The sequence below is a fragment of the Nocardia sp. NPDC050378 genome, assembly GCF_040655675.1.
Taxonomy (GTDB): Bacteria; Actinomycetota; Actinomycetes; order Mycobacteriales; family Mycobacteriaceae; genus Nocardia; species Nocardia coubleae.
In genome coordinates, this window is sequence record NZ_JBFAKI010000004.1 from 1 (window position 1) to 57,671 (window position 57,671).

Genomic DNA, 57,671 nt, shown 5'->3' on the forward strand with positions numbered 1-57,671 from the left:
TCGCGGCTACCGCTCATCACCAAGCCGATGCAGCCGACATCACGCATACGCGAGATGACCGGCTCGTACAGCGCGCGCGAAGCGCCACCCGAACGCACCGAGATGAGCTCGCGAAGCAGGACCCAGAGTATCGCGACTATGCGTGGATCTTCACTGGCGGCAAGACCTCTCAGTACCGCCAGATCGGGAACGCATTCCCCCCTCCAGTCGCGAAAGCATTGGGATCTTCTATCGCGGCAGCGCTCCGTCATGAAGGTAGTCCGGAAGCACGGAACGACGATCCATTGGCCGACCCGATCTACAAGGTGCTCCGTGCACAGGCCCATGACAACCCAGACGTTTTCCTCACAGCGGCGCAGATTGCCCAACGTGCAGGCCTGCAGCTCGATGAGCTCGAAGTCCGCCGCCGAATCGAACTGCTCGACAAAGACTTTGAGATTATCCCGGCATCCTCAGGTCCGGCCTTTCGTATCGGCGAATTCAGGGCATTCACGGGTCAGAACGACCATGCCCGGCATGAGTACATTCGGAACCACATGTCACGCGTCAGCTAGGACTGCACGGGAACGTGCAGCGAGTTCGGCCGTCAATGGGGTACCGAGGTCGGCGTCGGCGCGACGGATACCTTTCCGTCGCGCCTGTCAGTCGGCCGTCTTCCAGAGCACGAGCGTGATCGGGATGATCGCGTGTGTTGGTGGTGAACTACCGCCCAAAAGCCAGCCCGCACCAGCGGACAAAAACTGACACATCGGGTCACATGTAGTTCGGCGTTCGTTTTCGTTGCCATACACAGTTATTCGAGAAATCGGCGCGGCGGGCGACGGTTAGCGGCAAGCTCAGGGTCGAGAACCGTGTACATGGGGGCCCGCATGACCGTCCGAACAGACCGCGAATATAGTGCCGCTACTGAGCTTCCTGCCCTGCGACAGCTGCCTGTGCGCGAGGCCAGGGATTTGTTCGAGCTGGTGAGGGCGGCGGGGGCGTTCGAGGCGGCGACTATGGACAAGTCGATCGACTCGTTGGTGGGGGCTTTGCCTCGGCCGTTGCGGCGGGTGGCGAAGAAGATCATGTTCGGTGGGCGATGACGGATCTGACTACGCGGGCGCAGTTGATTCTGTTGGCGCGGACGTTGCATGTGCATCCGCAACGGGTGCATCATCTGCGATATCTGGGGGCGGCGCGGTTGCACGAGTTGCAGGCGCAGGTGTCGGCGGTGTTGTTCGATCAGCATGCGGCGACGTTCAAGCGGATCAGTGCGCTGGTGCCGTTCATTCCGTTGACGATTTCGATTCCGTTGGTGCAGAAGCTGGTTCCGCCGATGATGACCGGGCGGGCGGCGGGGGCTGTGGGGGTCGAGCATCCGCAGAAGGCGGTGGAGACGTTGGCGATGCTCGATACGAGTTACGCGGCCGATTGTGCTCCGTACCTGGATCCTCGGGCCATCGCGCAGCTGGCCGATCAGGCGCCCGCGCGGCCGGTGGTGCGGATCGTCAACGAGTTGTTGCGGCGGCGCGACTATGTGACGGCGGGGCCGTTCCTGTCTTGTGCGACACCGGAATTGATCGCCGCGGTGGAAGCCGGTGTGGGCGACGATGCGGGGCTGATCTACTCGGCGGCGTACTCCTTCGATGCCGAGGTGTTGAGTGCTGTTGTGCGCCAGCTGCTCGACGGGCCGCATCACCGGATCCCACGCATGCTGCAGACGGTGCTCAACGGGCCGCCGGGGTTGCAACATGCGGCGCTGTCGGTGTTTTCGCGTTGCGAGGACGACGTGGTGCGCCGGGTGGGCGACGTGCTGTTCGGTACTGCCCAGCCTGCCGACGTCACCAAGCTGGTGCGGAACGCGCTGACGGTCGGTGCGGTACCCGAATTCCTCACGCTGGTAGGACATCTGACTCCTCTGGGGTTGTGGTCGCTGGTCGGCAACCGGGTGTTCGACGAGCCGGGTGTCGGTGCGCGGGTGGTGTCGACACTGGAACAGCGTGACGATGTCGAGAGTTGGCGTGGGCTGTTCACCTTGGCCTCGCGCATGGATGAGCGGGCCAGGAACGAGGTCGGCGATACGCTGGCGGCACTGTCGGATACCGCGGTCGCGGAGCTGCCCGCGCGGGCGACCGAAACCGGGTGCTGGCCCGCGCTACTCGATCTGGTCGCCGCGTCGGGACCCGAGGCGCAGAATCGTTTCGGGAAGGTGTGGGGCGGGCTGGGGCCGGAGCGGCGCGCCCGGCTGCACCGGTGCATCACCGAGCATCGCTACGACAGCAGGCTCGCGGAGATCACGGCGATGGTGGAACCGGTGGAAGTGGATCAGTTGTTCTTCGAACGGCGGCGGACGCAGCGGCATCGGGGGTGAGCTCGACGCGTGGCGCGACAGCGCGACGGGTATGAGTCACAGTGGTGGCAGCCGACTCGAGGAGGACCCTGATGTATCCCGCGCCAGTCCAACGAGCGCCGAGTGAGGGGACGGCGATCGTCGCCGGGGTATCGGCGCTGGTCGGCGGGCTAATCGAGATGATCGCCGCAGTCGTGTGGATGGCGACTTCGGACTATCCATTGTTCGCGTGGGGGTTCGCGCCGGTGTGGGCTTCCGTTGTCTCGGCAGTGCTGATGGTGGTCGATGTCATCGCGGCAGCACTGCTGCTGATCGGCGCGATCGTGCTGTTTCGGCGCGGCCGGTCGGGGCCGACGATGGTGGCGCTGGGCTGTGCGGGAGTCGTCGCCGCCTACGTGGTCGGTGCGATTTCGAACGTCGCGCAGTTCGGCCGATTCGATCTCGGCAGCAAAATCTACCTCGAATTGGCGTTCGGGCAGTCAGCGGTGGGCTCTTTGCTCGGATCGTACGTCGGTCTGCCTTGGTTCGGCCCGATCCTGCTGCTTGTGTTTCCGGCAGTGACATTCGTGCTCACGCTGCTGCCGTCGACTCGTCGGTGGTGCCGAGGCAATCAGAGGCCCGCTCGGGCGCCCCATGCCCCCGCGCCGGGAATGCAGTTTCCCGGCGTGCCGCCCGGTTACGCTGCGCCACAGCCACCATGGGGACAACCACCGATGCAGCGTCCACAGGACGGATACCGCCCTCGATAGAAGAGCACCGACCATTGTGAGACAAAGGCGGCGAAATAGGCGAGAGTGGTTGGCGAAGTTCTCCCCGAAAGAAACTGCCCATGCACTCCTCCCACCGCACCGTCGTCCGGCTTGCCGTGATCGGCGCCCTGGTCACCACTCCCCTGGTCGGCGTGGCCGCACAAGCTTCGGCGCTGCCCGAAACACCGTCGCACTCGGTCGAATCCGTCGATCGTGACGGTCACCATGACAACGGTCTGCACTTCGGTCACAACCCCCTGCGTAAGTGGCTGCACCACCTGCTCCCGCACGGCGTCTTCGGCAGCGTGGACTGAGTCGCACGGGATCGGTCGGCGGGGCGGCCGATCCTCACCGGCGCCGCGACTCGGACGCGGCGCTGTCGAGGTGGGTCGCGCGGACGAACCGCGATCCCCAATCACTCACCATCGCACGGAGTTCCGGTGGTTCGAGGACGGTGAACTCCGCTTCCACCCGGCCGAGCAGGTAGGTGGGCCAGTCGAGGGTGTCGACGGTCTGCTCGACGCGGGTGCGATCGCCCGGCAGGGGCGTGATGGTGCACCAGCGGCCCACCCGCGCGCGGACGTGCTCAGCCGACGCTTCTATCTCGGCGACCACCGTGTAACCCTTTCGGGCACCGCCTATTCCGTTGCGCACGAAGGTGGCGGCATCGGGGGCGGGCAGCTCGCGGGGACGGAAGTGGGTGCCGGTGGCGTGGGAGTCGGTGAGTCGGTCCACGCGAAACGAGCGCCAATCGTGGCGGGTGAGGTCGTAGGCGACGAGGTACCAGCGGCGGCCGAGGGAGACCAGGCGGTGCGGTTCGACCTCGCGGGTGCTGGTCCGGCCGTCGGCGGCGGTATAGGTGAAGGTGAGGCGTTCCTCGCGGCGACAGGTGAGGGCCAGGTCGGTGAGGACCGAGGGATCGACATCGGAGAGCGGGACGGCGTGCCAGCCGGCGGAAACAGTCATGGCACGCAGGGCATCGACGCGGCGGCGCAGGCGGGCGGGCAGGACGGTGCCGAGTTTGCCGAGAGCGCGCACGGACGGTTCGGCAAGGCCGTCGCCTGCGCCTTCGGAACCGGCCTGTAGACAGACGGTTATCGCGACAGCCTCGTCGTCGTCGAGCACCAGCGGGGGCATGGCCGCGCCCGCGGCCAGCTGATAGCCGCCCTCGATGCCGGGGCGAGCGTCCACGGGGTAGCCCAGGTCGCGCAGGCGATCGATATCGCGGCGCAGGGTGCGCGGTGACACCTTCAGCCGCGCCGCGAGTTCGGTGCCCGGCCAGTAGCGGTGGGTCTGCAGCAACGACAGCAGCCGCAGGGTGCGTGCACTGGTATCAGCCATATTCCCAGTATCCGTTCATTGCGGACAGAAACTGACCGCAATGCCTTCTACCTTGATATTTATGACCGAAACAATGCTCGACACCGAACGCGCCGACCTCCTCGAGATGCTGGCCAAGCACCGCTACTTCCTGCGCAACACCACGCGCGACCTCACCGACGAACAGGCCGCGCTGCGCACCACCGTGAGCGAACTGTGCCTGGGCGGACTCATCAAACACGTGGCCGCGGTGGAAGCGAACTGGGCGAAGTTCATCGTCGACGGCCCTGCGGCGGGCCCGAGTTTCGACTCGATGACCGAGGAGCAGCTCGCGGAATGGAGCAATGCCTTCCGCATGCTGCCGGGCGAGACGCTCGCCGGACTGCTCGCCGAATACGACCAGGTCGCGGCCCGCACCGACGAACTGGTGCGCACGCTGCCCGACCTGAACGCGACCCAGCCGCTGCCCGAGGCGCCCTGGTTCGAACCCGGCGGCCGGTGGAGCGCGCGACGCACCTTCATGCACATCATGACCGAGACCGCGCAGCACTCGGGCCACGCCGACATCATCCGGGAAGCCCTCGACGGGGCTAAGTCGATGGGCTGAGTTCCCGCAGCAATTCCTCGGCCGCCGCGCGATGCTGTTGCGCGGCAGCCGGATCGGTGTCGTCGAGGACGTCGGCGATGCCCTCGTTCGCCCTGGCCTGCTCGAACCGGTACCCGAGCCGCGGTGCGAGGTCGAGCGTTTCGTTGTACAGGCGCAGCGCCTCGTCGGAAAGGCCTGCCAGTCGGCATGTTTCGGCGTAGCCGTTGAGGAAGTGGATCTTCCAGTGCGGTTCGAACAGGTCGTCGAGCAGGGCGAAGGCCTCGCGGTGGCTGTCGAGGGCCTCGTCGTAGCGGCCCATTTCCCGTAGGGCGACACCGCGACAATTCAGGCACCACGCCTCGTTGTGCTTGTGACCGTCGGCGCGGGCGGCGGCCAGCGCGCTGTCCAGATGCCGCAGGGCCGCCTCGGGTTCGTCGGGGGCGATCGAGACGCCGAGGGTGATCTGGGCCTGCAGCGACGGCGGCTGGTCCGGGTCGTCGGCGGAGATGTCGAGTGCGCGTCCGGCCAGGTCGGCCGCCTCGTCGCGTTTGCCGAGCTGCAGCATCGCCCAGGCCTCGCCCGCGAGGGCGTCGGCGGCGCTCATCGGACAGCCGCTGCGCGTGTACAGATCGTGGGCCTGGCGGAACAGTTCGAGTGGTTCGGTGACATCGCCCTCGTCCCAGCGCAATTGGGCGCAGCGCATGGTGAGTTCGGCGCGGGGCAGCGGGTCGCCCGCCTCGGCGACCAGTGAGGCGGCGGCGGCATAGGCGGCGGCCGCCTCGGCCATGCGACCGGCGTTGTAGCGGGCGAATCCCAGGTCGCTGTGGGCCTCGGCCAGCTGACGTGGGTCCCCGAGTTGCTGTGCGGCGCTCAGGGATTGCTCGAACAGGGCATTGAGGTGGGTGGTGCCGCAGCGCCGTGCGAAGAAGGTGCGCAGGAAGCGTGGCAGTTCGCAGACGTGCTCGTTGGCGCCGATCTCCACGGCGGCGTAGAAGACCGCCATCACATTGGTGTACTCGCTGACGAACCAGAAGAAGGCGACATCTCGATTCGGGAAGTGCGGCACCGCTTTCGGTGCGGGGCCGGCCGATACGGGACGGGTCGGTGACAGGAACGGCATGGCGGCGTCGGCGGCGGCCGCGGTGTGCACGTAGTAGTCGAGGATGCGGCGCAGCGCCCGTTCGCGGTCGGCGTCGGTGTCGTGTTCGGCGCTTGCCTGGCGGGCGTGCCTGCGCACCAGGTCGTGCAGCCGGTAGCGCCCCTCGGCGGGTTGCTCCACGAGGTGGGCGTCGAGCAGGTCCTCGAGCATGTCGCGTGCGGCGCGCAACGGCACATCGGCCACCGCCGCGGCGACATAGTCGGTGAAAGTGGACCCCGGCACCAGGCCGAGCAACCGGAACAGGCGACGCTGGTCACGATCGAGCTGACGCACCGACATCCCGAACGCGGTATCGAATTCCGTTGCGCCCTCGGCCATTCGCTCGACCAGGATGCCCACCGACCAGCCGGGCCGATGCCGCAACCGGGCCGCCGCGAGCCGCAGGGCCAGGGGCAGATTGCCGCACAGCCGCAACACCTCCGCCGCCTGCTCGGGTTCCCTGGCCAGCCTCCCGTCGGGGCCCCGCGAATCGCCGCTGGCGCGCACCAGCAGCTCGGCGCTCTCCTCGGGAGTGAGCACGTCGAGGGTCACCGGCGGCACCTCGTCGAGTTCGAGCAGGCGGTTGCGGCTGGTGATGATGGCGACCGATTCGCCTGCGCCGGGCAGCAATTGGCTCACCTGGGCGGCGTCGACGGCATTGTCGAGCACGATCACCGCCCGCAATCCGGCCAGTTCCGAACGCCAGCACGCCGCGCGCAGTTCGACTCCGCCGTCCTGCGGCACCTTTTCCGACGGGACGCGCAACGCCGAGAGCAGGGCGCGTACGGCGGCGTCGGGGTCGAGGGGCTGACGGCCGTCGGTGAAGCCGTGCAGGTCGAGATACAGCTGGGCATCGGGGTATTCGGCGGTCAGCTGGTGTGCGGCGTGCACCGCCAGCGACGACTTGCCGACCCCGGCCATGCCGTCGATGGCCACCACCCGATTCGTTCGCACGGCGGCGAGCACCTCGGTCAGGGCCTTTTCGCGACCGGTGAAGTCGGGGACGTCGCGGGGCAGGTCGTTGCGCGGGGGGACGGCTTCGGCGGGCAGGTTGGGCGGGGCCACCTGGCGGCTCGTCTTGGGCGGGGCGGGCAGCGGGTTGTTGGCGCGCTCCCACAGCGGGCGCAGCGGGCGCGGGTCGCGCTTCACCAGACGGCACAGTTCGAGCACGGCAGGCCACGGCGGCACGGTCTGCCCGTTGAGATAGCGCGACAGCGACGACGAACTCAGCCCCGTGTCGCGCGCCAGCGCCCGCACCCCGCGCCCGGACAGCTCCTGGAGCATGCGCAGCCGCGCCGCCAGCTCGTCCTGCGGGTATGCCCGCTGTTGCACCACCACTGTTCCGCACTCCGTGTCCCGGGGTGAAACGACTATTTTCCGCCGACAATTCGGAGGTCGAAGCCGTTTCCACTGTCCCAGAGTGTCCCACAGACCTCGTTTCGGGGCATGCGGCGGGCTGTTATCGAGACACACCGCGAGCAGCGGAGAACAAGTGAAACCGAGGAGAACATCATGCAGTCCCGTATGCAGAACCCGGCCATGATCCTGAGCGGCGCGATGGGCCCCATCCAGGAGATCTTCGGCGCGATCAACAGCGGTGGCGTGGAGGGCGAGATCCTGGAGCTGGTGCACCTGCGGGTCAGCCAGATCAACGGATGCAGTTCCTGCGTCGACGCGGGCACCAAGACCGCACGCAAAGCCGGTGTCAGCGAGGAGCGCCTGGCCACCGTCGTCGCCTGGCGGGAAACGCCCTACTTCAGCGACGAGGAACGCGCCGCACTGGAACTGGCCGAGGCCGCCACCCGGATGGCCGACCGGGCCGATGCCGTCACCGACGAGGTCTGGGACCACGCGGCCAGCTACTTCGACGAGCGCCAGCTCGCCGCCATCGTGCTGATGATCGGCATCACCAACATGTTCAACCGGCTCAACGCCACCACCCGCCAGATCGCCGGAGCGTGGGGCTGAGCCCCTCCACACCACTCGAAAGGACCTCTGCGATGAGCACCGAGCAGCAATCCCACAGCGGATTCTCCCGTTGGATGCAGCACAAGATGAATGCCAGGATGAACCGCAAGATCCGCCGCGGCAACGGCAGCTTCATGGGCATGGACGTGCTCATCCTGCACACCGTCGGCCGCCGCAGCGGTGAGCCGCGCCAGACACCGATCTCCTGGTTCTCCGACGGTGGCGACGGCCGGCTGCTGGTGGCCTCCGGCGGCAAGAACGGCGACCCCGACTGGTTCCGCAACCTGATGGCCCACCCCGATCAGGCCACCATCGAACTGCCCGGCGACCAGCCGGTCCCGGTCACCCCGCACGTGCTCACCGGCTCCGAACGGGCGAGCGCCTGGGAGGCGATCACCACCGCCCAGCCCCGCTACGGCAAGTACCAGGCCAAAGCGGGCCGCGAGTACGCGGTCGTCCGTCTCACCGCCTGAAGATGCGTGTGGAAGCCCAGCGGCCCATCGAGCAGTTTTGAACTGAGCGATGGGCCGGGCGTCAGGCGGGCAGGAGTCTGCCGATCACCTCGGTGAGCTGGCGGACGTTGCGGCATTCGTGCATGGTGACGATGTCGGTGTAGGTGTCGGCGGCCGAATCGCCGGTCGACCACGAGCTCGACGGTTCCGGATTGAGCCAGTACACCGCTTTCGCACGCTCCGACATCGCTTCCAGCGCAGCGAGATTCGGGTCGGTGCGGTTGGTGCGGGCATCACCGAGAATCAGCACGCAGGTGCGTGGGCCGAGGGCGTCGAGATAGTGGTCGACGAACCCCTGGAAGGCCTCGCCGTAGTTGCTCAACCCGAAACGGGCCACCCCGCCCTCACGCACGATGCTCTGCGCGAAGCCGGGCGGTGGGGGTTCACCCGGTGTGAAGAAATGGGTGATCTCGGCGCACGTGTCGACGAAACCGAAACTGCGGACCTTGCTGAACTGGTCCTGCAGCGCCTGCACCAATTGCAGCGTGAACTCGGAGAACCCGGTCACCGAACCCGAAACATCCGCCAGCACAACCAGATCGGGACGACCGTGCCTGCGGGCGCGAAGCACGGGGTCGACGGGTACGCCACCGGTCGCCATCGAACGACGCAGGGTGCGGCGCAGATCGATCTGACCGCGCACCGCCTTCTTACGGCGCACCGCCAAACGGGTCGCGAGTTTGCGGGCCAGCGGGTGCACCAGCCGACGCATCTCGGCCAGGTCCTGTTCGCGGGCACCGAGGAAATCCGTTCGATCCGCGGAGTTCTCGACACCACGGCGGGCGATGTAATCGGTGCCGCGCAGTTCGGCCGAGCGCAGACGGGCTTCGTTCTGCACCGCCGTGCGGAACTGGTCGACGCGGCGTCGCGCTTCGATGGTGTGCACGGCGGCATCGAATTGCCCCGTGCCGCCCATGGTTTGGGCGACCTGTTCGGAGATCTCGTCAGGACGAAGCGATTTCATCGTCAGGTACGACGACCAGCCCGCACCCGATGCCTGCGTGACCCGGCCCGCGCTCTCCCCCGCCCCGCCGTAGGCACCGAAGGTGTCGAGCGCCTCCCTGGCCAGTTCCGCCGTGTCGGCGCCCTGGACGAGGGTCGCGATCAGGCGATCGCGCAGGGATTCCGGATTGTCACCACGGCTCGGTACAGGCAGTCGCGTGCCGAGGAAATACAGGTCGAAGAGCTGGTCGAAGACCGAACGCTGACCGTTGCGGCGCAGCAGGCACGCGGCGAGACCGGAACGCAGGCGGTCGGTGTCGTCCATGCCGAGGGCGACGATCGCCGAGGCGGCATCGATGGTTTCGCTGGGACCGGCGAAGATGCCGTGCTCACGCAGGAGACCGACGAAGTCCACCAGGCGATCGGTGGGCGCGGTCATGGCCGGGGGCTCTCCCCGTCGAGCGCCAGACGTTCGACGGCGACCCGATGGTCGGACTGGTACTTCAGGAGCACGCCGAGGGTCGACCGCACCACCGACGAGGTGATCTCGCGGGTACGCAAGGCCACCAAGGTCTTCGCCCAGTCGACCGTCTCGGCGATCGACGGTGCTTTGCGCAACGGCAGCTGACGCAACGCGGCCACCGTGCGAACCACGGGCTCGGCCAACGTCTCGTCCAATTCCGGGACCTTCAAGCGGACGATCGAACGCTCCAGCTCGGCGGTCGGGTAATCGATGTGCAGGTACAGGCAGCGCCGCTTCAGGGCCTCGGACAGGTCGCGATTGGCGTTCGACGTCAGCACGACGAACGGGCGGCGCACGGCCTTGACCGTGCCCAGTTCGGGGATCGAGATCTGGAAATCACCGAGCACCTCGAGCAGCAGGCCCTCGAGCTCCACATCGGCCTTGTCCAGTTCGTCGATGAGCAGAACGGTGGGGTCCGGGTTGCGGATGGCCGCCAGGAGCGGCCGGGCCAGCAGGAACTCCTCGGAGAACACATGATCGCGGGTGCTGTCCCACCCCTCACCCGAGGTGGCGGTGATGCGCAACAACTGCTTGGCGTGATTCCACTCGTACAGCGCGCGGGCCTCGTCGATGCCCTCGTAGCACTGCAGCCGCAGCAGATCCGCGCCCGCCGCGGCGGCGACAGCCTTGGCCAGCTCGGTCTTGCCGACCCCGGCGGGACCCTCGATCAGCAGGGGCTTGCCGAGGTGGTCGGCGAGGAAGACCGCCGTCGCGATATCGAGGGACGGCAGGTAGCCGGCTGCGGCCAGCCGGTCGGTCACCTGATCGACCGAGGGAAAGAAGTTACTCATCGGTAATGAGTATATCGAGAGGGATTCCGGCGGTCGCGGTGGCGGCTCGGGGAACTGATGCGGTCGCCGGGTCTCGATCAGCCTGCATCGTCAGTACGGGTGTGCGGCGACCGGTACTCGGCCGGAATCGATCGCGGCGAGTAGTGCGTCGCGGTCGGTGACGGTCTGGTCGGCGTAGGCGAGGGCGAACTCGCTCATCGCGCTGTCGAACTTGTCGTTGTCGCCCAGGTAGGAGTTGATCGCCAAGCGGTCGCCGGAGCGAGCGTGGGCGCGGGCGAGTACGCCGCCGCACAGGGCCGCGTAACCGGCGAGCTCGTGGTGGCTGAGGGCGCCGATGTCGACCGAGCCCTTCATGTCCTTGAGCTGACGCCAGTAGAAGTTGTTGCCCGCCGGACCCGTCGCCCAGCCGAGGAAGATGTCGCTGGCAGCCTGCATCAGGCGCTGGCCCGCCACCACGCGGTGCCCCTGATGGTGGTACTTGCTCGGCTTCGTGTGCGCCGCGAGAACCGAGGCTTCCGCCTGCTTGACCTGCAGGAACAGCGGCGCACCCGATTCGGAGTCCATGAAGAGCACGATGAAACACCGGGTGCCGACGCTGCCGACCCCGACCACCTTCATGGCCATGTCGACCACGGTGTAGCGGTCGAGCAGGACGCGCAGCTCGTCGGGCAGGCTACGGCGATAGTCGTCGAGGACCGCCTTGATGTCCTGCTCCGCCAGGGTCTCGATCGGCACCAGCAACGGGGGCTGATTCTTGATCCGGGGAACACCGTCGGCATCGGGCTCGGTGAGTTTCTCCAGCGCGTCGAGGCTGGTGCGGGCCCGCGCCGATTTGATCGTCTTCTCCGCGAGCTTGCGCCGCTTCTCCTTCGGGATGGTCGCCGTCACGACGTCGGCATCGACGCGCTCGTACCAGATGGCGAGCGAGTCGAGCTCCGACATCGCGGCCATCGCCTCCCGGTAACCGCGCGCGGCGGACTCGGCCGCCCGTCCGGCCCGCTGGTCGGAACAACCGTTGTCGCGGGCGGCGACGGCAACGCTGGCGGCCAGGCGTTTCACGTCCCATTCGAACGGGCCGGGCAGGGTCTCGTCGAAGTCGTTGACGTCGAAGACGAGGTTGCGTTCCGGGGAGGCGTACAGCCCGAAATTCGACAGATGCGCGTCACCGCAGAGTTGCACGGTAAGCCCGGTATCCGGCCCACTCGCCAGATCGGCCGCCATGATCGCGGGCGCCCCACGCAGAAAGGTGAACGGCGAGATGGCCATTCGCGCGTACCGGATCGGCAGCAGCTCCGGAACCCGCGACTCCCCCTGCCGCTCCAGAACGGCCACGGGGTCCGCCCGCTTCGGCCCCACCCGCCACTCCCCCAACCCCGAACGCGAAACCATCTTCCGCGCGGCACGCCCCAACTCCACCGCATCACGATCGAATTCCTCGACGGTCGTCATCGGGCAAGTCTTCCGCTACACGGCCCGAACGGCAAGAACCCGCCCGTCGACGCGGCCGATCGAACCGCCGCGAACAGTATGCAAACCGAAAGGGCCCGTCCGCATTTCGGCGGACGGGCCCTTCGCGAAACGAATTACGCGGTTTCGGTGATGGGGCGGTCGACCCAGCTCATCAGGCCGCGCAGCTTGGCGCCGGTGACCTCGATGGGGTGCTCGGCGTTGGCCTTGCGCAGGCCCTCGAGCTCGGTGTTGCCGTTCTCGACGTTGGCGACCAGGCGCTTGACGAAGGTGCCGTCCTGGATGTCGGACAGGATCGCCTTCATGCGCTCCTTGGTGCCGGCGTCGATGACGCGCGGGCCCGACAGGTAGCCACCGAACTCGGCGGTGTCGGAGACCGAGTAGTTCATGCGGGCGATGCCGCCCTCGTACATGAGGTCGACGATCAGCTTCAGCTCGTGCAGCACCTCGAAGTAGGCCATCTCGGGGGCGTAGCCCGCCTCGACCATGACCTCGAAACCGGTCTTGACCAGTTCCTCGGTGCCACCGCAGAGCACGGCCTGCTCACCGAACAGGTCGGTCTCGGTCTCTTCCTTGAAGGTGGTCTTGATGACGCCGGCGCGGGTGCCGCCGATGCCCTTGGCGTAGGACAGCGCCAGGGCCTGGCCCTCGCCCTTCGGGTCCTGGTCGACGGCGATCAGGGCCGGAACGCCCTTGCCGTCGGCGAACTGACGACGCACCAGGTGGCCGGGGCCCTTCGGGGCGACCATGGCGACGGTGACGCCGGCCGGAGGCTTGATCAGGCCGAAGTGGATGTTGAGGCCGTGGCCGAAGAACAGCGCGTCGCCGTCCTTCAGGTTGGGCTCGATGTCGTTGGTGAAGATCGACGCCTGGGCGGTGTCGGGCGCCAGGACCATGATCACGTCGGCCCAGGCCGAAACCTCGGCGGGGGTGCCGACGGTGAGCCCGGCCTCTTCGGCCTTCGGGCGCGACTTCGAACCCTCGGCCAGGCCGACGCGCACGTCGACACCGGAGTCGCGCAGGCTCAGCGAGTGCGCGTGACCCTGGCTGCCGTAGCCGATCACGGCGACCTTGCGGCCCTGGATGATCGACAGGTCAGCGTCGTCGTCGTAGAACATCTCGACTGCCACTTGATTGGTCCCTTCTGATGATGGTTAAGAAAAGTTATCGCGGGGGTTGCTGAGGTCGGCTCAGCGGGTCGCGGTGATGGACTTGGGACCGCGGCCGACGGCCACGACACCGGACTGCACGATCTCGCGGATCCCGTACGGCTCGACCATGCGCAGCAGCGCGTCGAGCTTGGAACGGGTGCCGGTCGCCTCGATGGTGAGCGCGTCGGGCGACACGTCGATCACCTTGGCGCGGAACAACTGCACGGCCTCGATCACCTGGGTGCGCACCGAGGCATCGGCACGCACCTTCACCAGGATCAGCTCGCGGGCCACCGACGCGTCGGCGTCCTGCTCCACGATCTTGATGACGTTGACCAGCTTGTTGAGCTGCTTGGTGACCTGCTCGAGCGGCAGATCGTCGACGGTGACGACGATCGTCATGCGCGAGATCTCGGGAATCTCGGTGCCGCCGACGGCAAGGGATTCGATGTTGAAGCCGCGGCGCGAGAACAGGCTCGCGACCCGCGCCAGCACGCCCGGCTTGTCCTCGACGAGAACGCTCAGCGTGTGGGTCGTACTCATGCTTGATCGCCCTTCTCGAATGCGCCCTGCTCACGTTCCATCGCCTCGTGGATGACGGCGGGTTCGGAGACCTGCTCGTCGTCGTCGAACAGCGGGCGGATGCCGCGGGCGAACATGATCTCGTCGTTGCTGGTGCCCGCGGCGACCATCGGCCACACCTGGGCATCCTTGCCGACGATGAAGTCGATCACGACCGGGCGGTCGGTGATGGCCTGCGCCTGGCGGATGGCGTCCTCGACCTCGTCTTCCTTCTCCACGCGGATGCCGACGCAACCCAGCGCCTCGGCCAGCTTGACGAAGTCGGGGATGCGCAGGGTGTGCGTGCCCAGATCGGTGTTGGAGTAGCGCTGTTCGTAGAACAGGGTCTGCCACTGGCGGACCATGCCGAGGTTGCCGTTGTTGATGAGCGCGACCTTGATCGGCACCCCCTCCACCGCGCAGGTGGCCAGCTCCTGATTGGTCATCTGGAAGCAGCCGTCACCGTCGACCGCCCAGACCTCCTTCTCCGGGGCACCCATCTTGGCGCCCATGGCGGCGGGCACCGCGTAACCCATGGTGCCCAGGCCACCGGAGTTGAGCCAGGTGCGCGGCTTCTCGTACTTGACGAACTGCGCGGCCCACATCTGGTGCTGGCCGACACCGGCGCAGTACACCGCGTCGGGCCCGGCCAGACGGCCGAGGGTCTCGATGACGTATTCCGGCGACAGCGAACCGTCGCTCGGGGTCTTCCAGCCCAGCGGGTAGTTGTCGCGGATGTCGCTGAGGTAGGCCCACCACTCGGTGAGGTTCAGCAGCGGCGCCGCACCGGACTGCGGGTCGGCCTTCAGGGTCTCGATGAGCTCGACGATGACCTCGCGCGCGTCACCGACGATCGGGACGTCGGCGTGGCGGTTCTTGCCGATCTCGGCCGGGTCGATATCGGCGTGGATGACCTTCGCGTCGGGCGCGAAGGAGTCCAGCTGACCGGTGACGCGGTCGTCGAAACGCGCGCCGAGGGTGATCAGCAGGTCCGACTTCTGCAGCGCGGCCACAGCACCGACGGTGCCGTGCATGCCGGGCATGCCCATGTTCAGCGTGTGGCTGTCGGGGAACGCGCCACGCGCCATCAGGGTGGTGACCACCGGGATGCCGGTCAGTTCGGCGAGCTCGAGCAGTTCGGCCGAGGCGTCGGACTTGATGACACCGCCGCCCACATACAGCACGGGCTGCTTGGACTCGAGGATCATCCGGGCCGCCTCGCGCACCTGCTTGCCGTGCGGCTTGGTGACCGGGCGGTAACCGGGCAGACGCATCTCCGGCGGCCACGAGAACGTGGTCTGGGCCTGCAGGGCGTCCTTGGTGATGTCGACGAGCACCGCGCCCGGACGACCGGAGGAGGCCAGGTAGAACGCCTCGGCCAGGATGCGCGGGATGTCGGCGGGATCCTTCACCAGGAAGTTGTGCTTGGTGATCGGCATGGTGATGCCGGAGATGTCGGCTTCCTGGAAGGCATCGGTGCCGACCAGGCTCGACGGCACCTGACCGGTGATCGCCACGATCGGGACCGAGTCCATCTGGGCGTCGGCCAGCGGGGTCACCAGGTTGGTCGCGCCGGGGCCGGATGTGGCCATACACACACCGACCTTGCCGGAGGCCTGCGCGTAACCGGTCGCCGCGTGACCGGCGCCCTGCTCGTGGCGCACCAGCACGTGGCGGACCTTCTTGGAGTCGAAAAGCGGGTCGTAGACGGGAAGGACCGCACCGCCGGGAATGCCGAATACGGTGTCGACGTCGAGCTCTTCGAGGGACCGGACCACCGACTGCGCGCCGGTGACGCGCTCGGGCGCGACCTGGCGACGGGCGGGGGTGGTCGCCGGGTTAGCGGCTCCCGTTGAAGGCGCTGACCTGCGGGCCGATGGCCCGGGTCGTGCGGTAGGTGCACTCACCGTCTTCGTTCCTAACTGTGTTGTTCTGACTCCGGACTGGCGCGGAATTCGCCGGAACACAAAAAAGCCCCCGATCAGCGCATGGCTGTTCGAGGGTGGCGCGTCGCAACGCGAGCTGACGTATTCGACTCAGGCAGTCAGGCTCAACGCTGGACGCGCCGGCCGAGTACGAGCTCGCTTCGATTCACGGCTACGACGTTATTCGTGTGTGAACCGATGAGTCAAACAGGCTACCTTTCGTGTCCCATTATGTGGGACGCGAGTGGTTGCGTGGGTCCGTATACCGAGATGCGAGGATGGTGGGGTGTCATCACCGCATCAGTCCGTGCCACCGGCTAAATCGTCCCACACCGCCGACGAGACGACCGCGACGGGTCGGCCCGCGCGACCCGGTGGCCTGCGCGCCGCCGGTCCCGGCAGGCTCGCGGCCATCGCCGCGGTGGTACTGGGGTACCTGATCTTCGTTGTCGTCGGCACCGCGCAGGACTGGTCGCTCGGACTGCGGATCGGGCTCGTCGTGCCGACCGCTGTCGTCGTGTGGTTGCTGATTCCGCGCAGGGAGAGCGGGCCGACGCCGGGCGTGCACGTGATCGGCGTGCCACGGCTGGCCTACATCGGCGTGCTGGTCCTGGCGTTCTGCGTGTTCTTCGCCTTCGTCGGCTGGCCGATCGGCCTGTGGTGGCTGCTGCTGGCGCCGGTGCTCGCGGTGTGGTGGGTGACGCGCACGCACACAACGGTTTCCGATGCGGGGCTCGACCTTTCCACGATGGTCTCTTCGAACCACCTCGACTGGGCACAGGTCAAGGGCATCAGCATCCCCAAGCGTGGATACATCCGGGCGCGGCTCGCCGACGACTCCGAGGTGAAGCTGCCCGCCGTCGGTTACGACCGGTTGCGTGAGCTGATCGAAGCCTCCGACGGACGGCTGCCCGATGTGTTCGCGGCAGCCGAGGCGGCCGAGGCCGAGCGGATCGCGGCGGAGCGGGCACAGGCCGAGGACGGCGAGGACGACACCGATTCGGTAAGCTGACGGCACCGGGCACCCTCGCGCCGACGGCACCACCGCGGCGACACCCTCCGGAGCGACACTCCCGCCTCGAGCCCGGTTCCCCACCCCAGCACCGACGACCGGCGCGACGCGACCACCGCCCGCCGGAGTAACGTGCAGGGTTGCCGGACGCACCGCGCCCGCGCTCTGTGCCGCGCAGGTCAGCCCCCTTGCGTGCCCGCCGCGAGCGCACCCAGCGACATTTGACGAGGACTCCCATGCCACCGCTTCGCTCACGCACCACCACCATCGGCCGCAACGCCGCGGGCGCTCGTTCGCTCTGGCGCGCGACCGGCATGACCGACTCCGATTTCGGCAAGCCGATCATCGCGATCGCGAACTCCTACACCCAGTTCGTGCCCGGCCACGTGCACTTGAAGAACATGGGCGACATCGTGGCCGAGGCGGTGCGCGCCGCCGGTGGTGTGCCGCGCGAATTCCACACCATCGCCGTCGACGACGGTATCGCCATGGGCCACGGCGGCATGCTCTACTCGCTGCCCTCGCGCGAGATCATCGCCGACTCGGTCGAGTACATGGCCAACGCGCACACCGCCGATGCGCTGGTGTGTATCTCCAACTGCGACAAGATCACTCCCGGCATGCTCAACGCCGCGATGCGCCTCAACATCCCCGCCGTGTTCGTTTCCGGTGGGCCGATGGAGGCCGGTAAGGCCGTGGTCGTCGACGGGGTGGCGCACGCACCGCTCGACCTGGTGAGCGCGATCTCGGCCAGCGCGAGCCAGGCGGTGTCCGACGAAGGCCTCGACGAGGTCGAACGGTCCGCCTGCCCCACCTGTGGTTCCTGTTCGGGCATGTTCACCGCGAACTCGATGAACTGCCTCACCGAGGCGCTCGGCCTCGCGCTGCCCGGCAACGGTTCCACCCTCGCCACCCACGCGGCGCGCCGGGCGCTGTTCGAGCGGGCGGGCACCGTGATCGTCGACATCGCCAAGCGCTGGTACCAGGACGACGACGCCTCGGTACTGCCCCGAAACGTCGCCAACGCCAAGGCCTTCCGCAACGCGATGGCCCTGGACGTGGCGATGGGTGGTTCGACCAACACGGTGCTGCACACCCTCGCCGCCGCTCAGGAAGGCGAGATCGACTTCGATCTGCAGACCATCGACGAGATCAGCCGCCGGGTGCCGTGCCTGTCGAAGGTGTCGCCCAACTCCGACTACCACATGGAAGACGTGCACCGCGCCGGTGGCATCCCCGCCATCCTCGGTGAGCTGCGCCGTGGCGGCCTGCTCGAGCTGGACGTCACCACCGTGCACACCGCGAGCTACGAGGAGTTCCTCGACACCTGGGACATCCGCTCCGGCAAGGCATCCGAGGAGGCCCTGGAACTGTTCCACGCCGCCCCCGGTGGGGTGCGTACGGTGGAACCGTTCTCCACCAGCAACCGCTGGTCCTCGCTCGACACCGATGCCGCCGGTGGCTGCATCCGCGACATCGAGCACGCGTACACCGTCGAGGGCGGGTTGTGCGTGCTGCGCGGCAACATCGCCCCCGACGGCGCCATCCTCAAGACCGCGGGCATCGACGAGGAACTGTTCACCTTCGAGGGCCCGGCCGTGGTGGTCGAGTCGCAGGAGGAGGCGGTGTCGATGATCCTCGGCAAGAAGATCCAGCCCGGCGATGTTGTCGTCGTGCGCTACGAGGGCCCGGCCGGTGGTCCCGGCATGCAGGAGATGCTGCATCCCACCTCGTTCCTCAAGGGCCTCGGCCTGGGCAAGGTGTGCGCGCTGATCACCGACGGCCGCTTCTCCGGCGGCACCTCGGGCCTGTCGATCGGTCACGTCTCCCCCGAGGCCGCCTCCGGCGGTGTCATCGGCCTGATCGAGAACGGCGACCGCATCCGCATCGACGTGCACACCCGCGCCCTCGAGGTGCTGGTCTCCGACGAGGTGCTCGCCGACCGCCGCGCGAAGATGGAAGCCTCGGAGCGCCCGTGGCAGCCGGTGAACCGCGACCGCACGGTCACCACCGCCCTGCGCGCGTACGCGGCCCTGGCCACGTCGGCCGACAAGGGCGCGGTCCGCAAGCTGCCTTAGGTTTTGCGAACAGGTCCGGCCCCTCACTGCCTTGCGAAGGGGCCGGACCTGCTTGTCATCAGGCGAGGGCGGGTTGTTTCGGTTGCGTCGACGACTCGTCGTCGCGCCCGGTCCGGGCGGGGATCAGCGCGGTGGCCACAAGGCCGAGCAGGACGAAGCCTGCCGCGAGGTAGGCGCCGATATGCACACCTGAGGTCATCGCGGTGCGGCCCGCGTCGGCCACCTGTTGGGTATCCGGTTGGGCGGCAAAGCCTTCGATCGCCGCGCCCGCGCTGCCGGTGATCGCATGGGCGTACTGCGCGGACTGGGCCGCGGGCATGCCGGTGGCGGTGAGGTCGTTGTCGACCTCGGCGGTCAGCGTAGTGAAGAAGACCGTGGTCAGCAGGGCGATACCCAAGGCGGAACCGAGTTGACGGAAGGCGCTCTGGATACCGGAGGCCTGGCCGTTGTCGGCTTCGGGGACGTCGGCCAGCACCACGTTGGTCACCTGGGCCGTCGCGAAACCGACGCCGACTCCGTACAGACACAGCACCAGCGCGATCGACCACCACGAACTGTCGGTGGCGGCGAAGAAGCCGAGGGCGGCCAGCCCGGCCACCTCGAGTCCGAGACCGAGCCGGACCAGGTTCAGCGGTGAGGTCGACCCGGCCATGCCGAAGCCGACACCGCTGGCGACGAAGCTGCCGATGGCGATCGGTACCAGGGCGAGTCCGGCTTGCAGCGCGCTGTAGCCGAGGGTGAACTGCATCCACAGCGGCAGCACGGCGACGATGCCGAACTCGCCCAGACCGATGATCAAGGTGGCGATATTGCCGTTGCGGAACGAGGCGAGTGAGAACAGGCTCAGGTCCATCAGGGCCTTGTCGGCCTCGCCCGCGCGACGCAGCATCACCTGTCGCACGACGAACGCGGCCAGCGCGAGCACACTCAGCACAAGTGCCACCAGCACGGGCGAAGGTCCACTGCCCCAGCCGAATCCGGCGATGTCCATCGGATGCACCGTGCTGATCCAGCCGTAGGTGCGGCCTTCGACGAGGCCGAAGGCGAGCAACCCGAGCCCGAGCACCGACAAGACGGAACCGAGCACATCGAGACGGCCCGAAACCTTCGGTGACGGCGCGATACACGTCAGCACACCGATCACGATCAAAACCGTCGGCGGCACATTGATGCCGAATGCCCAACGCCACGAGGCGTGTTCGGCCAGCCACCCGCCGAGCAGCGGGCCGAGTGCCGCCGCCGCACCGATCGTGGAACCCCAGACGGCGAACGCCTGACCACGGGCCTTACCGGTGAAGGTGGCGTTGAGCAGGGCCAGCGAGGTGGGCAGGATCATCGCCGCGCCCGCACCCTGCAGGAACCGGGCGACGACCAGCAGCCCGCCGTCCGGTGCGAGCCCGGCCAGAATGCTCGTCGCACCGAACACCACGACACCGGTGACGAACATCCTGCGCGCACCGACGATGTCGGCGACCCGACCGACCACCAGCAACAGCGCCGCGAAAACGATCGCGTACGACTCCTGAACCCATTGCGCCTCGGCGGAACCCGTCCGCAGATCTTCGATGATCGACGGGATGATCACGTTCACGATCGTGGTGTCGACCACGATCAGCGCCACGCCGAGGGCGATGGCGATCAAGCCGAGCCATCGGCGAACGGACGACTCTGGACTCATCGCAACTCCTACTTCCATGGTGGAATATTTCCATCGTCAAAGTAGTTTTTGGGCAATAGGATGTCAACCGATGCGAAAGGAACCCATGGGCCAGTCGGACACGCACGGCCGGTACGAACGGATCCACGAGGGCATGCGGGCCTACGGCGCGAACTATCGCGAGTTCACCCGCCGCTTCGCCGGCTGGCTCGGGCTGCACTCCACCGATGCCGAGGCACTGATCGAGATCCTCAGTGCCGAGGAACGCGGCGGCACCTTGTCACCGGCGCGGCTCAGCGAACGGATCTCGTTGTCCAACAGTGCGACAACCGCGCTGCTGAACCGGCTCGAACAAGCCGGTCACATCGTCCGCAGCCGCGAACACGACGACCGCCGCGTCATCACGCTGCGCAGCACCCCACGCATCCACGCCCTCGCCAACGACTTCTTCGGCCCGCTGGGAACGAAGGTCGAAGAATCGGTCATGAGAAAGTACTCCGCCGAGGACCTGCGCCGATTCGAGGCGTTCCTGGCCGACATCCACGCCACCATGACCGCCCACCTGTCCGAACCCGCTCCGCCGCCTCCAGGCAAGGACATGGGTAACTCACCGGGTACCGGCTGACTCCCACGCACCTTTCGCTCGGCCGTTTACCGAATCAGTCCTGAGTCCGGCTTGAATTCGCGGAGAAGCGGATCAGCTCAGAAGGGGCCGATGCCCGTCAAAGGGTTGCCTCCGTGGAGGAACCAGTAGGTGCCGATGGCGGCGGCGATCGCCAGCAGGACCACCACGAAGGAGCCGTAGGCGGGGCGGGTGGCCCAGCCTCGGGTGCGGTCGAGGGACCAGCGGCCCGGACCGGTGAGGATGATCGCCAGCGCGGCGCCGGCGAGGATGGTGTCGATCTCCACGCCGGACTTGGTCGCCGCGTTGTACTGGAAACCCGGGATCATGCCCTGCTTCCACATCCAGGCGTTCGAGATGGTCGCGAGGATGGCGCCCGCGGCGAGCGGGGTGGCCAGGCCGAGGACGAGCAGCACGCCGCCGCCGAGTTCACCGGCGATCACCAGGGCGGTGGCCAGCGACGGGTGGTCCCAGCCGCCACCGGCCATCATGTCCTTGGTTCCGTCGATGCCGGGGCCGTGGAACCAGCCGGTCAGCTTCTGCAGACCGTGGTAGATGAAGGTGCCACCGACCACCAGGCGCAGCACGAACAGGCCGAAGTCGAGGGTGCCGCGCCGGGCCTCGCGGTTGCGGCGCTGCAGGCGGACCGACTCCGCCGACGCGGCCGTCGCGGGCGGGATCGTCGCGTAGCCGTAGTCGTCGTCGCGGTCGGCACCGGTCCCCGCGCTGCTCGCGGTGGGGACCTCGTCGCCGGGATCCAGACCGAGGTCCTCGTCGGTGCGCGGCACGTCCTTGGGGTCGGGCTTGCGCATCTGCGTGGTCGGCGAATCGAAGGGGCTGGTCACCGGCCGACCCGCCGCGGAGGCGGCCTCTCCGGCCCGCGCCGTCCCGTCATCGGGGGAAGTGTCGTTCGACTTGTCGGTCACGGTCTCACCTTAGGACGTGGGATCGCGGTGCGCCGCCCTTCGCCGCATCAGGCGTGTCAGCCCCGCTCGACTGCCGGTAACGTCTGCACCATGAGTTCGGTATTCGCGGGCCGCGTGGCAGTCGGATTGGCGCTCGGCACGATTCTGGTCGCCGGGTGTGCCCGTTTCGACGAGTCGGCGTCCAGCCCGTTCACCACCGAGCCGTCGATCGGCGGTGCCAACGCGGAACCGAAGCCGCCGCAGGACTCGCCCTCGCAGGCGCCGCGCCCGACCGGGCCGTGTATCGACCCCGATCCCAATGTCATCGGCACCTGCCTCGATTCGGCCGCCGGGCTGATCGCGGTGGGTGACGGCGCGCTGGTCGCCGAGCGGCGCACCGGTCGAATCCTGTCGGTGACTCCGGTCGACGCGAGCACTCCGCAGCCACCGCCGGAGGAGGTCGCGGTACTGCCCGTCGACGGGTCGGGTGACGGTGGCATCTCCGATATCACCTTGTCCCCGACCTTCTCCGAGGACGGGCTGATGTACGCCTACATCACCACCGGCAGCGACAACCGGGTGGTCCGCCTGTCCCGTGACGGCGCGCCGAAGGAGATCCTCACCGGAATCCCCAAGGGCGCCACCGGGAATCGCGGTGCGCTGGAATGGGCGACACCGAACCAGCTGCTGGTCCTCACCGGCGACGCGGGCAACCCCGGCGCCGCGGCCGATCCCGGCTCGCTCGGGGGCAAACTGTTGCGGCTGGACTCACCGTCCTCGGGTGCGAACACTCCGCAGGTGGTCGCCTCGGGCATCGGCACCGCCGGTGATCTGTGCCGTGACGGCAAGGACGGCATGTGGGTCACCGACCGCACCGCCGCCGAGGACCGGCTGCAGCATCTCGGCACCGACGGCACCCTCACCGTGTCGTGGACCTGGCCCGACCGCCCCGGTGTCGGCGGGTGCGCGGCGACCACCGACGGTGTCGCCGTCGCCCTCACCGAAGGAAAGGCACTCGCGGCCGTCACCGCCGACATGACCACCTTCGCGGTCACCACGGCGCCCACCCTGATCGCCCAGGACAAGTACGGCAAGCTGCTCGGCGCCACGGGTGGCGCCGACGGCAGCGTCTGGGTGAGCACGGTCAACAAAACCGACGGCGCCCCAGGCGAATTCGACGACCGCGTCGTGCGCATCCCACCGCCCCAGGGCGGCGCGGGCGGCCCCGACTAGAGTTTCGGCGGTCGAAAGCCGGCCCAACTGTTCTCCCCGAACGGGCGAGAACAGTTGGGCCGCTTCGTTTTCAGCTACAGGCCGCGATGACCAGGTCGCGGACGCGGGCGGCGTCGGCCTGGCCTCGGGTGGCCTTCATGACGTCGCCGACGATCTTGCCCGCCGCCTGGACCTTGCCGGAGCGGATCTTGTCGGCGATATCGGGGTTGGCGGCGAGGGCCTTTTCGACCTCGGCCTGCAGGGCGGTGTCGTCGCTGACCATGCCGAGGCCCTTGGCCTCGACGATCTGGGCGGGTTCGCCCTCGCCGGCCAGCACGAAGTCGACGACCTGCTTGGCGACCTTGTTGTTCACGGTCTTGGCCTCGACCAGGGCGATGACCGCCGCCACCTGCGCGGGGGTGATCGGCAGGTCGGCGAGGGCGACCTCGCGTTCCTTGGCCTTCTCGGTGAGGTAGGCGACCCACCACGAGCGTGCCTCGTTGGCGGGGGCGCCGGCCTCGACGGTGGCGATGATGAGGTCGAGGGCGCCCGCGTTGACGAGGTCGCGCATCACCTCGTCGGACAGGCCCCAATCGGCCTGGATGCGCGCGCGGACCAGCCACGGGTACTCGGGGATGGTCGCGCGCAGTTCCTCGATCCACTCGGCGGCCGGGGCGACGGGCTCGAGGTCGGGCTCGGGGAAGTAGCGGTAGTCCTCGGCGGTCTCCTTGCGGCGACCCGCCGACGTGGACCCGTCGGCCTCGTTGAAGTGGCGGGTCTCCTGCACGATCTCGCCGCCCGCGGTGAGCACGGCGGCCTGACGTCGCATCTCGTAGCGCACCGCGACCTCGACGCTCTTGAGCGAGTTCACGTTCTTGGTCTCGGTGCGGGTGCCGAATTCCTTCGCACCGATCGCCATCAGCGACACGTTGGCGTCGCAGCGCAGCGAGCCCTGTTCCATCTTCACGTCCGAGACGTCGAGCGAGCGCAGCACCTCGCGCAGCGCGGTGACATAGGCGCGGGCCACCTCGGGCGCGCGTTCGCCCGCACCGGTGATCGGCTTGGTGACGATCTCGATCAGCGGCACTCCCGCCCGGTTGAAGTCGAGCAGCGAGTGGCTGGCGCCGTGGATGCGGCCGGTGGCACCGCCCACGTGCAGCGACTTGCCGGTGTCTTCTTCCATGTGCGCGCGCTCGATGTCGACGCGGAAGGTGCTGCCGTCGTCGAGCACCACGTCGAGGAAGCCGTCGGTGGCGATGGGCTCGTCGTACTGGCTGATCTGGTAGTTCTTCGGCTGATCCGGGTAGAAGTAGTTCTTGCGCGCGAACCTGCCCCACGGGGTGATCGAACAGTTCAGCGCCAGGCCGATACGGATGGCCGACTCGACGGCCTTCTCGTTCACGACCGGCAGCGAGCCGGGGAGCCCGAGGCACACCGGGCACACCTGGGTATTGGGTTCGGCGCCGAACTCGGTGGGGCAACCGCAGAACATCTTGGTCGCCGTGGACAACTCGACGTGGACCTCCATGCCGAGCACCGGCTCGTACCGGGAGATGACATCGGCGTAATCCATCAACTCGACCGTGGGTGCGCTCATGCCTAGCAGTCTATGTAAGCCGCTCACGGCGGCGGCCGGTGGTCCTAGCGCGGCGGGACACGGCGGGTGAGCCAGTCGGTGACGTAGGTGAGAACGGCCGGATCGATGGTGGTTTCGATGCTCGAGTATTCGCTGGGGTTGCCGGTTTCGGCCGGCTGCATCAGGTGGTTGAGGCCGGGGAAGGTGTGCACTGTCGGGTCGGGCGCGCCCGCGAGCGCCTCGCGCATGGGTCCCTCGCTCTGGGCGGCGGGAACCTGCAGGTCCTTGCCGCCGAAGAAGGCGAGCACCGGCACGCGCAGCGCGCGCAGCGACGGTTGCGGGTCGAAGGTCATGAAGGAGGCCATATAGGGGGTGTTGAACGAGTCGACCGCTTCCTTCGGTGCGCGCTCGCTCTCGGGTAAGGACTCGTTGTGCTGCTGGGAGTACACCTTGGCGCCCTCGAGGTCACCGGCGCGCAGCATCGCGGCCCATTTCGTGAGGTAGTCGACCTGCTGATCGATCTTGTCCTGGGGCGCGCCCGAGGCGGCCATGATGACCTTGTTCTGTTCGATCAGCACGTCGGCGCCGGGCACCGACGGACCGGCCATCAGGATCGCGAACGCGATATCGCTGCCGGGCCTGGCCGCGACCAGCGGTGCGAGGTAGCCGCCCTCGCTGTGGCCGAACAGGCCGACCTTCGCGTCGTCGATCTCGGGCCGCTCGCGCAGGAACGCCACACCGGCTGCGGCATCACCGGCGAGGGTGTCGTAGGTGGCGTCGTCGAGCTTGCCGCCGGTTCCGCCGACGCCGCGGTCGTCGGTGCGCAGCACGGCGTAGCCCGCGCGGGTGAGGGTGTCGGCGAGCACCAGGAACGGGCGGTGCCCGAGCAGTTCCTCGTTGCGGTCCTGCGGGCCGCTGCCGGTGATCATCAGCACCGCCGGGAACGGGCCGGGCCCTTCGGGTTCGGTCAGCGTGCCCGCGATGGTGATGTCGCCGCTGCGATAGGTGACGTCCTCGCTGCGGTAGGGGAACGGTGGCTTCGGGTCCTGGGGACGGGCGACGTTCTCGATCTTGCCGCGCCGCAGCGTGAGCGGCGCCGACTGGCCCGATTGCGACCAGTCACCGGTGATCTGCTCCCCCTCGAGCTTGCCACGGAACCGCGGGTCGCCCGGTGCGTCGGGGAGGGCGAATTCGACCCGATCCGGCTCGGCGACAACGTCTTTCAACGGCGCGTCGCGTAGACCCTGGATGGGGATGTCGAGGGTGGCCGAACCGTCTTCGGCGAAACTCACCCCGACCGGGATCGACTGCCCCGGCACCTCGATCGCACCGTTCCAGTTGCCGTGCACGGTGGTTTCCCCGGAATCCGGCGTGGACCCGGAGCATCCGCCGACCAGGGCGGTGAGGACTGCAAGAACCGAAACGAACACTCGACCGGTGCGCATGAAACCACGGTACCGACGCCCACCGACAAGTCCACGCAACGCCTCGCCAGGCAGGCCTCAGCCGAAGAAGGCCTGCGCCTCGCTGAGCCGTTCGGCCGGAACCCGTTTGAGCTGCTTGGTCGCCTCCGACAGCGGGACGAGACCGATGGTCGTGCCGTGCAGGGCGACCATCATCCCGAAATGTCCGGCGTGCACGGCCTCTGCCGCGTGGACGCCGAAGCGGGTGGCCAGGATCCGGTCGTACGGTGTGGGGCTGCCGCCGCGCTGGACGTGGCCGAGCACCGTGGTGCGAACTTCTTTGCCGATCCGGCGCTCGATCTCGGACCCCAACTGCTGGGCGACACCGGTGAACCGCTCGTGCCCGAATTCGTCGATTCCGCCTTCACGCAGCGTGAACCCGGAATCCGGTGCGGGGTGGGCACCTTCGGCGACGACACAGATGAAGCTCTTCTCGCCGCGCTGGAAGCGGGACTTGATCATCGCGCACACCTGCGCGACGTCGAAGGGTTCCTCGGGCACCAGCGTCAGGTGCGCGCCCGCGGCGATGCCGGAGTTCAGCGCGATCCAGCCCGCGTGCCGACCCATCACCTCGACGAGCATCACGCGCTGATGCGATTCGGCGGTGGTGTGCAGGCGGTCGATGGCCTCGGTGGCGATCGACAGCGCCGTGTCGTGGCCGAAGGTGACGTCGGTGCAGTCGATGTCGTTGTCGATGGTCTTGGGCACGCCGACCACCGGCACACCCTCCTCGGCCAGCCAGCTGGCCGCGGTGAGGGTGCCTTCGCCGCCGATCGGGATCAGGGCCTCGATGCCGTTGTCGTCGAGGGTCTGCTGGATGCGTGGCAATCCGGCGCGCAGGACGTCGGGGTTGGTGCGGGCGGTACCGAGCATGGTGCCGCCCTTGGTGAGCAGCCGGTCGGTGCGGTCGTCGTTGTGGATGCGGATCTTGCGGTCCTCGAGTAGGCCTCGCCAACCGTCCTGGAACCCGACGATCGCGTCGCCGTAGCGGCCGTTCGCGGTTCGGACCACCGCCCGGATCACCGCGTTCAGCCCTGGACAGTCTCCGCCTCCGGTCAAGACTCCGATGCGCATGGCGTTCATCTTGCCCCACCAGCGCGGATCAGGGGCAGTGGCCTCCGGCGAGCTCGTCGAGGTGGCCCGAGAGCAGGGCCGCCATCTTGTCGAGCATGGTCATCCCGTCGGCGAAAGCGCCCGAATCGGGTTTGGCGGCAAAGGCGACCGCGATGCGGCCCGAGGGCGAATCGATCAGCCCGAACTGGCGGACCAGGTATTTTCCGGACGTGTCCGGTCCCCACCCGCCCTTGAACTCGGCGCTGGTGAATGCCCCGAGGCCCCAGCGGTGGCTGACGACGATCTGCTGCATCAAACCCACCACCCGCTCGCTCTGCGGCAGGCACGGCAGCTGGGCGGCGAACCGGACCTGATCGGCCAGCGCCCACTCGGCCTGGCCGTAGATGGAGGCGTCCGAGCGGGTACGCACGGTCGGCACGGTCGTCGTGGCGTCGCCGCCCTCGCGCAGCACCCCTTCCACCGCGGCGGCCGCGTCGGCGTTGTCGCCGAGGGTCGACCACAGAGCGTCGGCGGCGGCGTTGTCGGAGGCGGTGATGGCGGCGTTCACCGACGAGTTGTAGGCACTGCTGCGACGCGAGACCGCGATGGCGAGCGGCACTTTGATCGTCGACCAGGCCGGGCCGGTCGTCCAGTCGCCGAAGGTGACCATCTTGGTCCCGGCGACCGGCATGATCGCCATCCCCACGCTGCCACGCAGACCGCGTTGCAGATCGGCGAAGTCGGCGGCCAGGCTGCCGGGCACCGCGACGGAGACCTCGGCCGTCACCGGGCCGCCCGGCAAGGTGGCCGGGCTCTTCGTGGTGACCTGCGGTGCGGCGGGGCTGCTGTCGGAACCACAGCCCGCGGTGACCAAAACGGCAACGCCCAGCAGTGCTGACAGCGCCACCCGTATCGGGTGGCGTCGGTTGTTCGTCATGATGTGAAGCATTTTCGTTTGTGAACTCCCCCGGGCTTTCGGTGCTGGGTAGCCGTGTCCGACACCGTACTGGGCTGTATGGCCCAACGCCCACTTCGTCCGTAAACCGTCAGGTCACACGGTTTTCACCCGAGTAGATGTTCATCGATTCGCCACGGACGAATCCGAGCAAGGTCGATCCGGACTCCACGGCGAGGTCGACGGCGAGGGCACTCGGCGCCGATACCGCGGCCAGAATCGGAATGCCCGCCATCACGGCCTTCTGGACCAGTTCGAAGGAGGCCCGACTGCTCACCACGAGCACCAGGTCGTGGCCGGGGATCCGGTTCTCCCGCACCGCCCAGCCGATCACCTTGTCGACGGCGTTGTGCCTGCCGATGTCCTCACGCAGGGCGAGCAGGGTGCCGTCGGTGGTGAACAGGCCCGCCGCGTGCAGACCGCCGGTGGCGTCGAAGAGTTTCTGCCCTTCGCGCAGCAGGCCGGGCATCCGCGTCAGCACCTCGGTACCGACGGCCGGGACCGCGGGCGGCAGGGGGAAGCGGGTGTGGGTGCGCACCTCCTCGAGGGCGCTCTTGCCGCACAGGCCGCAGCCGCCGGTGGTGACGAGGTTGCGCGGGTGCAGCGGCACGGGATCGCGCAACCGCACGTCGAGCACGTTGTAGGTGTTGCGGCCCTCGCTGTCGGTGCCCGCGCAGTAGCGGGCGGTGACGATGTCGTCGGCAGTGCCGATGATGTTCTCACCGAGCAGGAAGCCGTGCACCAGGTCGATGTCGTTGCCCGGTGTACGCATGGTGACCGAGAGCGACTGCCCGTCGACCCTGATCTCGAGTGGTTCCTCGACCGCGAGGGTGTCGGGGCGCTCGACCCGCCCGGCCGGTGACAGTCGGACGGTCTTGCGTCGTGCGGTGACTCTGCTCATCAGGTGTGCCGATCAGTCGGTGACGAGCGGTGCTCGTCGTCGCCGGAACGACGGTAGGCGAACCGGCCGGGGTCTAGTCGTCTTCGTCGTCGGCGGCCTTGTTGCGTGCCCGCGCGATCTCGAGCGCCCGCTCGGCCGTCGCCTGGTCCGGGTACGGCCCCATCCGGTCGCCGTACCAGCAGGACTTGCCCTGCTCGGCCTTGTGATGCTTGAGGCAGTAGTACCACTGGTCGTCATCAGCCATACCGACAGTATGCAACGATTCGCATATCTGCGTCCGCAGGTCGGCGCGGCGTGGTGCGACGCGGGTCGTCAGTACACGTAGACGACCGCGTTCTCGCCGCCGGTGCAGGTGACGAGCTTGCCCGCGGGCGTGCACGTCATCGTGTAGGTGCGTCCGGTCACCGGGCTGGTCGCCACCACCTCGCGGGCACCGCTCGCGCTGCCACCGCCCGCGTACGCCTCGCGGACCGCCTGCGCGAACGGGCAGCTGGTGACGGTGTTGCCGACCGCCGCCTTGCTGAAACTGCCACTGCCCGAACCGGAATCGCACGGTTGCGCCCCCGCGGGCAGGGTGACCGGGCCGGCCGAGGTGGTCGGTGCGGCCGTGGTCGCCCGTGGTGCGGTGGTGCCGGTCGGTCCGGCGGGCACCATCGAGGTGGACGGCGCGCCTGCGGTGTCGGTGGAGTCGGTGGCCGCCATCAGCCGCCAGCCGATCGCCCCGCCGATGGCGACGACGATGACGGCGAGCACACCGACGAGGATCGGCAGCAGCATGGATCGGCGGTTCGAGTCCTGTTGGGCCCAGGCTGGTTCCGGGGCGTAGGCCGGTTCGGGACCGTAGGGGCCGTCGTTGTCGCGGTAGGCGTGGTCGCCGTAGGCCTGCGGGTCGTCGTACTGGGAGTAGGCGGCCTGCTCGTTGTACGGCTGCGCCGGGTCGACAGCATTGTGTGCACCGAAAGGCGCTGCGCCGCCACGGTATTGGTGGGTGGGCTGGGAGCGCTGCGGGTCCGGGCCGTCGAAGCCGTAATGCTCGGTCGGCTGGGAGCGCTGTGGGTCCGGCCCGTCGAACCCGTAGTTCTCGGTCGGAGCGGAGCGACGCGCCTCCGGGCCACCGGGGTAGCGCTCGGTGGGCGCGGAGCGTTGGGCGTCCGGGTAGTGCCGGGTCTGCGCGGACCGCTGGTCGCCGATGTCCGCCGGATCGAATTGCTCGGTGGGCGGGCTGAATTGATCGTTCTGCCCGTAGTGCTCGGTGGGTGCCGACCGCCGATGCTCCGGACCGAACACCTCGGTGGGCGGCGCGAAGTGGTTGCCGGTGCCCGGCTGGGCCGGGTCTCGACGGTCATCGGGCCGATCTTTATGCTTGCCGTCGACGAACCCGTCAGCCGACCGTGGGTCGTACTGCTCGGTCGGCGGACCGAAGGCATCGGGACGCCGCGAAGCCGAGTCCTCGTCGGCCGGGAACCGGTCACCACTGTCCGGACCGAACCGATCACCACCGTGCGCCGAACTCGCCTCCGCCGCATACGGACCGAACGGGTTGGCCGCGCCGGCGGACCGGGAATCCGGTGCGTGACCAGGCCCCGGGAATCGCTCCTCGTCGAATTGCCCGGCGGCAGGTCCGAATTGATCCACGTCGAACTTCTGAGTCGCGGGCGCGGGCGTGTTCGCGCTCTCGCCCGGTCGCGGCCCGTACGGCTGACCCGGACGCGGTTCCGGGCCGCTGTCGGCACCGAAAGGTGCTGAGGGAGAGCCGAATCCGGAGTTGCGATCGGGCAGGTCGGTGCCGGGCAGCGGGTTCGGGCCGGTGCCACCGGGGACCGGCGGGGAGACCAGCCGGGCGGGTGGAGCCGGACGGTCACCCGGGTTCTGACGGGAACCGAAATCAGCGGGCGGCTGCCCACCCGGCACCGGGTACTCCCCGGAGTAGCGCTGGGTCGGGGCGCTGCGTGGCGGCACAAGCGGGCCACGCTGGGCATCGCTGGGGCCACCGAATTGCGGCACAGGCGAGGAAGTTTCGCCCGGCAGACCACCGCCGTACGCCGGACCACCGGGATGAGGGCCCCTCGCGGCATCGGGTTGCGGGACGGGCGAGGAGGTTTCGCCTGCTTGGTTGTCGCCGTAGAGGTGGGCGTCGGGGAACGGGCGCATCCGTGGGAGGCCCTGGTCGGGGGTGTAGGCCGGAGGCGGGGTGGGGACGACCGGTTCGGGGGTGGCGTCGTCGGCCGGGAGTGGCGCGAAATAGGTGTCGGCGGGGTGGATTTCGGTGGGGCCGGTGGGCTGGATGACGGCGGGGATGGAGACCTCGCCGCTGCCCTCGACCGGAACGCGGTGGAAGCCCGCGGTGTCGCCGCGCGCCTCGGGCGGGCGGATGATCAGCGTCGGCTGGGCACCGGTCGCGGAAGTCTGGCTGCGCGAAGTCTCGATGCCGCCGGTCGCGGTCACCGCGCCGACCACCCGGAACTCCCCCGTCGGCGTCGGTTTGGGCTGCTCCTGTGCCTCGTCGTCACGCTCGCGCGGCCCGGTAGAGCCACGGCCAGCGCCTGGTCTTGCGGCGGCATCGGTGCCCCGCGCCCCGGTTCCGTGCCCGGCCGCAGCGGCGCCACCGATGATTCCGCCTGCGGCATTACCGAATCCGGCCGCCGCGGGCACCCCGTGACCGGGCGCGTTGACCGGCCCACGGCCGACGATCGGCGCCGATCCGGGTGCGCCGGCCAAGGCCTGTCTGGCGGCCGTGGCCAGTGCGCCGGCGGTCGGGTACCGCTCGGCGGGATCCTTCGCCATCCCGACGGCGATCACGTCGTCGAATGCGGCGGGCAATCCGGCGATCACGGTGCTCGGCCGCGGCGGTTCCTCGGTCAAGTGGGAGCGGATGAGCACGCTCATGCTGGCACTGGGGAAAGGGGATGCGCCGGTGAGGCATTCGTGCAGCACGCAGGCCAGCGAGTAGATGTCGGCACGGTGCGAGATGGGGGCGGCGTCGAACCGTTCGGGCGCCATGTAGATGTAGGAGCCCATGGCCATCCCGGCCTGGGTGAGCGCGCTGTCGCCCTCGGTGTGGGCGATGCCGAAGTCGGCGAGGTAGGCGAAGTCGGCGGGGGTGACCAGGATGTTGGCCGGTTTCACGTCGCGGTGCACGAGCCCGCCCGCGTGCGCGGCGTCGAGGGCGGCGGCGATCTGTTCGACGACAGCGACCGCGCGTTCCGGGTTCAGCGGCCCCCCGGCGCGCAGCACGCTTCGCAGGTCGGTGCCGGGCACCAGCCGCATGTCGATGAACAGCACCCCGTCGATGACGCCCCAGTCGTGGATCGGGATGACGTGCGGTTCGGCCAGTTTCGCCGCGGCCTGGGATTCGCGCCGGAACCGGACCTGGTAGGCGGGGTCCTGGGCGAGTTCGGCGGCCAGCAACTTCAGGGCGACTACCCGGTCCTTGCCGGTGTCGTAGGCCTCGTAGACCTCCCCCATGCCGCCTTTGCCCAGCATCGACCGCAACTCGTACGGGCCGAATCTGCTCCCCGTCCGTGACCCAGGTGCCTGCACCGGTGTCCGCCTCCCACGTCTTGCGGGCCGTGGGACCCGCGTCTCAGAACGACGATTCTCCCGGTGTCACTATGCCGTGGTCAAACGCGAACACGATGGCGGCGGCGCGATCGCGCAGGTCGAGCTTGCCGAATATGTGTCCGACATGGCTTTTCACAGTGACTTCGGAGATGCCGAGTTCGGTGGCGATCTCGCCGTTGACCCGGCCGCGTCCGATCAGTTCGAGCACCTCGTACTCGCGGGCGGTGAGGTCGCCGAGGCGGCGGTCGGTGCGGGTACCGGTGTGTTTCACGGTTCGGTAGGCGGTGAGCACCCGACCGGTTACCGACGGATCGAGCCAGGCGCCGCCCGCCGCGACGGTACGGACGGCGCGGATGAGGTCCTCGGCGGGTGAGTCCTTGAGGAGGAAACCCGCCGCGCCCGCGCGCAGGGCACCCGACAGCAGTTGGTCGTCGTCGAAGGTGGTGAGGACGAGGACCGGTGGGGCGTCGGATCGCGCGCGCAGCAAACGGGTCGCATCGATGCCGCCGACCCGTTTCATGCGCAGGTCCATCAGCACCACGTCGGGCCGTTCGGCGGCGACGGCAGCCGCCACCTCGTCACCGTCGGCGCATTCGCTGACGACGAACCCGTCGCGACGGCGCAGGATGCGGCGCAGTCCACCGCGCACCAGTTCCTGGTCGTCGACGACGAGCACGCAGACGGGGTTGTCGATCGGTGCGGCGGCCGTCACTGGTCCTCCTGGGTTTTCGGCCGGAGCAAGCCGGGCAGCATGGTGGACAGTGTTCCGCAGGAGCCCGATTTCAGCGGAAACTGGGCATGCACGGTCCAGCCGTCGTCGTCGATTCCGGCCCTGATGGTTCCGCCGAGCAGTTCGGTGCGTTTACGCATGCCGCGCAAGCCCATCCCGGTGCCGAGGCGTGGTGGCGGGCCGAGAGGCAGGGCGTTGCGCACCTCGAGGGCGGCGAGTTCCGGTGTCACGTCCAGCCGCACCGTCGCCGCGGCACCCGGTGCGTGTTTGGCGACATTGGCCAGCGATTCCTGCCCGATGCGGTACAGCGCGTGCCCGACCGCGCCGGTGACGACCGACAGCTCACCCGTGCGCTGGTAATCGACGGTGAGCCCCGCGCGGCGGAAGTCACCGACCAGTTCGTCGATATCGGCGGCGCCGGGTTCCGGCTTCGACTGGGCGGGGCTGGTGTCGAGCATGCCGACGGTGCGACGGATATCGGCCATGGCCTGGCGGCCGAGGCGTTCCGCGTCGACGAGCGCCTCCACCGCCTCGGTGACGTCCTCGTCGGTTTGCAGTGCGCGGCGCGCGGCGGTGAGGTGCAGCAGGGTGATCGAGAGCGAATGCGCGATCACGTCGTGTACTTCGCGCGCGATTCTTCGTCGTTCCTCGTCGGCGGCCTGACCGGCTCGGATGGCCTGGTTCTCCCGTTCCTGGTACAGGAACCGGCGCTGGTACTGCAGCATCATCCCGACGAAGGTGCCGAGCACGATGCCGAGCACGTACATCGGCAGACCTTCCAGCCGTTCTCCACCCCACTCCAGGTGTCCGGCCAGGTCGAAGGCGATCAGTTCGGCGATCGCGAGCAGGGTGAAACCCAGCGTCATGCCCCGGGTCGTCACCGCGGCCACCTCGCCCGCGACGACGACGAGGACGAAGGGGGCGAAGTCGGCGGGAACGGGTTGCAGCAGGAACAGGGCACAGGCCAGCAGCCCGCTGGACTTCAACAGGACCGGATAGGGCTTGATGTCGAACAGCGCGTACAGCGGGACCGGCAGGAACGCCGCGAACATGGCGAGCAGCGGCAGCACCGTCGGGAAGTACTCGTGACGCTGGATGATCGCGGCGCCGGTGACGGCGAGCAAGGCCACGTCGGCCGACACGATCAACGCGGGCGGGTAGTCGTAGGGCAGCGAGGCGAGCCGCGTCCGCACGGACTCGGTGAACCGGTGCGCCACCGCGCGCAGCCGGGCCGTCGGCCTCGGCCGCCGTGCCGCGACGGTGTCGATCACCTCCATCCTGTCAGGCTAGCCGCCTGGGCAGCCCGCGACATCGTCCCGGGAACGGTCCATGTCTCCTACCTGGGTAGGAGAAGAAGTCGCGTCTCCGGCACGACGAATCGCCGCGTAGCGCTGCGTAGCGTTGGCCGCATCCGCTCACGGAAGGTGAAGTTCATGACCTGGACCGAGCTGCATCAACGCACCGACATCGTGCACACCGTTCTCGCCAGGGCGAAGGTCGACCCGAACGACCCGGGTCTCTTCGCCGACCTGCCCGATCTGGACCGTCTCTTCGGCGGCGTCGACGGCCTGCTCCGGGCGCTGGCGAACCGCTGGGACAACCACCTGCGCGTCAAAGTCGAGCAGGCCGAGTTCGACGGCAAAACCCTGGTCGAGGCCTATCTCGAGCTCGCGGCCGAACAGCCCGCGCTGCGTGCTCTTCTCGACGCGCACACCGCGATCGGGCAGACTACCCGCGACCGTGCCCTGGCGCGCTGAGACCCGCCACCCGAATACCCTTGGGGGACAACACATGACCGATAACGGCACACCGCAAGCTCCGATGCTGGAATTGACCGGCGTCGTCAAGCGGTATCGCGTAGGTGACCAGCAGGTACGCGCGCTCGACGATGTGAGCTTGCGCATCGAGACCGGGCAGTTCACCTCGATCATCGGTCCGTCCGGTTCGGGCAAGTCCACCCTCCTGCATCTGCTCGGCGCACTCGACCGGCCCGACGAGGGTTCGATTCGGTTCCGCGGCACCGAGATCGGTGATCTCGATGAAGACCGGCAGGCCGCGTTCCGACTCGAGCAGGTCGGTTTCGTCTTCCAGTTCTTCAACCTGCTGCCCACGCTGTCGGCCTGGGAGAACGTGGCCGTGCCGAAACTGCTGGACGGCACCGGATTACGCAAGGCCAAACCGCGCGCGCTGGAACTGCTCGACCTCGTCGGCCTCGGCGACCGCGCGCAGCACCGGCCCGCCGAGCTCTCGGGCGGACAGATGCAGCGGGTGGCGGTGGCGCGCGCACTCATCATGGACCCGCCACTGATCCTGGCCGACGAACCGACGGGCAACCTGGACTCCAAGACCGGTGAGTCGATTCTCGGCCTGCTCGGTGACATCACCGCGCAGGGCAATTCGGTGGTGATGGTCACCCACGACATGGGTGCCGTCGCCTACTGCGATCGCGTGATCACGTTGCGCGACGGGCAGATCGGGGCCGACGACCAGGTGCCCGCGCGGGTGCGCGCATGATCGCGGCGCTGGATCGGTTGCGACTGTTCAATATCGGTGACCTCGTCCGGCACCCTGGTCGCACCGTCATGTCGACCGCCGTGATGGCGGTGTCGGCGGCGCTACTCGTGGCGGTGCTCAGCATCTCCGGATCGGTGACCGGGTCGGTCGACCGGCTCACCAAAGGGCTCGCGGGTAATGCGGTCCTCGAGATCACCGGCATCACCGACGCGGGCTTCGAACAGTCCCTGCTGCCCGCCATTTCGGCCACGCCCGGTGTGGCGACGGCGGCTCCCATGCTGCGCAGCACGCTCGGCGCGGGCCCCGATCGGGCTCTGCTGATCGGCGCCGACCAGAACATCAGCGCGCTCGGCGGCGATCTGACCGGACCCATGTCGCAATACACGGCCAAGCTGGTCAGCACGCCGCGCGGCGTGTTGGTCGGTGCGGCGACGGGTTACCGCGAGGGTGACTCGATCCCGATCGCCGGCGGCACCGCGACGGTCGCCGCCGTGCTCGACGAGGCGGCCACCGATCGTCTCAATGGTGGTCACGTCGTCGCCGCGCCGCTGCCGCTGGCCCAATTCCTCACCGACCGGGTCGGCAGGCTGGATTCGGTGCAGATCATGGCGAAGCCCGGCACCGATATCGCCGAGCTGCGCGCGGCGCTCACCGCGGCGGTCGACGGACGGGCCGTGGTCGCCGAACCCAGCCTGCGAACGGCGCAGGCGGGTGGCGCCATCCAGATCATGCGGTACTCGACGCTGATGTCCTCGGCGGCGGCGCTGATCGTCGCGGCGTTCCTGATCTACAACGCGATGAGTATGGCGGTGGCACAACGCAGGCCGATGCTGTCGTTGCTGCGTGCGATCGGCGGTCAGCGTGGGCCGATGGTGCGCGATCTGCTCGTGGAGGCGGCGATTCTCGGGCTCGTCGGTGGTGCGATCGGTTCGGCGATCGGTGCCGTGATGGGCAGGTTCTCCATCGACCGGTTGCCTGCCGCGATGGTGCAGTCGGTGGAGGCACGCACCGAGTTCCTCGTCCCGAACTACGCGGTGCCCGTCGCGATCGCCGCGTGTGTGGTCGCGACCGTGCTGGCCGCGGCGATCGCGGCCCGGCAGGTGTACCAGGTCGCGCCGGTCGAGGCGCTCGCCCCGGTCGAGGCCGGTGATGTCGCCGCCGCGGGGCGCGGGCTGCGGTGGGCCGCGCTGGTCGGCGGTATCGGTCTCATCGGCGCGGCCGTCGCGCTGGCCTATATCGATCTCGGCCGGCTCTCGTTGGCGGCGATCACCGTGTCGTTCACCGCGACGGTGGTGTTGTGCTTCGCCGCGACCGGGCCGATCGTGCGGGCGGCGGGGTCGATCGCCCGCTGGTTCGGTGCGCCCGGGGCGCTCGGGGCGACCACACTGGAACGTGCGCCGCGCCGCGTGTGGGCGACAGCGATGATAGTGACGATCGGGGTGGCGGCGGTCGTCGCGCTCGGTGGCGCGTCGCAGAACATGGTCGATTCGGCGACCGACTCGTTCCGGAGTCTCGGTGAAGCCGACCTGTACGTGAGTCCGAGTCCGGTCGAACAGTTCCCCACCGGGCCGGTGCTCCCCGCCGACGTGTCGGACAAGGTCGCCGCCGTGCCCGGCGTCGCGAACGTGAGTCCGGGGCAGATGGCGTTCGCGACCATCGGCAGCGGGCGGGTGATGCTGCAGGGTTACCCGCCTCGGGTCGAGGACAGCAGGCTCGGTGCCGTCGACCCGGCCGTCATCGACCGGATGGCGCGCGGGGAAGGTGTGGTCGTCACCCGCGACGTGGCCCGCTCCCTCGACCTCGAGGTCGGCGATCGGATCACCATGCCCACACCTTCGGGCGAGCGCACATCCACTGTGCTCCAGGTGATTCCGTACTTCACCGCCATCTCCGGGGTGGTGATGATGAGCCTGGACCAGATGCGGGAGTGGTATCAGCGGCCCGGCGAGACGGTGCTCGCGGTGCGCTTCGAACCGGGTGCCGATCCGGCGGCGGTGCAGGCGGCGGTGCGGGCGGTAGTGCCCGAGCCGATCCATGTCGACACCGGTGCCGCCATGGTCGCGGCCATCTCCTCGAGCGTGGAGCAGGGTGCGGCGATGAGCACCATGATCCTGTGGATCGTGGTGCTGGTGGCCACGGTGGCATTGCTGAACACGTTGATGCTGTCGGTGCTCGAACGGCGCCGCGAGCTCGGGGTGCTGCGCGCCATGGGCACCAATCGCAAGTTCCTGCTGCGCTCGGTCCTCGCCGAGGCGGCGGGGATCGGGATCGTCGGTGCGGCGATCGGCATGGTCACCGGCGCGGCGGTCCAGTACCTGGGCACCGTGGCGATCGGGCACGCCATGACCATCGACATCGCCTACGCGCCGAGCCCACTGCTCGTCGTCTACGGCATCGTCGCGCTGGGGCTGGCGCTACTCGGCTCCATCCCGCCCGCGGTGCGCGCGTCGCGCATGCCGATCGTCGCGGCGCTGGCCGTCGACTGAGGTCACAGCGGAACCTCCGCCCACCAGGCGATCACCTCGTCCTGGGCGGAGGGCCGCGGCGCGCCGCCGGTCCCGCTGCTGCCCCGGCGGCTCACCACGACGAGATAGTTGTCGCGGTCCGGGTCGCCGGGGAAGCCGATCACCTGGTGCGCGGTCTGGACGCGGCTGGTGGCCGGGTCGGGCACCACCCAGCGCCGCACCGTCACCGGCACACCGTCTTTCTCCGCCCCGAAGCGGACGGCGGCGGGGAATGCATCGATGGCGGAGCGGGCCTGCGCGGAGTTCGCGTATTCGAGAACGAGATAGCTCACCGCACCTAGCCCGTTGTCCACCCGCTCACACTGCCACCCCGCGCTGATCGGGTTCCACTGCAGCGCAGGCTCTTTCCACGCCAATTCGCTCACCTGCCGTACCCCGACACACTTCGCCCCGCGATACCCCTGCCCCTCGATCCCCGCACCCTGGGGAACCAGCGTCGGGAACACCCGCCTGCTCGCCAGGAACGAATCGGTCGCCTCCGCCACGGCACTCGACGGCCCCGTCACCACCCCGCCGATGGCACCCTCGTCGTCATCCCCATCCGGCAGAATCACCACCACCAGTGCCAGAACCACCGTCACCAACACGACAACCAGCGCCGCGAGCACCACCCACCCGAGCCGCTGCAACCCCGACACCGGCCGAGACACCGCCGACTGCCGACGATGTGGAACCGGCCAAGGATGCCGTCCTTGCGGAGGCCGCCCAGGACCACCCGCCCCCGGCCTTCCCCCCGGCGGTTGCATCGGCGTCCCCGCAGACGCGACCGGTGTGGCCGCGGCCTGCGAAGGCACCGCCCCGCCATCGGGCCCGCGCCCACTGCCACCCGAATTATCCCGGTGCGCACCGAAATCCGGGACGTCGGAGCCTTCTCCGCCCTGCGCCGCCTCCCCAGTAGCCGGGGGCGACGCCACGTTCTCACCACCGTCCGACCCCGGCACGCCGCCGAGCGCGAACGGCCGGTCCACCGCCGCGGCACCTGTTACGGGGTCGCCGGCAGGGGAAGCACCCTGATCCGACTCATCTTTCAGATCCGACGCAACGGAATTGCCCCGATCGGGCAGTTCTTCAGCGCCGCCATCGGTGTCCGACTCGGCATCGGCGTTGTGTTCCCTAGCACCCGAAACCGCTGAACCGCCAGGCATATCGACGTTCGTGCGTACGTTCCCGACTTCCGCGCTGCCGACCGCTGGGGTTCCACTTCCGGTCGACGTCGGCCGCGCGCTCGCCGCCGCTCCACCTCCCCAGGCGATCTCTGCACGCGGGGCCGCCGGCTCGGCAGCTTCCACAGCCGAACTGGCGGCATTTTCTCCGTCGGCCTCGGTGACCGGCGAGTCCGCTTCCGCACCGCTGGTCGTCGTGTGCGTCGCACCACCGGCTGCTCCTGGTGCGCTGTCCTGTCCACGCGCTGCCATGCCAGGCACAGCAGTGACTTCCGTTCGTGCCGAGGAATTTTGGACGTCCGAAAGATCTCTGTTCGGCATACCGAGGACATCGGTCGCAGCTGTGCTCGACACGTCCCCCGCGACGGTGCCGGCGGGCACGACTGTCTTGCCGACCGACGACGAAACATCTGCCGCAACGGCTGTTGCTCCGTCCACCGAACCACGCGGCGTCGCCGACTGCTGGTGCGCGGACCGATCCGGTAGCTGTTCGACCGGCGGCTGCTGCGCGGCCGACTGAGCCGGTGGCCGCGGAGCCGGCGGTGGGGCCGCAGGCCGGTACGACGGAGGCTGCGCGAGCGGTTGAGCAGGCGGCTGGGGCGCGAGCGGCTGTGCGGGGGGTTGAGCAGACCCAGGTTGTTGCGGGAGCGGCTGCGGGGCCGGACCCTGCGGCACCGGCGGTTGAACCACCGGCTGCTGAACCGGCGGGCCGACATAGGGCTGGCCGACCGGCGGGGCGGCTGGGGCTACCGGAGGTGATGCCGGGTGCCAATGGGGTTGGGGCCCAGCGGGTAACGGCGGCGCGAACCCCGGGGCGGACACAGCTGTGGGCTGCCCCTGGACGGATTGCGGCGAGTACGAGGCGGGAAGGACGGGTGGCTCGGTCGACGTGAGGGCCCGGCGGGCCGCCTTGGCGAAGGCGGTGCACGACTCGTAACGGGCCGCGGGATGCTTGGCCATGGCGGCCGCGAGGACCGCGTCCATGGCGGACGGTAGGCCCGTGCGGCGCAGGGCGAGTGGGGGCGGGGGCGCGTAGAGGGTGCCCTGGATGATCTCGTTGGGGTCGGGTGAGTCGAACGGCGCCAGGCCGGTGAACAGCCAGTACAGGGTGCATGCCAGGGAGTACTGGTCGGAGCGGTGGTCGAGTTCGGCGCCGGTCATCTGTTCCGGCGAGGCGTAGGCCAGGGTGGCGGTGAACATGCCCTGCTGGGTGAGGTGGGTGGAGTCGGCGCGCAGGCGGGCGATGCCGAAGTCGGTGAGGAACACCCGCTCCCCCTGCCCGCCACCGGATCGCGCCAGCAGGATGTTGGCCGGTTTCACGTCCCGGTGCAGCACACCGTGTCCGTGCGCGTAATCCAGTGCGTCGGCGACACCTTCGATGATCTGCACGGCTCGCTGCGGTGGCAGGGTGCGTGGATCGACGGTGGCCGCGTCGATCCCGTCGACGTACTGCATGCTGATCCACAGCTGTTCGTCCTCGGCGCCCCGATCGAACACGGTGACGATGCCTGGATGATCGAGCGCCGCGGCCAGATCCGCTTCCCGCTCGAACCTGGCCCGAATCCGTGCGTCCGCGAACAGATCCCGGTTGAGCAGCTTCAACGCGGTCAACCGGTCCAGGCGCGGGTGCCGGGCCAGATACACCGTCCCCATACCGCCCTGGCCGAGCATCCTTTCGATGGTGAACCCGGCGAACACATCACCGATCTCGTGCACCACGACCCCCTTTCAGCGCCCGTCGCCGGACAGCGCGACCGTTCCGGCATATGCGAAACTTACTGGCATACGCCCGAGATCGTCCGGGCGCGCTAGACGAGTAGTTTGCACCGCCGGAGCACAGCGCCCCCGCGCAACCGGTGGTGGGGAGGGTTTCAGGTGGCTGGCTCTACTGTGAAGGCTGCCTGTCGCGGTCTCGTGTCCGGTGTGCTGTTGATGTCGGCGGCGCTGACCGGCTCGTGCGCGGTGCCCGGCAGCCCGACCGCCGCGACGGCACCGACGGTCCAGCGCGACGAGGGCGAGGCCTGGCGTCCCGGCCAGTCGGTGATCCTGCCCGACTCGCTCGCCGCCGAATTCACCCAACTGCAGGCGACCCTGCCCGGCCAGGTGGGAATGGCATTGATGCCGGTCGGCGGCGGACGGATGACGATCTACGGCGACTGGACCACCGGCATCGCCTGGTCCACCATCAAGGTTCCGCTCGCCGTCGCCGCCCTGCGCCACGACCACGACCAGTCCATCTTCGAGATGGTGCAGGCCGCGATCACGGTGTCGGACAACGACGCCGCCTACGGCCTGTGGCAGTCCCTCGGCGACGGCACGGCGGCGGCCGAGGCGGTGCAGCAGGTGCTCGACGAGGCCGGTGAGGTGAACACCGACAAGCCGGAGATGCGCACCGAACTCGACTACACGGCCTTCGGTGTCACCGAATGGTCGCTGGCCAACCAGGTGCGCTTCGCCTCCAAGCTGCCGTGCCTGCCCGACACCGAGGTCGTGATGCGGTTGATGGGCGAGATCACCCCCGAGCAGGGCTGGGGTCTCGGCCTGCTCGACCACGCGGAGTTCAAGGGCGGCTGGGGCCCCGACGACGACACCGGCATGTACACGGTCCGCCAGTTCGGGCTGATCCCCGTCGGCAGTGGCCAGTTGGCGGTCGCCCTTGCCGCACAGGCGGATTCGGGCACCTTCGAGGACACCACCGCCCTGCTCGACCGGATGGCGCTGCTGCTGGCACGTCATCTGCCCGATCTGCGGGGCGGAGTGTGCCCGCGCTGAGCGGGCCCGCTCAGCCGGGAACGACCAGACCGGATTCATAGGCGAGGACGACCGCTTGGGCCCGGTCGCGCAGGCCGAGCTTGGAAAAGACTTTGGACACATGCGTTTTCACGGTCTGCTCGGCCACGAACAGTTCGCTCGCGATCTCGGTGTTGGACAGGCCCTTGGCCACCAGCTCGAGTACTTCGCGTTCGCGCGGTGTCAGCGTCGACAGGGCGGGCGAGGGCGCGGTGCGCACGGTGTTGCGCCGCCGGGTCACGTCCGCGATCAAGCGGCGGGTGATCGTCGGTGCGAGCAGGGCCTGCCCGTCGGCGACCACCCGCACCGCGCGTACCAGCTCCTCGGCGGGGGCGTCCTTGAGCAGGAATCCGCTGGCGCCGAGGCTCAGTGCCTCGTACACGTAGTCGTCGATGTCGAAGGTGGTGAGCATGAGCACCCGCACGGGCGGGTCGAAACCGGCGGCGAGGATGGCGCGGGCGGCGTCGAGCCCGTTCATCTCGGGCATGCGCACATCCATCAGCACGACGTCGGGGCGGAGCCGTTTGGCTTCGGCGACCGCCACTTTGCCGTCGGGGGCGTCACCGACGACGCTGATGTCGGGTTGGGCACCGAGCAGAGCGCCGAAGCCCTGCCGGACCATCGCCTGGTCGTCGGCGATCAAGACGGTAATAGCCACGCGACCACCTTACGGGGTCGGCAGCGTCACCGAGACCTCGAATCCGCCGGTCGCAGTGGGTCCGGCGAGCAGTTGTCCGCCGACCGCCGCCACCCGGGTACGCATACCGTCGATGCCGTGCCCGCCGCCCGTGCTCTTGCTCGGCACACCGGTGGCGGGGTCGTTGTGGACGGTCACCGTCACCAGCCCGGGCCGCACGCCGACCGCGACGCGCACGGGCGCACCGGGTGCGTGCCGCGCGCAGTTGGCCATCGACTCCTGGACGACGCGGTACACGACCAGCCCGGTGGTCTCGGGCACGGCCGACAGGTCACCGTCGACGGTCCACTCGACGGGCAGACCGGCACGCGCGGCCGACTCGCACAGCGCCGGCACGTCGGCGGCGCGCGGTTGCGGCGCGTGTTCGGGCAGTTGCCCGTCGCTGCGCAGCACGCCGAGCATGCCGCGGATCTCGTTGAGCGCGGTGCGCGCGGTGGCACCGATCGATTCGAATTCCGCCGCGGCGGCCGGGTGCAGATCGGTGATCCGGTAGGGCGCGGTCTGAGCCTGCACCACCACCATCGACATGTGGTGGGCGACCACATCGTGCAGGTCGCGGGCGATGCGCGCCTTCTCCTCGAGGATGGCCCGGCGCGCGCGTTCCACCTCGGTCACCTCGGCCTGTTCCTCGAGTTTGGCCCGGGAGGCGCCGAGGGTCTGCAGCAGGTAGCCGAGCAGCGCGAGCGCACCGAATCCGACCGGCCACCCCCACAGCGGACCGTCGGCCGAACCGGGCATGGTCGTGGCGAACAGCATCGATTGCCCGGCCCATGCGACGACGACCACGGGCAGCGGCGCGCGCAACGCCACCGCGAACAGCAGCACGAACAGCACGATGACGTGCACCACCTGGAACGGCAGGTCGCTGTCGGCGGTCGGCGAGATCACCAGCGAGATGAGCAGCGCCGCGCCCGCGGAGACGGCCCAGCCGAGGGCGGGATTGATCCGGACGAGCAGGATCGGGAACACCGCGAGCCCCGAGATCAGCGGCGCGACAGCGGCGGGCACCTGGTGGGTGACGAACAGCGTGGGCCACGCGATGCTGTACAGAATGAGCGCTACCAGCACGGTTGCCAGGTCGAACCAGGTGGTCGCGTCGATCCGGCGCACGGTGGTACGCAGTTGTCCGGTCATGGTCCTGAGCCTAGGAAACCGGCCGCCGACCCACCTCATACCCACGAACCAACTGCGACCCCCTACCCTGGTGTGACCCCGGCGCCGGGACACCACCCGCGCGCCTCGCGAAACCGGTCCACAGCGGGATGCCCGCCGTACGACCCGCTCCATACTGTCGGAGGCCATGAACACCCCGCTTCGCCCGGCACCCGCCGCTCGCCGTGCCCGTGCCACAGGTTCCGCGTCCGATCCCGTCCCCGTCCCCACCGGTTCGACGGAACTCGGCGAGGTGGCCGCGACCATCGGCCCCGTTCCGCCCGCCGGGCCGGTGACGCCCGACGTGCCCCAGCATCGCCGCCGTAGCGGCGTGGCACTGTGCACGGCCGGGCTGGCGATGGCGGCGGCCGTCGTCATGTCGGCGCCGGGCGCGATGGGCACCACCGCGGACGGAGGCACCGAGAACGCCGCTGCTACGGCTGTCGTGCGGGCGCTGATCGACGACGATCCCGACGTCACCTCGCTCATCCCCCGCGATTTCGGTTTCAAGTTCGGTTACGACCCGGCCGAGCAGGACGGCATGCTGGTGAACCCGAACGGCGGCTGTTCCTCTCCGGTGACCCTGCCCGGCGAGTTCGAGGCCGCCTGCAAGGCCCACGACCTTGGCTACGACATGCTGCGCTACGCCGAACGCGTCGATGAGCCGCTCGGTCCGTGGGCACGGCGCTCGGTGGACGCGGCTCTCAACCGGCGCATCCACGCCGCCTGTGAGCTGCGCGACGACGAGTTCTCTCGCGCACGCTGCGGGGTGATGGCCGATATCGCCTTCACCGCCGTCGATGTGAACTCGCGCAGGCAGGACTACGCCGCACCGGTGGTGGAGAACGTCTTCGCCGAGACCGACCCCGCCGACCGGCCCAACCTGTGGCCCTTGGCGCGTACGGTACTCGGGTTGTTCGCGGTGACGGCTGCCTGCGCGGTGATCATCGACGCGCTGCGCAAACGTCGCCGCGCGATCTGAGCGCATTGCCGATTTCTAGAACTTGTTCTAGCTTTCACGCATGACTCTGGTGATCGACGAGACGGTCGAGATCGATGCCCCCGCCGCGAAAGTCTGGCAGGTACTCACCGATTTCGCACACTACGGCGAGTGGAATACCTTCTGCTACGAGGCCTCGAGCACCCTGGTGCCCGGCGAGCCGATCGACATGATGGTGAATCTCGGCGGCAACAAGCGCGCCCAGCGCGAGTGGATCCGCACCCACACGCCGGGTGTCGAGTTCAGCTACGCGATGAAGCCGGTGCCGCTGGGTGCGCTGCACAGCCTGCGCTCGCACACCGTGGTCCCGCTCGGCGAGGACCGCTGCCGCTACGAATCACGCTTCACCCTGGCCGGCTGGCTCAGCCCCGTCGTCACCCTCGCACTCGGCAAGCACCTGCGCGCCGGATTCGGCGCGATGACCGCCGGGGTCGCCGCCCGCGCGGTCTCCTAGCCGAGTCGTCGGCAGCCCGCTCGGCTCGGCCACGTTCGGTTCGTGGCCGGTCTCACGCGAGCGGTCTCGACCGACCTTCCGGCATCGAAAAGCGGGGCCCGCCGAGAATTCTCGACGGACCCCGCTTCGTTCGACTGCTCAGACCGCGGCCGGGGTCGGCAGCGGGCCACGGGCCGCCTCGTAGGCCGCACCGACCCGGTACAGGCGGTCGTCGGCCAGCGCGGGCGCCATGATCTGCAGACCCACCGGCAGGTTGTCGTCGGCCGACAACCCCGAAGGCACCGACATGCCGGGGTGCCCGGCGAGGTTGGTCGGCAGGGTGCACAGATCCGACAGGTACATGGCGAGCGGGTCGCCGACCTTCTCACCCAGCTTCCACGGCGTGAACGGACTGGTCGGCGAGACGAGCACGTCGACCTGTTCGTAGGCGGCGTCGAAGTCGCGCGCGATCATGGTGCGCACCTTCAAAGCCTGGCCGTAGTAGGCGTCGTAGTAGCCGGCCGACAGCGCGTAGGTGCCGATGATGATGCGGCGCTTGACCTCCGGGCCGAAACCGGCCTCACGGGTCAGCGACATCACCTGGTCGGCGCTGTGGCTGCCGTCGTCACCGACGCGCAGGCCGTAGCGCATGGCATCGAAGCGTGCCAGGTTCGACGACACCTCCGACGGCATCACCAGGTAGTACGAGGACAGCGCGTACTCGAAGCTCGGGCACGACACCTCGATCACCTCGGCGCCCAGTTCCTTCAGCACCGCGACGGCGGCGTCGAAGGAGGCGATCACGCCGGGTTGGTAACTGTCGGAATGCAATTCGCGCACCACACCCACGCGCACACCGGTCAGGTCACCGTTGGCGCCTTGGCGCGCGGCCTCGACCACCGGGGCGACCGGCACCTTGCGCGAGGTGGAGTCACGCGGGTCGTGCCCGGCGATCACCTCGTGCAGCAGCGCGGTGTCGAGCACGGTGCGACCACACGGGCCACCCTGGTCGAGCGACGACGCGCACGCGACGAGGCCGTACCGGGACACGGTGCCGTAGGTCGGCTTCACACCGACGGTCGCGGTGACCGCGGCGGGCTGACGGATCGACCCACCGGTATCGGTGCCGATGGCCAGCGGCGCCTGGAACGAGGCCAGCGCGGCCGCCGAACCACCGCCGGAACCACCGGGGATACGGGTGGTGTCCCACGGGTTGCGGGTGGGGCCGTACGCGGAGTTCTCGGTGGACGAACCCATGGCGAACTCGTCCATGTTGGTCTTGCCGAGAATCGGGATGCCCGCGGCGCGCAACCGGGTGGTGACGGTGGCGTCGTAGGGCGACATCCACCCTTCGAGCACCTTCGACGCACAGGTGGTCGGCATGTCGGTGGTGGTGAAAACGTCCTTGAGTGCCAACGGAACTCCCGCCAGCGGCGAGGCGGGCTGCTCCCCCGCGGCGATCGCGGCGTCGACCACGGCGGCCGCGGACAGCGCCTGCTCGCTCGCGACGTGCAAGAAGGCGTTGAGCTCGCCGTCGACCTTGCCGATGCGATCCAGGTGCGCCTGGGTGACCTCCGTGGAGGACACCTCGCCGCCGTGGATCTTGCTCGCCAGCTCGGCCGCCGACAGCGTGGTCAACTCGCTCATTCGCCCTCTCCCAGAATCTGCGGGACCAGGAAACGCTGTTCTTCCACGGCGGGCGCCTGGTCCAGCGCCTGCTCGGGGGTGAGGCCGGGCACGACCACGTCGGGCCTGGTCACATTGGTCGTCGGGTTCGGCGATGCGGTGGCGGGGACGTCGGCGGCGACCTCGGAGATGGTCCGGACGTGGCTGAGGATCGAATCCAGCTGACCGGCGAACTGGTCGAGTTCGGCGTCGGTCAACGCCAGCCGGGACAGCCGGGCGAGGTGAGCGACCTCGTCGCGGGAGATTGCGGGCACCGCGGGACCCCTTTCGGCTTCGGGTGGGAAGAACTTCCGGTACAGCCTAACGAGGTGGGCGAACAGCCCCGGACGCACCCGCCTCGCACGAAAGTTCGCCCTCCTCGGCGCGATGGGGTCATACTCGAGTCGAGATCCCCCGGTTGGGGGTGTAAGTATTGCTTCACCGGGTATTCGTTCTCGAACAGCCTCGGCCGTCAAGGAAAGGAACGCACGTGTCATACCTGCTCCGCGTGCAACTTCCGGATCGACCGGGAAGCCTCGGTTCCCTCGCATTGGCACTCGGCGGAGTGGGCGCGGACATCCTCTCGCTCGACGTCGTCGAGCGCGGCGCGGGATTCGCCATCGACGATCTGGTCGTCGAAGTGCCCACCGGCGCACTGCCCGACACCCTCATCACCGCCGCCGAATCCGTGCGCGATGTGAGTGTCGACTCCATCCGCCCGTACTCCGGCGTCCTCGACACGCACCGCGAGCTCGAGCTGATCGATCAGGTCGCCGGCGCACGCGACGATCGCATGCAGGTACTCGTGGACGGTGTGCCACGGGTGTTACGGGCGGGCTGGTCGACCATCATCGCGCTCGGCCCCTCGGGCGCCTATCGGGTGGTCGGCAGCCCGAGCGCCCCTGAGACACAAGCGGGTTCGGCTCCGTGGATGCCCATCGAGAAGCCGATGTGGCTCGACGGCGAAGCCGAATGGGTGCCGCAGATCTGGCGCGACATGGACACCAAGCTCGCGGCCGCACCGCTCGGCGGGTCCGGTAAGGCGCTGCTGCTCGGCCGCCCGGGCGGTCCCGATTTCCGCCCGTCCGAGGTCGCGCGGCTCGGCTACCTCGCGGGCATCGTGGCGACCGTGCTCAACTGAGCGCCAACCGCATCACGAACAGCGGCAGCCCGTCGTCGGTGCGCCAATTGCGTTCGGGCACAGCGACGAAGCCCAGACGCTCGTAGATGCGGTGCGCGTCGACCATGGTGGACATGGTCGTCAATACCACCGCCTCGTAGCCTCCCGCCTTCGCCTCCTCGATCACGGTGCGCACCAACGCCGTTCCCACCCCGAGGCCACGCGCCCGCTTCGACACCGCAAGCATCCGGAACTCGAGTTCGCCGGGGCGGGCGATCTCGGCGTAGCGACTGCCGGGTTCGGCGATGGTGAGCGAACCGACGACCTGTCCTTCGTGCAGGGCGACGAGCACCTGTGCGTGCGCGGCCCGGTGCGCCGCGTCACCCAGTTCCCGCGTGTAGTCGTTGTCGGCGGGCACATAGCCGTCGCCGACGTACACGTCGACGGTGAGGGCGGAGATGGCGTCGTATTCGTCGGGCTGCGCGGTCCGGATCTGCGGACCGCTCACTGTTGCGGGGTTGTTGCCGTGCATTCCCGCATGATCGCACCCGGGCGGCTGTGAGCTTCGCCGCACCCGTCCCGGCTACCGGGACCGTCTCAGCTACCGAGATACGGGCGCAGGCCGGGGTGCTGTGCGGACCAGCGGTCGGGGTTGCGCGGTGAGTAGACCACATCGAGCTGGTCGCCGATCGACGGCCACTGCGCCGCGTCCCACGCGAACCGCCCGTACACGACCTTCGCCGGCACCGACGGGCCCGTGATGGTTCCGGTGATGGTCACGTAGTGCTCGCCGCTCATGGCGGGCAGCGGGCTCACCCCGGTCACAGACAGCGACCCGTGCTCGACCTGAACTCCCCCACCGCCGCCACGCCTGGTCAGGAGGGCGCCGATCATGACCACGAGCATCGTCACCATGGCCGCCGCCATCACCACTTCGAGCATGACCCCATGGTAGGCCGACTACAGACCGACGAGTTCGCTGACGCCCTGCGTCCGCCGCACCTGCCACACCGCCGTCCTGGTGCGCTGGGACCGGCCGTTGTTGCGGTCGATGAGCGCGCGATTCGCGGTGGTGTAGATCAGCTGGGCGCCGCGGGCGTTGGTCTCCGGGTTCTGGAACAGCTGCACCAGCCGGTCGGTCTCCTCCACCGGCAGGCCCGCACCGAGATCGTCGACAGCGAGGACACCGCCGGTGTCGAGCGCCTCGAGCATGGCGGGCAGCACTCGCAGCAGCGCGCGGGTCGCCGTCGATTCGTCGGCCAGGCCGAACGCGATGTCGATGCCTTCGTGCACCAGGCTCAGGCCGGGGCCGCGCCGGTCGACCATGCGGCGGTACAGGGTGTCACGGGCGGCACGCAACGTGCTCAGCTCCCGTTCCACCAGCACGGCATCGGCGCCGCCCTGGTCCAGTTGCGCTGTGAGCGAAGCGATTCCGGCATCCATGTCACGCAGGTAGTCGGCGTACATCGGGTCGTGCTCGGCGATCAGCAGATCCTCGATGCCCAGATCCGCTGTGCGCAACAGCATCAGCAGGCGCGCGGCGTTGTCGGGCGAACGGGAGATGTGGCTGCCGAGTTCGTACGCCAGCGCCTCCACATCGATATCGCCCTGCTGCACTTGCAGATTCGCCGCGAACCAGCGATAGGCGGGTACCAGGGCCTCCGCGTACAACTGACCGGCCAGGCTCAGCAGCAACGCGTTCGGCCGCAGCAACGGCACCAGCGCCGTCACCCCGTACCGGGCCGCCTCGAACATCGGGCCGATCTTGACCTGATCCCCGTTGCGCTCGAACACGATTCGCTTGCGCGAACGAGGATGAGTGTAGAGCCACTCGGCGATCACATCGGCACTGTCGAGGCGGAAGCCGTAGGTATACGGAACGCCCTCCGCCACGAAACCGGTCACGAATTCGGTCGGCCGGTCGGCGAATCCGAGGTGCGGCCGACGCACCGGACCCGCGTACGGATCCCAGCCGCTCACCGAATTCAAGACGGCATCACGCATCTGCGCGAGCGCGTCGACCACACTGGTCTTCCCCGACGCCGCGACGCCGTACACCGCCGTCACCGGCACCGCGAGCGGTCCACCGGCCCCCTTGGTCAGCCGCAATTGCTGCGCCTCGGCCAAAGACCCATGATTGGCCACTTGAAAACTCCGCAACAAGATGCCGTCCCGCCTCTCCGCGTATTTCGGCCAGACTAAGGGGCGAGGCTCGTTGGTGACGCGGCAGGCGGGGAGTCGGTGGGCGGGTCAGCCCATTTCCGGCGAGTTACCCGTGGTCTCGCCTGAGTTTCGGAGAAGGTGGGCCGGGCTCACCTGCTGTGCTCGATTCGGGCCGGAAATGCTGGGGTAGCACCGCGCGTAGGTAGTGGCCGGTGAGGCTGTCGGGGTCGGCGGCGATCTTCTCGGGGGTGCCGGTGGCGGTGATGCGGCCGCCGTCGCGGCCGCCGCCGGGGCCGAGGTCGATCACATAGTCGGCGTTGGCGATCATGTCGAGGTCGTGCTCGATGAAGACGACGGTGGCGCCGTGGTCGATCAGGCGTTGCAGCACGGCGAGCAGGACGCGGACGTCGAGGGGGTGCAGCCCGACGCTCGGTTCGTCCAGGACGAAGACGGTGTCGTGCTGGTCGCGGCCGAGTTCGGTGGCGAGTTTGAGCCGCTGGGCCTCGCCGCCGGACAGGGACGGGGTGGCCTCGCCGAGGGTGAGGTAGCCCAGGCCGAGGTCGAGCAGGGTCTGCAGACGGGAGCTCACCTTCTTCAGGTCACCGGTGTGTTCGATGGCCTCGGTGACGGTGCAGGCCAGCAGTCGCGGCAGGCTCAGGCCTTCGCCGGTGTCGTCACCGTGCGGCGGCCGCCGAATGGTGTCGGCTGCCGGGGCGTAGCGGGATCCGTCGCAGTCGGGGCAGATGATGTCGACATCGGGCAGAAATTGGACGTCGAGTTCGATCTGGCCCGTGCCCTCACAGGTCGGACAGCGCAGGCTGCCGGTGTTGTAGGAGAAGTCACCCATGTGCAGGCCGCGTTCCTTCGCGGCGGCGGTGGCGGCGTACGCGCGGCGCAGGTCGTCGAGGACACCGCTGTAGGTGGCGACTGTCGAGCGGATGTTGATGCCGATGGGCGCGGCGTCGACGACGTGGACGCGGGTGATGCCGTCGGAGGCGACCTTCCGGATGTGTTGCGGGAGCGGCCGACCCACCGCGTCGGCGTGCAGAGCCAGGACAAGGCTTTCCAGGACGAGGGTGGTCTTGCCGGAGCCGGAGGCACCCGTGACCGCGGTGAGCCGGCCACGTGGGATGTCCAGGTCGAGGGCGTGGACAGTGTGTAGCGGCGCAGTACGCAGGTGGATGCGACCCGCCTCGAACAGGTCGGCCGCGGCGGTGCGGGGTCGGACGCGAATGTCCGCGCGGCCGTCGATGAAACCGGCGATCAACGATGCCTTGTCGCCGACGATACGGTCGAGGGGGCCTTCGGCGATGACCGTGCCGCCGTCGCGCCCGGAACCGGGGCCGATCTCGATGAGCCATTCGGCTGCCCGCAGGATCTGCACATCGTGGTCGACCACGATCACCGAGTTGCCGTCGGCCAGCAGGCTGCGCACGACCGCGAGCAGGCCCTCGACATTGGCGGGGTGCAGTCCGATCGAGGGTTCGTCGAGTACGTAGAGCACGCCGGTGGTGCGATTGCGGACCGCCCGCGAGAGCGCCACACGCTGGCGCTCCCCGGTGGACAGCGAGGACGAGGCGCGGTCGAGAGCGAGGTAGCCCAACCCGAGTTCGACGAGCCGCCCGGCGGTCGCGACCATCTGGGCGACGATGTCGCGGGCCATCGGTGCCATCGGCTTCGGCACGTTCGCCGGAATCGTGCGCACCCAGGCGGTGATGTCGTCGAGGGTCTTGCTCGTGGCCTCGGCGATGTCGATGCCATCGACCAGGGTGGAGCGGGCCTGCTGGTTCAGCCGGGTTCCCGCGCAGTCCGGGCAGGTCTGCACGGTCAGGAATCTGTCGACACGGTCGAGCCCTTTCTTGCTGGTCGCCTTCTTCAACGCCTCCTCGACCGCCTGGCGAGCGTTGCGGTAGGAAGCGTCGAGATCGAACAGCTTGCCGTTCTTGGCCGGGTACAGGATGCGTCGTTTCACCGGCGGACCCTCGAAGACGATGCGGCGTTCCTTCTTCGTCAGCGTCGAGAACGGCACGTCGGTGCGCACGCCGAGTTCGGCGGCGACCTTCGGCACGGCCGCCAGCCCGAACATCGACCAAGGCAGCACCGCGCCCTCGTCGATGCTGCGGGACGGGTCGGGGACGAGGGCATCGTCGTCGACTTCCCGTACGGTGCCGGTGCCCGCGCACCGCGGGCACGCGCCTTCGCTGTTGAACGCGAACGACTCCGCGCTCGGCGGCCCGAACACCGCACCGCAGACCGGGCAGGTCAACGGCCGGTCGAGCGCCACATCCATCGTCGGCTCGAGGCGGTGCCCGTTCGGGCAGCGGTGGTGGCCGAGCCGGGAGAAGATCAGGCGAAGACTGTTGAGCAATTCGGTCGACGTGCCGAAAGTGCTCCGTACACCGGGAATTCCGGGTCGCTGGCGCAACGCGAGCGCGGCGGGTACGTGCTCGACGCTGTCCACGGCCGCGTGCGCCGCCTGGGTGAGACGGCGCCGGGTGTAGGTCGACAGAGCCTCGAGGTAGCGCCGGGAACCCTCCGCGTACAGCACCCCGAGCGCCAGCGAGGACTTACCCGACCCGGATACCCCGGCCACCGCCACCAACTTGCCCAGCGGCACCGATACATCGATGTTCTTCAGGTTGTGCACGTGGGCGCCGCGCACCTCGATCGCATCGGGTGCCGGGGTGGAGCCTGTGGTCCCGCTCGTGTGCTTGCCCACCGCTTCGTCCCTTCGACGCGACAGTCGATAACCGAGGCCTCGAACAGATGTCGAGACCCGCGCAGACCGACGGTAACAGGCGTCATCGGCACCCTCGGGCAGCTGACAGTCGCTGCGTCTCGGCGAGAAGTGTCCAGGTTTGCGATCGTGTGCATGTCGCGCGCGGGGGTGCGGGTCTGGCGTAGTCTGGCCGAAAATCGGTGAGAGGCGGAGCTGCAGTGATGATTCGTGGGCTGGTTGTCGCGGCGTTGGGGGCCGGGGCCGTGGTTCCGGTGCTGATGGTCGGTGCGCCGACCGCGGCGGCCGATCCCTGTCCGGACGGGACCGCACGGGTGTTCCTGGGGAACTCGACGAACAGTTGCCAGGGGGCCGGGACCGTCAGCTACACCGAGGCGCCGGTGTCGAAGGTGTGCTCGATGACCGGTAGCGACGTCGTCGTCGACATCGAGGGCAACTCGAAGAAGACGCATCGGCACGTGGAACTCACCAACGGCCAGTGCGCCCAGTTCGACATCCGCACCCAGATGGCGAACACGGTCACCGTCACCCCGCGCTGAGCCGAGACCGAGTCGCTACTCGGCGTCCGACTCGGCCGGTGGCCTGACCGCTTCCGGCCCTTGCTCGAGCAGCAGCCGGAAACCGTCCTCGTCCAGGATCGGGACACCGAGTTCTTCGGCCTTGGCGGCCTTGGAACCGGGGGAATCGCCGATCACCACGAACGCGGTCTTCTTCGACACCGAGCTCGCCGCCTTGCCGCCGCGGACCAGGATCGCCTCCTTGGCACCGTCACGGGTGAAGGTCTGCAACGAGCCGGTGACCACGATCGACAACCCCTCAAGGGTGCGTTCGATGGAGGCGTCGCGCTCGTCCTCCATGCGCACACCGGCGGCCCGCCACTTGTCGACGATGGCGCGATGCCAGTCGACGGTGAACCACTCGACCACGGCCGCGGCGATGGTCGGACCCACCCCGTCGGTCGACGAAAGTTCTTCCACCGACGCGGATTCGATGCGTTCGAGGCTGCCGAACTCGGCGGCGAGCGCGCGGGCGGCGGTCGGGCCGACGTGCCGGATGGACAACCCGACCAGCACCCGCCACAGCGGCCGGTCCTTCACCGCCTGCAGATTCTCCAGCAGCCGCCTGCCGTTGGCGGACAAGCCGCCTTCCTTGTTGGTGAACAGCGGAACCGACAGCAGTTTCGGCTCGTCGAGATCGAACAGGTCACCTTCGTCGATGATGGCGCCGGAGCGCAGCAACGCGTCGGCCGCCTTGTCACCGAGCGCCTCGATGTCGAAGGCGCCGCGCCCGGCGAGATGGAACACGCGCTCGCGCAGCTGGGCGGGGCAGAACTGCTGGTTGGGGCAGCGGATGTCGGCGTCGCCCTCTTTCGCGGGGGCCAGTTCGGTGCCGCAATTCGGACAGTGGGTGGGCATCACGAACTCGCGTTCGTCGCCGGTACGGGCGTCGACCACCGGGCCGAGCACCTCGGGAATCACGTCACCGGCCTTGCGGATGGTGACGGTGTCGCCGATCAGCACACCCTTGCGCTTCACCTCCGAGGCGTTGTGCAAGGTGGCCATCGCGACCGTCGACCCCGCGATGGTGACGGGTTCCATCACGGCGAACGGGGTGACGCGCCCGGTGCGGCCGACGTTCACCTCGATGTTCAGCAGCGTGGTGGTCGCCTCTTCCGGCGGGTACTTGTAGGCGATGGCCCAGCGCGGGGCACGAGAGGTGGAGCCGAGCCGCCGCTGCAACGCCATCTCGTCGACCTTGATGACCTGACCGTCGAGCTCGTGCTCGATGTCGTGGCGGTGCTCGCCCCAGTAGGCGACCCGTTCGATCACCGCGTCGACGCCCTGCACCAGCCGGGTGTGCTCCGACACCGGCAGTCCCCACGCGGCGAGCGCCTGATAGGCCTCGTGCATGGAGGTGGGGCGGTAACCATCGATGCGGCCGAAGCCGTGGCAGATCATCCGCAGCCTGCGCTGGGCGGTGATCGCGGGATTCTTCTGGCGCAGCGAACCGGCGGCGGTATTGCGCGGGTTGGCGTAGGGCGGTTTACCTTCGGCCACGATCTGGGCGTTGAGCGTCTGGAAATCCTCGAGACGGAAGTACACCTCACCGCGCACCTCGAGCAGTTCCGGGACGGGGAACTGCTCGGTGGCGGTGAGTTCGGTGGGGATGTCGTCGATGGTGCGGGCGTTGAGGGTGACGTCCTCACCGGTTCGCCCGTCGCCGCGGGTGGCGGCGCGCACCAGTCTGCCGTTCTCGTACACCAGGTTCAGGGCCACACCGTCGATCTTCACCTCACACAGGTAGTGCAGGTCGGGACCGGTTTCGGCCTCCACGCGGGCGGCCCAGGCGCGCAGTTCGTCGAAGTCGAACACATTGTCCAGCGACAGCATGCGCTCGAGGTGGTCTACCGCGGTGAACTCGGTGGCGAATCCGCCGCCGACCAGCTGGGTCGGCGAATCGGGTGTACGCAGATCGGGGTGCGCTTCCTCCATCGCCTGCAGTTCACGCAGGAGCGCGTCGAACTCGCCGTCGGTGATGATCGGCGAGTCCCGCACGTAGTAGCGGAACTGGTGCTCACGCACCTCGTCGGCCAGCTGCTGCCACCGCACCCGCTGCTCGGGGGTGGCACCTTCGGCACTCACGGAAACCGCGCTGTCGCTCTCACTCACACCCAGCACATTAGTGGAGGCCACCGACACTTTCGGCGACCGTCCGGGCCCGTCGCCGACCCGGTCTTCTACTCACGTCGGAACCCCGGATCATGGAGCGCCCGCCTGGTTACGGCACCGGACAGGCGAGCACTACTCGACGTTCAACGACTCCGGTTCCTCGGCGAAGGCACGCGCCACCTCGGTGCTGAGCGCGAGTGCGCGGCGCGACCATTCGAGAGAGGCCCCGGCCAGCCCACAGGCGGGAGTCACCAGGACCTGGGTGGCCAGGGTCGTGCGCGGGAAGCCGAGCCGGTCGACCAGGCGGACGGCGGGTTCGGCGATCTCGCGCCAGGTGATCGGCGCGCCCGGCTGCTCGACCGGGGTGAGGCCGAGGGCGATCTTCTTGCCCCGGTCGACGATGTCGCCGAGGGCATCGAGGTCGGGGGTGGTGATGGTCGCGGCGTCGAAGGAGATGCCTGCGGCGGCGGTGCGGCCGATGGTGGCCAGTGCGGGACGAGATGTGCAGGTGTGCAACAGGACCGGCGCGTTCTGTGCCTGGATCACGGTGTCGAGGATGCGCAGGGCGTCGGGTTCGGGAAGGGCGCGAATGGTGTTGAGGATGCTCGGCCCCTGCAACGAACCTTCGAGCACCGTGGTGAGCTGCGGCTCGTCGAGCTGAATGACGACCTGGGCGCCCAGCCGTCTACGCAGCTCGTCCGCGTGCCGCGCCAAACCTTCGGCGAGGGATTCCGAAAGATCGCGCACCGCACCGGGATCGGTGAGAATCCGATGCCCGCCGGGCAGTTCCACTTCGGCGGCCAGGGTGAGCGGTCCCGCCGACTGCACCTTGAGGACACGGCCGGTTCCCACCAAACCTGCTGTCTCCCAAGCTTCTTCGATCGCATCGAGATCGAACTGGAGCAGGTCACGTGCCCGGCGGGACACCGAGCCCGGGCGGGCGGCCAGCCGGTAACCGCGCGTGGTGGAGTCGAAGCGCATATCCACCAGCAGCGCCGACACCCGGCCGATCATGTCGGCGCCGATTCCGCGCTGCGGCAGTTCGACCAGGTGCGCGAGGTCGGGCAGTTCACCGATGATCGTCGCGGCGGCTTCCCTCGGATCGGTACCCGGCCACGACCCGATACCCGTGGCGATGCCGCCGACGAGCAGGTCCGCGGGCGCGCTCTCCTCGGAGTTCTTGCTTCGCGACAATGTCACGTGCACAACACCTTTCGTGACGTCGAACGGCGCGCTCCTCAGGCGGAAGCGTCGGTGATCCCCGCGTCGACCCCGGCGCGGTCGGTGCCGTTGATGGTGCCGCTGCCGATTACGGTGTCGCCACCGTCGGCATCGGGCAGGTAGAGCACGATG

At 68.7% G+C, this 57,671-nt stretch carries 51 protein-coding genes (1 of these 51 running past the window's edge); 20 read left to right on the forward strand and 31 right to left on the reverse strand.

Going from position 1 to position 57,671, the window contains the following annotated elements:
- From AB0I35_RS10230 to AB0I35_RS10250, 5 genes are all read left to right on the forward strand, one after another.
- Positions 1-554: DNA cytosine methyltransferase (locus tag AB0I35_RS10230; RefSeq protein WP_357395479.1), on the forward strand; the 554-nt coding region annotated here is incomplete at its 5' end.
- A 315-nt stretch (positions 555-869) separates the two neighbouring features.
- Positions 870-1,085, forward strand: coding sequence for a hypothetical protein (locus AB0I35_RS10235; RefSeq protein ID WP_357395480.1), 216 nt, complete (start codon positions 870-872; stop codon positions 1,083-1,085).
- Entirely contained in the window at positions 1,082-2,353 is a 1,272-nt protein-coding gene (locus tag AB0I35_RS10240) for a hypothetical protein (RefSeq protein ID WP_357395481.1), read from the forward strand. Before AB0I35_RS10235 ends, AB0I35_RS10240 begins: the two co-directional genes overlap by 4 nt.
- A gap of 44 nt (positions 2,354-2,397) precedes the next feature.
- Entirely contained in the window at positions 2,398-3,081 is a 684-nt protein-coding gene (locus tag AB0I35_RS10245; protein WP_357395482.1) for a hypothetical protein, read from the forward strand.
- Between the two features lie 80 nt (positions 3,082-3,161).
- Positions 3,162-3,395 carry a hypothetical protein gene (locus AB0I35_RS10250; protein ID WP_357395483.1) on the forward strand — a complete coding sequence of 78 codons (234 nt, stop codon included), beginning with the start codon at positions 3,162-3,164 and terminating at the stop codon, positions 3,393-3,395.
- A 34-nt stretch (positions 3,396-3,429) separates the two neighbouring features.
- On the opposite strand, the gene AB0I35_RS10255 is transcribed toward AB0I35_RS10250, so the two are convergent.
- Positions 3,430-4,422: a YafY family protein gene (locus tag AB0I35_RS10255; protein ID WP_357395484.1), complete on the reverse strand. Its 993-nt coding sequence runs from the start codon at positions 4,420-4,422 to the stop codon at positions 3,430-3,432.
- A gap of 61 nt (positions 4,423-4,483) precedes the next feature.
- On the opposite strand from AB0I35_RS10255, the gene AB0I35_RS10260 reads away from it, so the two are divergent.
- Positions 4,484-5,008 carry a DinB family protein gene (locus AB0I35_RS10260; protein WP_357395485.1) on the forward strand — a complete coding sequence of 175 codons (525 nt, stop codon included), beginning with the start codon at positions 4,484-4,486 and terminating at the stop codon, positions 5,006-5,008.
- Here the strand turns inward: AB0I35_RS10260 and AB0I35_RS10265 are convergent.
- Entirely contained in the window at positions 4,992-7,463 is a 2,472-nt protein-coding gene (locus tag AB0I35_RS10265; RefSeq protein WP_357395486.1) for a tetratricopeptide repeat protein, read from the reverse strand. The two genes, AB0I35_RS10260 and AB0I35_RS10265, sit on opposite strands and share 17 nt — an antisense overlap.
- A gap of 174 nt (positions 7,464-7,637) precedes the next feature.
- Here AB0I35_RS10265 and AB0I35_RS10270 point away from each other — a divergent pair, with 174 nt between their 5' ends.
- Both AB0I35_RS10270 and AB0I35_RS10275 read left to right on the forward strand, forming a co-directional pair.
- Positions 7,638-8,093, forward strand: a complete 456-nt coding sequence (locus AB0I35_RS10270) for a carboxymuconolactone decarboxylase family protein (protein ID WP_357395487.1) — start codon at positions 7,638-7,640, stop codon at positions 8,091-8,093.
- Positions 8,094-8,125: 32 nt separating this feature from the next.
- Complete coding sequence (locus AB0I35_RS10275) at positions 8,126-8,566, forward strand: nitroreductase family deazaflavin-dependent oxidoreductase (protein WP_357395488.1); 441 nt, start codon at positions 8,126-8,128, stop codon at positions 8,564-8,566.
- Positions 8,567-8,627: 61 nt separating this feature from the next.
- Here AB0I35_RS10275 and AB0I35_RS10280 read toward each other — a convergent pair whose 3' ends face one another.
- From AB0I35_RS10280 to AB0I35_RS10305, 6 genes are all read right to left on the reverse strand, one after another.
- A complete protein-coding gene (locus AB0I35_RS10280; protein WP_357395489.1) occupies positions 8,628-9,986 on the reverse strand; it encodes a VWA domain-containing protein in 1,359 nt (452 codons plus the stop codon).
- Complete coding sequence (locus AB0I35_RS10285) at positions 9,983-10,861, reverse strand: MoxR family ATPase (RefSeq protein ID WP_357395490.1); 879 nt, start codon at positions 10,859-10,861, stop codon at positions 9,983-9,985. The genes AB0I35_RS10280 and AB0I35_RS10285 overlap by 4 nt, the downstream gene beginning before the upstream one ends.
- Before the next feature lie 90 nt (positions 10,862-10,951).
- On the reverse strand, positions 10,952-12,310 hold the full coding sequence (locus tag AB0I35_RS10290; RefSeq protein ID WP_357395491.1) for a DUF2252 domain-containing protein: 1,359 nt from the start codon (positions 12,308-12,310) through the stop codon (positions 10,952-10,954).
- 134 nt (positions 12,311-12,444) lie between these two features.
- Positions 12,445-13,446, reverse strand: coding sequence for a ketol-acid reductoisomerase (gene ilvC, locus AB0I35_RS10295; RefSeq protein ID WP_174552226.1), 1,002 nt, complete (start codon positions 13,444-13,446; stop codon positions 12,445-12,447).
- A gap of 72 nt (positions 13,447-13,518) precedes the next feature.
- On the reverse strand, positions 13,519-14,022 hold the full coding sequence (ilvN, locus tag AB0I35_RS10300; protein WP_067493262.1) for an acetolactate synthase small subunit: 504 nt from the start codon (positions 14,020-14,022) through the stop codon (positions 13,519-13,521).
- Complete coding sequence (locus tag AB0I35_RS10305; RefSeq protein WP_357395492.1) at positions 14,019-15,947, reverse strand: acetolactate synthase large subunit; 1,929 nt, start codon at positions 15,945-15,947, stop codon at positions 14,019-14,021. Before AB0I35_RS10305 ends, ilvN begins: the two co-directional genes overlap by 4 nt.
- 304 nt (positions 15,948-16,251) lie before the next feature.
- Here AB0I35_RS10305 and AB0I35_RS10310 point away from each other — a divergent pair, with 304 nt between their 5' ends.
- Both AB0I35_RS10310 and ilvD read left to right on the forward strand, forming a co-directional pair.
- Positions 16,252-16,977: a PH domain-containing protein gene (locus tag AB0I35_RS10310; RefSeq protein ID WP_357395493.1), complete on the forward strand. Its 726-nt coding sequence runs from the start codon at positions 16,252-16,254 to the stop codon at positions 16,975-16,977.
- Positions 16,978-17,213: 236 nt separating this feature from the next.
- Positions 17,214-19,055, forward strand: coding sequence for a dihydroxy-acid dehydratase (gene ilvD, locus AB0I35_RS10315; RefSeq protein ID WP_357395494.1), 1,842 nt, complete (start codon positions 17,214-17,216; stop codon positions 19,053-19,055).
- A gap of 58 nt (positions 19,056-19,113) precedes the next feature.
- On the opposite strand, the gene AB0I35_RS10320 is transcribed toward ilvD, so the two are convergent.
- Complete coding sequence (locus AB0I35_RS10320; RefSeq protein WP_357395495.1) at positions 19,114-20,733, reverse strand: MFS transporter; 1,620 nt, start codon at positions 20,731-20,733, stop codon at positions 19,114-19,116.
- 70 nt (positions 20,734-20,803) lie between these two features.
- Between AB0I35_RS10320 and AB0I35_RS10325 the strand changes: the two genes are divergently transcribed.
- Positions 20,804-21,337, forward strand: coding sequence for a MarR family transcriptional regulator (locus AB0I35_RS10325; RefSeq protein WP_357395496.1), 534 nt, complete (start codon positions 20,804-20,806; stop codon positions 21,335-21,337).
- Positions 21,338-21,414: 77 nt separating this feature from the next.
- Here the strand turns inward: AB0I35_RS10325 and AB0I35_RS10330 are convergent, their stop codons facing one another.
- The gene (locus AB0I35_RS10330; RefSeq protein ID WP_357395497.1) at positions 21,415-22,260 is read right to left on the reverse strand and encodes a DoxX family protein; all 846 of its coding nucleotides are present in this window, start codon (positions 22,258-22,260) and stop codon (positions 21,415-21,417) included.
- Between the two features lie 90 nt (positions 22,261-22,350).
- On the opposite strand from AB0I35_RS10330, the gene AB0I35_RS10335 reads away from it, so the two are divergent.
- Positions 22,351-23,472, forward strand: coding sequence for a PQQ-dependent sugar dehydrogenase (locus tag AB0I35_RS10335; RefSeq protein WP_357395498.1), 1,122 nt, complete (start codon positions 22,351-22,353; stop codon positions 23,470-23,472).
- Between the two features lie 70 nt (positions 23,473-23,542).
- Here the strand turns inward: AB0I35_RS10335 and gatB are convergent, their stop codons facing one another.
- From gatB to AB0I35_RS10380, 9 genes are all read right to left on the reverse strand, one after another.
- Positions 23,543-25,048 (reverse strand): Asp-tRNA(Asn)/Glu-tRNA(Gln) amidotransferase subunit GatB, encoded by a 1,506-nt coding sequence (gene gatB, locus AB0I35_RS10340; protein WP_357395499.1) that lies wholly within the window; start codon positions 25,046-25,048, stop codon positions 23,543-23,545.
- Positions 25,049-25,092: 44 nt separating this feature from the next.
- On the reverse strand, positions 25,093-26,472 hold the full coding sequence (locus AB0I35_RS10345; RefSeq protein ID WP_357395500.1) for an alpha/beta fold hydrolase: 1,380 nt from the start codon (positions 26,470-26,472) through the stop codon (positions 25,093-25,095).
- A gap of 57 nt (positions 26,473-26,529) precedes the next feature.
- Positions 26,530-27,564 carry an ATP-dependent 6-phosphofructokinase gene (locus tag AB0I35_RS10350; protein WP_067493464.1) on the reverse strand — a complete coding sequence of 345 codons (1,035 nt, stop codon included), beginning with the start codon at positions 27,562-27,564 and terminating at the stop codon, positions 26,530-26,532.
- 28 nt (positions 27,565-27,592) lie between these two features.
- Entirely contained in the window at positions 27,593-28,480 is an 888-nt protein-coding gene (locus tag AB0I35_RS10355) for a hypothetical protein (RefSeq protein ID WP_357395502.1), read from the reverse strand.
- 109 nt (positions 28,481-28,589) lie between these two features.
- On the reverse strand, positions 28,590-29,399 hold the full coding sequence (gene fdhD / locus AB0I35_RS10360) for a formate dehydrogenase accessory sulfurtransferase FdhD (protein WP_357395503.1): 810 nt from the start codon (positions 29,397-29,399) through the stop codon (positions 28,590-28,592).
- Between the two features lie 73 nt (positions 29,400-29,472).
- A complete protein-coding gene (locus AB0I35_RS10365; RefSeq protein ID WP_166655716.1) occupies positions 29,473-29,643 on the reverse strand; it encodes a hypothetical protein in 171 nt (56 codons plus the stop codon).
- A gap of 68 nt (positions 29,644-29,711) precedes the next feature.
- Positions 29,712-32,939: a protein kinase gene (locus AB0I35_RS10370; RefSeq protein WP_357395504.1), complete on the reverse strand. Its 3,228-nt coding sequence runs from the start codon at positions 32,937-32,939 to the stop codon at positions 29,712-29,714.
- A gap of 43 nt (positions 32,940-32,982) precedes the next feature.
- Complete coding sequence (locus AB0I35_RS10375) at positions 32,983-33,672, reverse strand: response regulator transcription factor (protein WP_357395506.1); 690 nt, start codon at positions 33,670-33,672, stop codon at positions 32,983-32,985.
- Entirely contained in the window at positions 33,669-34,967 is a 1,299-nt protein-coding gene (locus tag AB0I35_RS10380) for a histidine kinase (protein ID WP_357395507.1), read from the reverse strand. Before AB0I35_RS10380 ends, AB0I35_RS10375 begins: the two co-directional genes overlap by 4 nt.
- Positions 34,968-35,123: 156 nt before the next feature.
- On the opposite strand from AB0I35_RS10380, the gene AB0I35_RS10385 reads away from it, so the two are divergent.
- The 3 genes from AB0I35_RS10385 to AB0I35_RS10395 are packed head-to-tail and all read left to right on the forward strand — an operon-like array spanning position 35,124 to position 38,690.
- Entirely contained in the window at positions 35,124-35,447 is a 324-nt protein-coding gene (locus tag AB0I35_RS10385; RefSeq protein ID WP_357395508.1) for a hypothetical protein, read from the forward strand.
- Positions 35,448-35,481: 34 nt separating this feature from the next.
- The gene (locus tag AB0I35_RS10390; RefSeq protein ID WP_357395510.1) at positions 35,482-36,204 is read left to right on the forward strand and encodes an ABC transporter ATP-binding protein; all 723 of its coding nucleotides are present in this window, start codon (positions 35,482-35,484) and stop codon (positions 36,202-36,204) included.
- Positions 36,201-38,690, forward strand: a complete 2,490-nt coding sequence (locus AB0I35_RS10395; RefSeq protein WP_357395512.1) for an FtsX-like permease family protein — start codon at positions 36,201-36,203, stop codon at positions 38,688-38,690. The genes AB0I35_RS10390 and AB0I35_RS10395 overlap by 4 nt, the downstream gene beginning before the upstream one ends.
- Positions 38,691-38,692: 2 nt before the next feature.
- On the opposite strand, the gene AB0I35_RS10400 is transcribed toward AB0I35_RS10395, so the two are convergent.
- Entirely contained in the window at positions 38,693-41,608 is a 2,916-nt protein-coding gene (locus AB0I35_RS10400) for a serine/threonine-protein kinase (protein ID WP_357395513.1), read from the reverse strand.
- Between the two features lie 159 nt (positions 41,609-41,767).
- Here AB0I35_RS10400 and AB0I35_RS10405 point away from each other — a divergent pair, with 159 nt between their 5' ends.
- Positions 41,768-42,664: a hypothetical protein gene (locus tag AB0I35_RS10405; RefSeq protein WP_357395514.1), complete on the forward strand. Its 897-nt coding sequence runs from the start codon at positions 41,768-41,770 to the stop codon at positions 42,662-42,664.
- 10 nt (positions 42,665-42,674) lie between these two features.
- Here AB0I35_RS10405 and AB0I35_RS10410 read toward each other — a convergent pair whose 3' ends face one another.
- Both AB0I35_RS10410 and AB0I35_RS10415 read right to left on the reverse strand, forming a co-directional pair.
- Positions 42,675-43,340 carry a response regulator transcription factor gene (locus tag AB0I35_RS10410; RefSeq protein ID WP_067493235.1) on the reverse strand — a complete coding sequence of 222 codons (666 nt, stop codon included), beginning with the start codon at positions 43,338-43,340 and terminating at the stop codon, positions 42,675-42,677.
- 9 nt (positions 43,341-43,349) lie between these two features.
- Positions 43,350-44,513, reverse strand: coding sequence for a histidine kinase (locus AB0I35_RS10415; protein WP_357395515.1), 1,164 nt, complete (start codon positions 44,511-44,513; stop codon positions 43,350-43,352).
- A gap of 166 nt (positions 44,514-44,679) precedes the next feature.
- Here AB0I35_RS10415 and AB0I35_RS10420 point away from each other — a divergent pair, with 166 nt between their 5' ends.
- Positions 44,680-45,513: a hypothetical protein gene (locus AB0I35_RS10420; protein ID WP_357395516.1), complete on the forward strand. Its 834-nt coding sequence runs from the start codon at positions 44,680-44,682 to the stop codon at positions 45,511-45,513.
- A 40-nt stretch (positions 45,514-45,553) separates the two neighbouring features.
- Complete coding sequence (locus AB0I35_RS10425; protein ID WP_357395517.1) at positions 45,554-45,985, forward strand: SRPBCC domain-containing protein; 432 nt, start codon at positions 45,554-45,556, stop codon at positions 45,983-45,985.
- Between the two features lie 138 nt (positions 45,986-46,123).
- Here AB0I35_RS10425 and gatA read toward each other — a convergent pair whose 3' ends face one another.
- Together gatA and gatC are read right to left on the reverse strand one after the other, a co-directional pair.
- On the reverse strand, positions 46,124-47,611 hold the full coding sequence (gene gatA, locus AB0I35_RS10430) for an Asp-tRNA(Asn)/Glu-tRNA(Gln) amidotransferase subunit GatA (RefSeq protein WP_357395518.1): 1,488 nt from the start codon (positions 47,609-47,611) through the stop codon (positions 46,124-46,126).
- A complete protein-coding gene (gene gatC, locus AB0I35_RS10435) occupies positions 47,608-47,904 on the reverse strand; it encodes an Asp-tRNA(Asn)/Glu-tRNA(Gln) amidotransferase subunit GatC (protein WP_067493225.1) in 297 nt (98 codons plus the stop codon). The genes gatA and gatC overlap by 4 nt, the downstream gene beginning before the upstream one ends.
- A gap of 215 nt (positions 47,905-48,119) precedes the next feature.
- Here gatC and AB0I35_RS10440 point away from each other — a divergent pair, with 215 nt between their 5' ends.
- Complete coding sequence (locus AB0I35_RS10440; RefSeq protein ID WP_067493223.1) at positions 48,120-48,770, forward strand: amino acid-binding protein; 651 nt, start codon at positions 48,120-48,122, stop codon at positions 48,768-48,770.
- Here AB0I35_RS10440 and AB0I35_RS10445 read toward each other — a convergent pair.
- The 4 genes from AB0I35_RS10445 to AB0I35_RS10460 form a co-directional block, all read right to left on the reverse strand.
- On the reverse strand, positions 48,763-49,281 hold the full coding sequence (locus tag AB0I35_RS10445; RefSeq protein ID WP_357395519.1) for a GNAT family N-acetyltransferase: 519 nt from the start codon (positions 49,279-49,281) through the stop codon (positions 48,763-48,765). The genes AB0I35_RS10440 and AB0I35_RS10445 overlap by 8 nt on opposite strands.
- Before the next feature lie 65 nt (positions 49,282-49,346).
- Positions 49,347-49,691, reverse strand: a complete 345-nt coding sequence (locus tag AB0I35_RS10450) for a hypothetical protein (protein WP_357395520.1) — start codon at positions 49,689-49,691, stop codon at positions 49,347-49,349.
- A gap of 18 nt (positions 49,692-49,709) precedes the next feature.
- Positions 49,710-50,894, reverse strand: a complete 1,185-nt coding sequence (locus AB0I35_RS10455) for an ATP-binding protein (RefSeq protein ID WP_357395521.1) — start codon at positions 50,892-50,894, stop codon at positions 49,710-49,712.
- A 124-nt stretch (positions 50,895-51,018) separates the two neighbouring features.
- Positions 51,019-53,631 (reverse strand): excinuclease ABC subunit UvrA, encoded by a 2,613-nt coding sequence (locus tag AB0I35_RS10460; protein ID WP_357395522.1) that lies wholly within the window; start codon positions 53,629-53,631, stop codon positions 51,019-51,021.
- A gap of 218 nt (positions 53,632-53,849) precedes the next feature.
- Between AB0I35_RS10460 and AB0I35_RS10465 the strand changes: the two genes are divergently transcribed.
- A complete protein-coding gene (locus AB0I35_RS10465; protein ID WP_357395524.1) occupies positions 53,850-54,188 on the forward strand; it encodes a hypothetical protein in 339 nt (112 codons plus the stop codon).
- 15 nt (positions 54,189-54,203) lie between these two features.
- Here AB0I35_RS10465 and ligA read toward each other — a convergent pair whose 3' ends face one another.
- The 3 genes from ligA to mnmA all read right to left on the reverse strand — a co-directional run.
- Complete coding sequence (gene ligA / locus AB0I35_RS10470) at positions 54,204-56,291, reverse strand: NAD-dependent DNA ligase LigA (RefSeq protein ID WP_357395929.1); 2,088 nt, start codon at positions 56,289-56,291, stop codon at positions 54,204-54,206.
- Positions 56,292-56,450: 159 nt separating this feature from the next.
- Positions 56,451-57,518: a methionine synthase gene (locus AB0I35_RS10475; RefSeq protein ID WP_357395525.1), complete on the reverse strand. Its 1,068-nt coding sequence runs from the start codon at positions 57,516-57,518 to the stop codon at positions 56,451-56,453.
- Positions 57,519-57,556: 38 nt separating this feature from the next.
- Positions 57,557-57,671: the 3' portion of a tRNA 2-thiouridine(34) synthase MnmA gene (mnmA, locus tag AB0I35_RS10480; RefSeq protein ID WP_357395526.1), read on the reverse strand. 1,001 nt of this gene lie beyond the right edge of the window; the window shows 115 of its 1,116 coding nt (coding positions 1,002-1,116); the start codon falls outside the window, past its right edge; the stop codon is at positions 57,557-57,559.

Excerpts from the sequence above, each read along its gene's own strand:
- AB0I35_RS10235 (WP_357395480.1), top strand. The coding sequence starts at position 870 with ATGACCGTCCGAACAGACCGCGAATATAGTGCCGCTACTGAGCTTCCT.
- AB0I35_RS10240 (WP_357395481.1), top strand. The coding sequence starts at position 1,082 with ATGACGGATCTGACTACGCGGGCGCAGTTGATTCTGTTGGCGCGGACG.
- AB0I35_RS10250 (WP_357395483.1), top strand. The coding sequence starts at position 3,162 with ATGCACTCCTCCCACCGCACCGTCGTCCGGCTTGCCGTGATCGGCGCC.
- AB0I35_RS10255 (WP_357395484.1), bottom strand. The coding sequence starts at position 4,422 with ATGGCTGATACCAGTGCACGCACCCTGCGGCTGCTGTCGTTGCTGCAG.
- AB0I35_RS10260 (WP_357395485.1), top strand. The coding sequence starts at position 4,484 with ATGACCGAAACAATGCTCGACACCGAACGCGCCGACCTCCTCGAGATG.
- AB0I35_RS10270 (WP_357395487.1), top strand. The coding sequence starts at position 7,638 with ATGCAGTCCCGTATGCAGAACCCGGCCATGATCCTGAGCGGCGCGATG.
- AB0I35_RS10275 (WP_357395488.1), top strand. The coding sequence starts at position 8,126 with ATGAGCACCGAGCAGCAATCCCACAGCGGATTCTCCCGTTGGATGCAG.
- AB0I35_RS10280 (WP_357395489.1), bottom strand. The coding sequence starts at position 9,986 with ATGACCGCGCCCACCGATCGCCTGGTGGACTTCGTCGGTCTCCTGCGT.
- AB0I35_RS10285 (WP_357395490.1), bottom strand. The coding sequence starts at position 10,861 with ATGAGTAACTTCTTTCCCTCGGTCGATCAGGTGACCGACCGGCTGGCC.
- AB0I35_RS10290 (WP_357395491.1), bottom strand. The coding sequence starts at position 12,310 with ATGACGACCGTCGAGGAATTCGATCGTGATGCGGTGGAGTTGGGGCGT.
- ilvC (WP_174552226.1), bottom strand. The coding sequence starts at position 13,446 with ATGTTCTACGACGACGACGCTGACCTGTCGATCATCCAGGGCCGCAAG.
- ilvN (WP_067493262.1), bottom strand. The coding sequence starts at position 14,022 with ATGAGTACGACCCACACGCTGAGCGTTCTCGTCGAGGACAAGCCGGGC.
- ilvD (WP_357395494.1), top strand. The coding sequence starts at position 17,214 with ATGCCACCGCTTCGCTCACGCACCACCACCATCGGCCGCAACGCCGCG.
- AB0I35_RS10320 (WP_357395495.1), bottom strand. The coding sequence starts at position 20,733 with ATGAGTCCAGAGTCGTCCGTTCGCCGATGGCTCGGCTTGATCGCCATC.
- AB0I35_RS10325 (WP_357395496.1), top strand. The coding sequence starts at position 20,804 with ATGCGAAAGGAACCCATGGGCCAGTCGGACACGCACGGCCGGTACGAA.
- AB0I35_RS10335 (WP_357395498.1), top strand. The coding sequence starts at position 22,351 with ATGAGTTCGGTATTCGCGGGCCGCGTGGCAGTCGGATTGGCGCTCGGC.
- gatB (WP_357395499.1), bottom strand. The coding sequence starts at position 25,048 with ATGAGCGCACCCACGGTCGAGTTGATGGATTACGCCGATGTCATCTCC.
- AB0I35_RS10345 (WP_357395500.1), bottom strand. The coding sequence starts at position 26,472 with ATGCGCACCGGTCGAGTGTTCGTTTCGGTTCTTGCAGTCCTCACCGCC.
- AB0I35_RS10350 (WP_067493464.1), bottom strand. The coding sequence starts at position 27,564 with ATGCGCATCGGAGTCTTGACCGGAGGCGGAGACTGTCCAGGGCTGAAC.
- AB0I35_RS10355 (WP_357395502.1), bottom strand. The coding sequence starts at position 28,480 with ATGACGAACAACCGACGCCACCCGATACGGGTGGCGCTGTCAGCACTG.
- fdhD (WP_357395503.1), bottom strand. The coding sequence starts at position 29,399 with ATGAGCAGAGTCACCGCACGACGCAAGACCGTCCGACTGTCACCGGCC.
- AB0I35_RS10365 (WP_166655716.1), bottom strand. The coding sequence starts at position 29,643 with ATGGCTGATGACGACCAGTGGTACTACTGCCTCAAGCATCACAAGGCC.
- AB0I35_RS10380 (WP_357395507.1), bottom strand. The coding sequence starts at position 34,967 with ATGGAGGTGATCGACACCGTCGCGGCACGGCGGCCGAGGCCGACGGCC.
- AB0I35_RS10385 (WP_357395508.1), top strand. The coding sequence starts at position 35,124 with ATGACCTGGACCGAGCTGCATCAACGCACCGACATCGTGCACACCGTT.
- AB0I35_RS10390 (WP_357395510.1), top strand. The coding sequence starts at position 35,482 with ATGACCGATAACGGCACACCGCAAGCTCCGATGCTGGAATTGACCGGC.
- AB0I35_RS10395 (WP_357395512.1), top strand. The coding sequence starts at position 36,201 with ATGATCGCGGCGCTGGATCGGTTGCGACTGTTCAATATCGGTGACCTC.
- AB0I35_RS10415 (WP_357395515.1), bottom strand. The coding sequence starts at position 44,513 with ATGACCGGACAACTGCGTACCACCGTGCGCCGGATCGACGCGACCACC.
- AB0I35_RS10420 (WP_357395516.1), top strand. The coding sequence starts at position 44,680 with ATGAACACCCCGCTTCGCCCGGCACCCGCCGCTCGCCGTGCCCGTGCC.
- AB0I35_RS10425 (WP_357395517.1), top strand. The coding sequence starts at position 45,554 with ATGACTCTGGTGATCGACGAGACGGTCGAGATCGATGCCCCCGCCGCG.
- gatA (WP_357395518.1), bottom strand. The coding sequence starts at position 47,611 with ATGAGCGAGTTGACCACGCTGTCGGCGGCCGAGCTGGCGAGCAAGATC.
- AB0I35_RS10445 (WP_357395519.1), bottom strand. The coding sequence starts at position 49,281 with ATGCACGGCAACAACCCCGCAACAGTGAGCGGTCCGCAGATCCGGACC.
- AB0I35_RS10450 (WP_357395520.1), bottom strand. The coding sequence starts at position 49,691 with ATGCTCGAAGTGGTGATGGCGGCGGCCATGGTGACGATGCTCGTGGTC.